The organism is Stappia sp. TSB10P1A (genome assembly GCF_900185725.1).
Lineage (GTDB): Bacteria > Pseudomonadota > Alphaproteobacteria > Rhizobiales > Stappiaceae > Stappia.
Genome location: NZ_FYAU01000018.1, coordinates 168,337 through 224,654, shown reverse-complemented (window position 1 = coordinate 224,654; position 56,318 = coordinate 168,337). Strand labels below are relative to the sequence as shown.

48 protein-coding genes and 1 tRNA gene (2 of these 49 only partly in view) are annotated in these 56,318 nt (G+C 68.0%); 22 read left to right on the top strand and 27 right to left on the bottom strand.

Annotation, left to right across the window (positions count from 1 at the left end; all coding sequences use genetic code 11):
• Positions 1-1,378, top strand: the 3' portion of a protein-coding gene (gene metH / locus TSB10P1A_RS07675) for a methionine synthase (protein ID WP_186387313.1). 2,354 nt of this gene lie to the left of the window's left edge; the window shows 1,378 of its 3,732 coding nt (coding positions 2,355-3,732); its start codon lies beyond the left edge, outside the window; its stop codon occupies positions 1,376-1,378.
• 92 nt (positions 1,379-1,470) lie between these two features.
• Here the strand turns inward: metH and TSB10P1A_RS07670 are convergent, their stop codons facing one another.
• Entirely contained in the window at positions 1,471-2,550 is a 1,080-nt protein-coding gene (locus TSB10P1A_RS07670; RefSeq protein WP_186387312.1) for a DUF2336 domain-containing protein, read from the bottom strand.
• A gap of 363 nt (positions 2,551-2,913) precedes the next feature.
• A complete protein-coding gene (locus TSB10P1A_RS07665; protein ID WP_186387311.1) occupies positions 2,914-4,935 on the bottom strand; it encodes a methyl-accepting chemotaxis protein in 2,022 nt (673 codons plus the stop codon).
• 396 nt (positions 4,936-5,331) lie between these two features.
• On the opposite strand from TSB10P1A_RS07665, the gene tsaA reads away from it, so the two are divergent.
• Complete coding sequence (gene tsaA / locus TSB10P1A_RS07660) at positions 5,332-5,880, top strand: tRNA (N6-threonylcarbamoyladenosine(37)-N6)-methyltransferase TrmO (protein WP_371515076.1); 549 nt, start codon at positions 5,332-5,334, stop codon at positions 5,878-5,880.
• Here the strand turns inward: tsaA and TSB10P1A_RS07655 are convergent.
• A complete protein-coding gene (locus TSB10P1A_RS07655; protein ID WP_186387310.1) occupies positions 5,858-6,934 on the bottom strand; it encodes an acyltransferase in 1,077 nt (358 codons plus the stop codon). The two genes, tsaA and TSB10P1A_RS07655, sit on opposite strands and share 23 nt — an antisense overlap.
• Before the next feature lie 121 nt (positions 6,935-7,055).
• Between TSB10P1A_RS07655 and TSB10P1A_RS07650 the strand changes: the two genes are divergently transcribed.
• Genes TSB10P1A_RS07650 through TSB10P1A_RS07640 form a run of 3 tightly spaced genes read left to right on the top strand, consistent with a single transcriptional unit; the run spans position 7,056 to position 9,022 of the window.
• Positions 7,056-8,015 (top strand): hydrogen peroxide-inducible genes activator, encoded by a 960-nt coding sequence (locus TSB10P1A_RS07650; RefSeq protein WP_371515075.1) that lies wholly within the window; start codon positions 7,056-7,058, stop codon positions 8,013-8,015.
• Entirely contained in the window at positions 8,008-8,655 is a 648-nt protein-coding gene (locus tag TSB10P1A_RS07645) for a helix-turn-helix transcriptional regulator (RefSeq protein WP_186387309.1), read from the top strand. Before TSB10P1A_RS07650 ends, TSB10P1A_RS07645 begins: the two co-directional genes overlap by 8 nt.
• 25 nt (positions 8,656-8,680) lie before the next feature.
• Positions 8,681-9,022: a DUF2293 domain-containing protein gene (locus TSB10P1A_RS07640; RefSeq protein ID WP_186387308.1), complete on the top strand. Its 342-nt coding sequence runs from the start codon at positions 8,681-8,683 to the stop codon at positions 9,020-9,022.
• 10 nt (positions 9,023-9,032) lie between these two features.
• On the opposite strand, the gene TSB10P1A_RS07635 is transcribed toward TSB10P1A_RS07640, so the two are convergent.
• The gene (locus tag TSB10P1A_RS07635; RefSeq protein WP_186387307.1) at positions 9,033-9,647 is read right to left on the bottom strand and encodes an MOSC domain-containing protein; all 615 of its coding nucleotides are present in this window, start codon (positions 9,645-9,647) and stop codon (positions 9,033-9,035) included.
• A gap of 163 nt (positions 9,648-9,810) precedes the next feature.
• Positions 9,811-11,460 carry an energy-dependent translational throttle protein EttA gene (ettA, locus tag TSB10P1A_RS07630; RefSeq protein ID WP_186387306.1) on the bottom strand — a complete coding sequence of 550 codons (1,650 nt, stop codon included), beginning with the start codon at positions 11,458-11,460 and terminating at the stop codon, positions 9,811-9,813.
• A gap of 200 nt (positions 11,461-11,660) precedes the next feature.
• Between ettA and TSB10P1A_RS07625 the strand changes: the two genes are divergently transcribed.
• The 3 genes from TSB10P1A_RS07625 to TSB10P1A_RS07615 all read left to right on the top strand — a co-directional run bounded on the left by TSB10P1A_RS07625 (position 11,661) and on the right by TSB10P1A_RS07615 (position 13,665).
• A complete protein-coding gene (locus TSB10P1A_RS07625; RefSeq protein WP_186387305.1) occupies positions 11,661-11,918 on the top strand; it encodes a hypothetical protein in 258 nt (85 codons plus the stop codon).
• Between the two features lie 315 nt (positions 11,919-12,233).
• Positions 12,234-12,896, top strand: a complete 663-nt coding sequence (locus TSB10P1A_RS07620) for a sulfotransferase family 2 domain-containing protein (protein ID WP_186387304.1) — start codon at positions 12,234-12,236, stop codon at positions 12,894-12,896.
• Positions 12,897-13,011: 115 nt separating this feature from the next.
• Positions 13,012-13,665: an FkbM family methyltransferase gene (locus TSB10P1A_RS07615; RefSeq protein WP_186387303.1), complete on the top strand. Its 654-nt coding sequence runs from the start codon at positions 13,012-13,014 to the stop codon at positions 13,663-13,665.
• Here TSB10P1A_RS07615 and TSB10P1A_RS07610 read toward each other — a convergent pair.
• Positions 13,608-14,366: a hypothetical protein gene (locus TSB10P1A_RS07610; protein ID WP_186387302.1), complete on the bottom strand. Its 759-nt coding sequence runs from the start codon at positions 14,364-14,366 to the stop codon at positions 13,608-13,610. The genes TSB10P1A_RS07615 and TSB10P1A_RS07610 overlap by 58 nt on opposite strands.
• Positions 14,367-14,478: 112 nt before the next feature.
• Here TSB10P1A_RS07610 and TSB10P1A_RS07605 point away from each other — a divergent pair, with 112 nt between their 5' ends.
• On the top strand, positions 14,479-15,462 hold the full coding sequence (locus tag TSB10P1A_RS07605; protein ID WP_186387301.1) for a hypothetical protein: 984 nt from the start codon (positions 14,479-14,481) through the stop codon (positions 15,460-15,462).
• A gap of 15 nt (positions 15,463-15,477) precedes the next feature.
• Here TSB10P1A_RS07605 and TSB10P1A_RS07600 read toward each other — a convergent pair whose 3' ends face one another.
• Both TSB10P1A_RS07600 and TSB10P1A_RS07595 read right to left on the bottom strand, forming a co-directional pair.
• Entirely contained in the window at positions 15,478-16,515 is a 1,038-nt protein-coding gene (locus TSB10P1A_RS07600; protein WP_186387300.1) for a hypothetical protein, read from the bottom strand.
• 207 nt (positions 16,516-16,722) lie between these two features.
• Positions 16,723-17,085, bottom strand: a complete 363-nt coding sequence (locus tag TSB10P1A_RS07595) for a BA14K family protein (RefSeq protein WP_186387369.1) — start codon at positions 17,083-17,085, stop codon at positions 16,723-16,725.
• A gap of 374 nt (positions 17,086-17,459) precedes the next feature.
• Here TSB10P1A_RS07595 and TSB10P1A_RS07590 point away from each other — a divergent pair, with 374 nt between their 5' ends.
• Together TSB10P1A_RS07590 and TSB10P1A_RS07585 are read left to right on the top strand one after the other, a co-directional pair.
• Positions 17,460-17,891, top strand: a complete 432-nt coding sequence (locus TSB10P1A_RS07590; RefSeq protein ID WP_186387299.1) for an MbcA/ParS/Xre antitoxin family protein — start codon at positions 17,460-17,462, stop codon at positions 17,889-17,891.
• A 39-nt stretch (positions 17,892-17,930) separates the two neighbouring features.
• Positions 17,931-18,692: an RES family NAD+ phosphorylase gene (locus TSB10P1A_RS07585; protein ID WP_371515074.1), complete on the top strand. Its 762-nt coding sequence runs from the start codon at positions 17,931-17,933 to the stop codon at positions 18,690-18,692.
• A 75-nt stretch (positions 18,693-18,767) separates the two neighbouring features.
• On the opposite strand, the gene TSB10P1A_RS07580 is transcribed toward TSB10P1A_RS07585, so the two are convergent.
• A complete protein-coding gene (locus tag TSB10P1A_RS07580; protein ID WP_186387298.1) occupies positions 18,768-19,772 on the bottom strand; it encodes a murein L,D-transpeptidase family protein in 1,005 nt (334 codons plus the stop codon).
• Between the two features lie 162 nt (positions 19,773-19,934).
• Between TSB10P1A_RS07580 and TSB10P1A_RS07575 the strand changes: the two genes are divergently transcribed.
• Both TSB10P1A_RS07575 and TSB10P1A_RS07570 read left to right on the top strand, forming a co-directional pair.
• A complete protein-coding gene (locus TSB10P1A_RS07575) occupies positions 19,935-20,348 on the top strand; it encodes a helix-turn-helix domain-containing protein (RefSeq protein WP_186387297.1) in 414 nt (137 codons plus the stop codon).
• Between the two features lie 112 nt (positions 20,349-20,460).
• Complete coding sequence (locus TSB10P1A_RS07570; protein WP_186387296.1) at positions 20,461-22,704, top strand: heavy metal translocating P-type ATPase; 2,244 nt, start codon at positions 20,461-20,463, stop codon at positions 22,702-22,704.
• On the opposite strand, the gene TSB10P1A_RS07565 is transcribed toward TSB10P1A_RS07570, so the two are convergent.
• The 6 genes from TSB10P1A_RS07565 to TSB10P1A_RS07540 form a co-directional block, all read right to left on the bottom strand.
• Positions 22,686-24,332, bottom strand: a complete 1,647-nt coding sequence (locus TSB10P1A_RS07565; protein ID WP_186387295.1) for a carboxylesterase/lipase family protein — start codon at positions 24,330-24,332, stop codon at positions 22,686-22,688. The two genes, TSB10P1A_RS07570 and TSB10P1A_RS07565, sit on opposite strands and share 19 nt — an antisense overlap.
• Positions 24,333-24,597: 265 nt before the next feature.
• Positions 24,598-24,804, bottom strand: coding sequence for a hypothetical protein (locus TSB10P1A_RS07560; RefSeq protein ID WP_186387294.1), 207 nt, complete (start codon positions 24,802-24,804; stop codon positions 24,598-24,600).
• A 100-nt stretch (positions 24,805-24,904) separates the two neighbouring features.
• Positions 24,905-25,300 (bottom strand): hypothetical protein, encoded by a 396-nt coding sequence (locus TSB10P1A_RS07555; protein WP_186387293.1) that lies wholly within the window; start codon positions 25,298-25,300, stop codon positions 24,905-24,907.
• A gap of 69 nt (positions 25,301-25,369) precedes the next feature.
• Entirely contained in the window at positions 25,370-26,095 is a 726-nt protein-coding gene (locus TSB10P1A_RS07550) for a PASTA domain-containing protein (RefSeq protein ID WP_186387292.1), read from the bottom strand.
• A gap of 2 nt (positions 26,096-26,097) precedes the next feature.
• Positions 26,098-28,821, bottom strand: coding sequence for a hypothetical protein (locus TSB10P1A_RS07545; protein WP_186387291.1), 2,724 nt, complete (start codon positions 28,819-28,821; stop codon positions 26,098-26,100).
• 268 nt (positions 28,822-29,089) lie between these two features.
• Positions 29,090-29,165 (bottom strand) — tRNA-Ile (locus TSB10P1A_RS07540).
• Positions 29,166-29,381: 216 nt separating this feature from the next.
• On the opposite strand from TSB10P1A_RS07540, the gene TSB10P1A_RS07535 reads away from it, so the two are divergent.
• From TSB10P1A_RS07535 to TSB10P1A_RS07515, 5 genes are all read left to right on the top strand, one after another.
• Positions 29,382-30,512 (top strand): AI-2E family transporter, encoded by a 1,131-nt coding sequence (locus TSB10P1A_RS07535; RefSeq protein WP_186387290.1) that lies wholly within the window; start codon positions 29,382-29,384, stop codon positions 30,510-30,512.
• A gap of 291 nt (positions 30,513-30,803) precedes the next feature.
• Positions 30,804-31,787 (top strand): TRAP transporter substrate-binding protein, encoded by a 984-nt coding sequence (locus TSB10P1A_RS07530; protein ID WP_186387289.1) that lies wholly within the window; start codon positions 30,804-30,806, stop codon positions 31,785-31,787.
• A gap of 1 nt (position 31,788) precedes the next feature.
• Positions 31,789-32,334 carry a TRAP transporter small permease gene (locus tag TSB10P1A_RS07525; RefSeq protein ID WP_186387288.1) on the top strand — a complete coding sequence of 182 codons (546 nt, stop codon included), beginning with the start codon at positions 31,789-31,791 and terminating at the stop codon, positions 32,332-32,334.
• Complete coding sequence (locus tag TSB10P1A_RS07520) at positions 32,331-33,578, top strand: TRAP transporter large permease (protein ID WP_186387287.1); 1,248 nt, start codon at positions 32,331-32,333, stop codon at positions 33,576-33,578. Before TSB10P1A_RS07525 ends, TSB10P1A_RS07520 begins: the two co-directional genes overlap by 4 nt.
• Positions 33,579-33,767: 189 nt before the next feature.
• Positions 33,768-34,508, top strand: a complete 741-nt coding sequence (locus TSB10P1A_RS07515; protein WP_186387286.1) for an SIMPL domain-containing protein — start codon at positions 33,768-33,770, stop codon at positions 34,506-34,508.
• Between the two features lie 96 nt (positions 34,509-34,604).
• Here the strand turns inward: TSB10P1A_RS07515 and TSB10P1A_RS07510 are convergent, their stop codons facing one another.
• On the bottom strand, positions 34,605-35,189 hold the full coding sequence (locus TSB10P1A_RS07510; protein ID WP_371515073.1) for a GNAT family N-acetyltransferase: 585 nt from the start codon (positions 35,187-35,189) through the stop codon (positions 34,605-34,607).
• A gap of 143 nt (positions 35,190-35,332) precedes the next feature.
• On the opposite strand from TSB10P1A_RS07510, the gene speD reads away from it, so the two are divergent.
• Positions 35,333-35,872: an adenosylmethionine decarboxylase gene (gene speD, locus TSB10P1A_RS07505; protein WP_186387284.1), complete on the top strand. Its 540-nt coding sequence runs from the start codon at positions 35,333-35,335 to the stop codon at positions 35,870-35,872.
• Positions 35,869-36,741, top strand: coding sequence for a polyamine aminopropyltransferase (speE, locus tag TSB10P1A_RS07500; RefSeq protein WP_186387283.1), 873 nt, complete (start codon positions 35,869-35,871; stop codon positions 36,739-36,741). The genes speD and speE overlap by 4 nt, the downstream gene beginning before the upstream one ends.
• A gap of 471 nt (positions 36,742-37,212) precedes the next feature.
• On the opposite strand, the gene TSB10P1A_RS07495 is transcribed toward speE, so the two are convergent.
• From TSB10P1A_RS07495 to TSB10P1A_RS07485, 3 genes are all read right to left on the bottom strand, one after another.
• Positions 37,213-38,310: an FAD-binding oxidoreductase gene (locus TSB10P1A_RS07495; RefSeq protein ID WP_186387282.1), complete on the bottom strand. Its 1,098-nt coding sequence runs from the start codon at positions 38,308-38,310 to the stop codon at positions 37,213-37,215.
• A gap of 32 nt (positions 38,311-38,342) precedes the next feature.
• Positions 38,343-38,753, bottom strand: a complete 411-nt coding sequence (locus tag TSB10P1A_RS07490; protein WP_186387281.1) for a ketosteroid isomerase-related protein — start codon at positions 38,751-38,753, stop codon at positions 38,343-38,345.
• A gap of 117 nt (positions 38,754-38,870) precedes the next feature.
• Positions 38,871-39,302 carry a VOC family protein gene (locus TSB10P1A_RS07485; RefSeq protein WP_186387280.1) on the bottom strand — a complete coding sequence of 144 codons (432 nt, stop codon included), beginning with the start codon at positions 39,300-39,302 and terminating at the stop codon, positions 38,871-38,873.
• Positions 39,303-39,465: 163 nt separating this feature from the next.
• Here TSB10P1A_RS07485 and TSB10P1A_RS07480 point away from each other — a divergent pair, with 163 nt between their 5' ends.
• Positions 39,466-40,092: a TetR/AcrR family transcriptional regulator gene (locus TSB10P1A_RS07480; protein ID WP_305849898.1), complete on the top strand. Its 627-nt coding sequence runs from the start codon at positions 39,466-39,468 to the stop codon at positions 40,090-40,092.
• A 65-nt stretch (positions 40,093-40,157) separates the two neighbouring features.
• Here TSB10P1A_RS07480 and TSB10P1A_RS07475 read toward each other — a convergent pair whose 3' ends face one another.
• The 6 genes from TSB10P1A_RS07475 to TSB10P1A_RS07450 form a co-directional block, all read right to left on the bottom strand.
• Positions 40,158-40,547 (bottom strand): DoxX family protein, encoded by a 390-nt coding sequence (locus tag TSB10P1A_RS07475; protein WP_186387279.1) that lies wholly within the window; start codon positions 40,545-40,547, stop codon positions 40,158-40,160.
• 2,242 nt (positions 40,548-42,789) lie between these two features.
• Entirely contained in the window at positions 42,790-44,388 is a 1,599-nt protein-coding gene (locus TSB10P1A_RS07470; RefSeq protein WP_186387278.1) for a site-specific DNA-methyltransferase, read from the bottom strand.
• Positions 44,389-44,486: 98 nt separating this feature from the next.
• On the bottom strand, positions 44,487-45,887 hold the full coding sequence (locus TSB10P1A_RS23935; RefSeq protein WP_186387277.1) for a DUF930 domain-containing protein: 1,401 nt from the start codon (positions 45,885-45,887) through the stop codon (positions 44,487-44,489).
• Between the two features lie 720 nt (positions 45,888-46,607).
• Positions 46,608-48,638 carry an RNA polymerase sigma factor RpoD gene (gene rpoD, locus TSB10P1A_RS07460; RefSeq protein WP_186387276.1) on the bottom strand — a complete coding sequence of 677 codons (2,031 nt, stop codon included), beginning with the start codon at positions 48,636-48,638 and terminating at the stop codon, positions 46,608-46,610.
• 564 nt (positions 48,639-49,202) lie between these two features.
• Complete coding sequence (gene dnaG, locus TSB10P1A_RS07455; RefSeq protein WP_186387275.1) at positions 49,203-51,308, bottom strand: DNA primase; 2,106 nt, start codon at positions 51,306-51,308, stop codon at positions 49,203-49,205.
• 120 nt (positions 51,309-51,428) lie between these two features.
• Complete coding sequence (locus tag TSB10P1A_RS07450) at positions 51,429-51,884, bottom strand: GatB/YqeY domain-containing protein (protein WP_186387274.1); 456 nt, start codon at positions 51,882-51,884, stop codon at positions 51,429-51,431.
• Between the two features lie 243 nt (positions 51,885-52,127).
• On the opposite strand from TSB10P1A_RS07450, the gene carA reads away from it, so the two are divergent.
• On the top strand, positions 52,128-53,339 hold the full coding sequence (carA, locus tag TSB10P1A_RS07445) for a glutamine-hydrolyzing carbamoyl-phosphate synthase small subunit (RefSeq protein WP_186387273.1): 1,212 nt from the start codon (positions 52,128-52,130) through the stop codon (positions 53,337-53,339).
• Between the two features lie 1,208 nt (positions 53,340-54,547).
• Here the strand turns inward: carA and TSB10P1A_RS07440 are convergent.
• Both TSB10P1A_RS07440 and TSB10P1A_RS07435 read right to left on the bottom strand, forming a co-directional pair.
• Entirely contained in the window at positions 54,548-55,000 is a 453-nt protein-coding gene (locus tag TSB10P1A_RS07440; protein WP_186387272.1) for a MerR family transcriptional regulator, read from the bottom strand.
• Positions 55,001-55,476: 476 nt separating this feature from the next.
• Positions 55,477-56,318: the 3' portion of an AraC family transcriptional regulator gene (locus TSB10P1A_RS07435; RefSeq protein ID WP_186387271.1), read on the bottom strand. 202 nt of this gene lie beyond the right edge of the window; 842 of the gene's 1,044 nt are visible here — the last part of the coding sequence; its start codon lies beyond the right edge, outside the window; its stop codon occupies positions 55,477-55,479.

Genomic DNA, 56,318 nt, shown 5'->3' with positions numbered 1-56,318 from the left:
CGATCTCGGCGTCATGGTGCCGGCGGCGAAGATCCTCGAGACGGCGCGCAAGGAGAAGGTCGACGTGATCGGCCTGTCCGGCCTGATCACCCCGTCGCTGGACGAGATGTGCCACGTGGCGGCCGAGATGGAGCGCGAGGGCTTCGACCTGCCGCTGCTGATCGGCGGCGCGACGACCAGCCTGATCCACACGGCGGTGAAGATCCACCCGAACTATCGCCGCTCGCAGGCCGTCTATGTGACGGACGCCAGCCGCGCGGTCGGCGTGGTCTCGAAGCTTTTGAACAAGACCGAGCGCGACGGCTATGTCGAGGCCCTGCGCGCCGACTATGCCAAGGCGGCGGAGGGGCATTCGCGCTCGCGCGGCCAGTCCCGCCGCACCAGTCTGGAGGAGGCGCGCAAGAACCGCTTCCGCCCGTCCTTCGACAGCTACCGGCCGCAGCGCCCCTCCTTCCTCGGCATCCGCCCGATCGAGGTGCCGCTGGAGGACTTGGTAGAGGTGATCGACTGGACGCCGTTCTTCTCCACCTGGGAGATCAAGGGCAGCTATCCGGCGGTGCTGACCGACAACCGCTACGGGCCGGCCGCCAGGGCGCTCTACGACGATGCCCGCAAGATGCTCGCCGAGATCGTCCGCGACCGCCTGCTGCAGCCGAAGGGCGTCGTCGGCTTCTGGCCGGCGGCCGCGCGCGGCGACGACATCGTGCTCTACGAGGACGAGGAGCGGACCGCCGAGCGCGCCATGCTGCACACGCTGCGCCAGCAGATGGCCCGCGCCGAAGGCACCCGCGCCAATCTGGCGATGGCCGACTTCGTCGCCGACGAGGCGAGCGGCATCGCCGACTGGGTCGGCGGCTTCGCGGTGACCTCCGGTCATGGCGAGGAGGAGTTCGTCGCCCGCTACGTCAAGGCCGGCGACGACTACAACAAGATCCTCGCCCAGGCCCTGTGCGACCGGCTCGCCGAAGCCTTCGCGGAGAAGCTGCACCAGATCGTGCGCACCTCGCTATGGGGCTATGCCCCGCAGGAGGAGGCCGGCGTCGAAGACCTGATCGCGGAGAGATACCAGGGCATCCGCCCGGCGCCGGGCTATCCGGCCCAGCCGGACCACACCGAGAAGGGCACGCTGTTCGACCTGCTTGACGCGACGCGAACCGCCGGGATCGAGCTGACGGAGAGCTATGCCATGTGGCCGGGGTCGTCGGTGTCGGGCCTCTATTTCGCCCATCCCGACAGCCACTATTTCGGCGTCGGGCGCATCGAGCGCGACCAGGTCGAGGACTATGCCTCCCGCAAGGGCTGGGACCTTGCCACCGCCGAGCGCTGGCTTGCCCCGATCCTCAACTACGATCCGCTGAAGCTGGAGGCGGCGGAGTAATCCGCAGCCTTGCAGCACATGCTGTGAAATGACAGCGGGCGGGACCCTGTTCCCGCCCGTTTTCCGTCTTGTCAGGTCTTCGCGCTCGCCGGTCAGGCGACCCGGCCGTGCCACTGGCTCAGCAGCAGGCGCGCCGAGTGCGGCTTGATCTCCCGATAGCGGACCAGGATGCGCGCGCGGTCCTGCGCCCGCAGGCGGTAGCGCCACGGGCCGACGGTCAGCAGCTTCTCGACGGTGGACGGCGCAAGATCGGAGGCCTTGGCGACGATCAGGAACGGATCGGTGTCCGTGCGCATCATCCAGTGCTTGGCCTCTTCGATGCCGATGTCGCCGATGATCGCGAAGGTCGCGACCGCCTCGGGAAACCGGTCTTCCTCGGCAAAGCGCAGCAGCGTCGCCTCGTCGAGGCCGGGGCCGCGGGCCAGCGCATAGACCCGGCCGATCGCCGTCTCGAAATCGTAGCGGCCGAGCCAGAACTCGTTGGAGAGCTTCTGCGCGGCGACACGGGCGGCACGCGGGACCTCGCCGCCCTCGGACGTGCCGGCGTCGAACAGGCGTGCGCGCACCCGTTCGCTTGCCAGCGCCGCCAGTGTCGACACCGCCTGTTCGTCGAGATCGTCGCGATCGGCAAGCGCCATCTGCAGGTCCTCGTCGAGACCCGAAGCCGTGATCAGGGCAAGCGCGCCGGCGCTCGACAGGCTGGCGCCGTCATTGCGCGCCACCGTGCGGCGGACGACCAGATTGCCGGTCTCGACCAGCACGTCGGTGACCATTTCCGACAGGATCTCGCGCGCCGCGATCGCCAGCTTGTGGTCATCGCCGCGGGTCATGACGATCTCCACCAGATCGCTGTCGCGCAGCACCGTGGACTTCTCCAGCACCGGGCGGGCGACGGCGATCTCGTCGCCGGCAAGCCGGCGAATGGTCTCCTCCGGCGCCCGCCGCAGCGAGGCGAGGCGACCGGCGATGAAGGCGCGGGCCTGCGTCTCCACCATGTCGGAGAGCCGCACCAGCACCGAATCGTAGACTTCGATCTGCTCGTCCGAACATTTCTCGGAGGTCAGCGAGAACAGCGTCGCGACATTGCACGCAAGTTCGTTGCGCCGCGCCATATTCGGCTCGTTCGCAAGGGCCTCGAAGTTTACGAGCTCGGTATTTGGCATGTTCGACATTGCGATTTCCCCGACCAAGAGACCTGATCCGGCACGGGTAGCACGATTCGAATAAACAAAAGGTCGCCGAGATCCTTTAATTACTTATGTTGTTTTGAGATTGATTTGGATAAAATTTGAATATAATGAAACGCCCCGGAAAGAGCGGAGGGGCTTGACGGAAATACGTGAGCCGCGAAGCAAAAGACGACGAGGCCGCGCTGCGGCCTCGTCTGGTTCCGTCGATGGGGTGTTTGCAAGAGGGGCCGGCCAAGAAGAGGGTCGCCAAGAGGAGCCGCGGCATCGCGTTCGCCATTGGCGGCCCGCTCCGGCATGTGCCCCCCGGACCGTTGCGGCGGGGCGGCACATGCCGGCGGCGGATCGTCAGGCGGCGCGCACCTTGTGCAGGAAGTTGTCGACCTGCCCTTTCAGCCGTTCGGACTGCTGCGACACTTCGCCCGAGGCCGACAGGACCTGCGCGGCGGCGGCGCCGGTGTCCTCGGCGGCCTGGCTGACCCCGCCGATGTTGCTGGACACTTCCGTGGTGCCGGTGGCGACCTGCTGGATGTTGCGCGCGATCTCCTGGGTGGCGGAACTCTGCTCCTCCACCGCCGAGGCGATCACCGAGCCGATCTCGTTGATCCGGTCGATCACCTTGGAGACGCTGCCGATCGAGGTCACCGCCGTGTTCGTCTCCGCCTGCATGTGGGAGATCTGATCGGCGATCTGCGACGTCGCCCGCGCGGTCTGCTCGGCCAGTTGCTTCACCTCGGAGGCGACCACCGCGAACCCGCGTCCCGCATCGCCCGCCCGCGCCGCCTCGATCGTGGCGTTGAGGGCGAGCAGGTTGGTCTGGTCGGCAATGTCGTTGATCAGGCCGACGACCTCGCCGATGCTCTGGGACGCCGCGGCAAGCGACTGGATCCGATCCGAGGCGGTCTGCGCCTCGGTCACCGCCTGCAGCGAGATCTGGCTGGAGCTGCCGATCTGCTGGGCGATCTCCCGCACCGAGGCGGACAGTTCCTCGACCGCCGAGGCGACCGACTGCACGCTGGCCGCCGCTTCCTCGGACGCCGCGGAGACGGCCGTCGACTGGGCGCTGGTCTCCGCTGCGGTTGAGGCAAGGGTGTGGGCAGCGGTCTGCAGCTCGGTCGAGGTGGAGGCGAGCCCCTGGACGAAGCCGCCGACGGCCCGCTCGAACTCATCGGCGAGATTCTGCATCATCTGCCGCTTCTCGGCCTCGGCGCGCGCCTTCGCCGCCTCCTGCTCGCGCTCCAGCGCGATCTTCTCGATGGCGTTCTCCTTGAACACCTGCACCGCCCGCGCCATCTCGCCGATTTCGTCTTTGCGGCTGCGCGCCGGGATATCGCAATCGACATCGCCGCCGGCAAGGCGCGTCATGGCCCGGGTCATCGCCAGCACCGGATTGGCGATCTGACCGCCCAGCACAAGCGCCATCACCGCACCGATCAGCAGGCCGCCGATACCGGCAATCGCGACGCCGAACTCCGCCGCCAGCAGCTCGTCCGCGACCTCGGTCTCGATCTGCTGCTCGGCCGCCGCCGCCCGTTCGCGCAGCATCCTCAGATCCTTCTGCAGGATGCGGGTCTGCTCCAGCATCTCGCCATGGACCAGTTCATCGATCTTCACCTTGTCTTCCACGGCCTTGGCAAAGCTTGCGCGATAGGTGCCGAGAAGCTCGGTCATCTCCGCATGCAGTTCCCGCTCGCGCGGGGTCCGCATGGTGCCGCCGAGGCGCTCGAGTGCCTGCCGGACGGCGTCGAAGTCGCGCTGCGCCGCGTCCAGTCCCTTGCGGTCCTGGTAGCCGAGCGCGATGTTGGAATTGAGCTGCGCGCTGAGGCCGTAGCGGATCGCCGCCTCCACATGGAGCCTCGCCTCCTCGTTGCCGTCGGCCATGGCGATCTTCAGGATCTCGTCGAGATCTTCCATGAACTTCGCCGCGCTCGGCATCATGGTCTTCTCGACCTGCTGGAGATAATCCTCGGTCAGATGCCGCGTTTCCTGGAAATCCTTGGTATAGACCGAGACCGCCTGCTTGGCCTCGTCGAACAGCCCGCGCCAGCTATCGTCGACGATCTTCCTCTCCGCCTCCGCCATCAGCGCGTCGAGCTTGGCGATCTCCTGCGTTGCGACCTCCGCCAGTTCCGCCTTCGAGGAGACGGAATATTCGCGCACCGCCGCGTCGAGGCGCAGGAACTCGGCCTCCACGGCCGCCATGGCGGACGCAGCCTCGACATTGGTCTTATAGGCGCCGATGCGATCGGACGTCCCGAGGAAGGTGATAAAGCTATAGGCCGACACTCCGATCAGGATCGTCAGCACCAGGGCGAACCCGGAGAGTATCTTGTACTTCAGCCGCATGTTCGCGAAAAATCCAAGTCCCATCTCATCACCTCTCGGACGATTGCCTTAACTGCCCGCTCGCAAGACCAGAATACGGCATTCGCGAACAGATCTTTCCCCACTCACCCTGCGGAATAATGTGGTGCAGATCGCACATCCTCGTAGGAGGCGCTAGGTAATTTTCACGGGGTTGAATTAATGAAACTCTAATTCGGCAATGTAACTAGTCACATGACCAAAATTTAATCTTTTGTTTTCAACCCTTAGTGCGTAGACGCCGGAACCCTTCTTCTCCTGTCAGGTAGTCACCCGACGCAACGGAAGGCTCCCAAGCCCGGTCGATTCGACCGGTGCCGCCCGGGAGGGGCCACCGGCAAGACCACCCCGCGCCCCGCGCAAATGGTATACCTGTGCGGACCTTGGACTGAGGAGACAGCCGTGACCGACACGCGCGCAGATGAAATGATGGCACGGCCCGGCGAACAGGCCTTCGACCACGACCCGGCGCAGGGGCCGTTCGACGCCGGTCTCGTCTTCATCGGCCATGTGGAAACACCCTGGACGCGGCGCGCCGACTGCCCGCGCAACGGCCGGGGCAGCGACGCGGTCTGCCGCGTCCGGCTGAAGCCGGAATACCGCAGGGGGCTGAAGTCGGTGGCGGACTGCAGCCACCTGATCCTGCTCTACTGGATGCATCACGCGCGCCGCGACCTTGCCGTGCTCGCGCCCGGCTTCGCCAGCGAGACCCATGGCTGCTTCGCCCTGCGCGCCCCGGTGCGGCCGAACCCGGTGTCGCTGTCGGTGGTGCAGATGCTGGAGATGACCGAAGACGGTTTCCTGGTGCGCGGCCTCGACTGCCTCAACGGCACGCCGCTGATCGACATCAAGCCCTATTTCGCGACGACCGACAGCGTACCGGAGGCGCGGGTAGGCTGGCGCGAGCGCCTGAAAGACGCAGAGGCGGTCAGCCCACCGGGCGACGCCTGAACGACAGCGCCCGCATCCGCACCCACTCCCCTGCCCCGCGGACCAGGCGGGCGGCCGGCCGCTCCACCCCCACGGTCAGCAGCAGCGATACCAGCGCGACCCCGGCAAGGATCACCGCCGCCGAGCCGGCAAGGCCGATGACCGGCACCAGCAGGAAGAAGCCGGCATAGCCGACATGCTGGTGCAGCAGATAGAAGGGATAGGTGGCCCGCCCGGCAACGGTGACCGGACCGGCAGGCAGCCAGGGCGCCTGCAGCCGCGTTGCCAGCGCGAGGACGACGAGCGAGACAGCAACGATGCCGCCGACGGCAAGCGGCGGGAACGGCTCGCCCCGGTAGACCTCGACCAGCCCGCCGGCGAACAGCACCGCGGCGGCAATGGCCTGCACAAACGCCGCAAGCAGCACCAGCCTCGCTCCCGCCTCTCCGCGCTCGCATGCCCGCAGCATCATGCCGAAGGCGAAGAAGCCGGCGAAATCGGTCAGCAGCAGACGGCGCAGGACATCGCTGCCGATCACCGCCTGGTCGAGCGTCGCGACGGCCAGCCAGACAAGGGCGACAAGCACCTGATGGCGCGACCACAGGCCCGCCAGCATCAACAGCCCCACCCAGCCGTAGAACAGGATCTCGGCGACGATGGACCAATAGGCCCCGTCCATGAAGGGCTGGCCGAGAAGCGGCGCCAGCATGGTCAGGTTGGCGAGGTATTGCGGCAGCGACAGGGGAAAGCCGAGCGCCGGCACCGCAAGGGTGACGAGCGCGGTCAGCGTCATCGCCACCCCATAGACCGGCCACAGCCGCGCGACCCGCGCCACCGCGAAGGTGAAGGGGTCGCGCCCCTCCGTCGAGATCGAGATGACATAGCCGGAAATCGCGAAGAAGACCGAGACGCCGAGATAGCCGAACCGCGCCCAGTCTCCCGGATCACCGGACCCGGCGGCCGGCCCCGCCTCGCCGGTGACCTGCATGCGAAAGCCGTAATGGAACCAGGCGACCGCCGCGACGGCCACCACCCGCATCACGTCGAGACCCGGCCGCCGCGCAGCAGCGCTCATTGCATCCACTCCCCTCGCCTCGGCCCGGAGTATCGCCTTTTCCGGTTAAGGGAGTTGAAATTCCACGGCCCCCTTGATCAGCGTCAATCGCATTGAAGGCCGGCGCCGATAAGCTTATCCAATGACGATGATCACGCTTCGCCAGTTGCGCTATTTCGATGCGCTCGCCCGTCACCTGCATTTCGGCCGAGCCTCGGAGGCCGTCGCCGTGTCGCAACCGGCGTTGTCGATGCAGATCCGCGAGTTGGAGGCGATCCTCGGCGTTGCGCTGGTCGAGCGGCGACCGGCCGGCATCCGCCTGACCGCCGAGGGACAGGAGATTGCCCGCCGTGCCCGGCGCATCCTGTCCGAGGCCCGCGATCTTCTCGACTATGGCCGCCATGCCGGCGAGGTGCTGAGCGGGCCGCTTCGGCTCGGCATCATTCCCTCCATCGCCCCCTATCTGCTGCCGCGCATCCTCCCCGCCCTGACCCGCGCACACCCGCAGGCCGAGTTGCAGCTCCGCGAGACCCTCACCCAGGCGCTGGTCGGCGAATTGCAGCAGGGCGAGTTGGACGTGATCCTCGCCGCTCTGCCGGTCGCGGGGGCGGATCTGGAGACGCATGCGCTGTTCCAGGACCGGTTCCTGCTCGCCGTGCAGTCGCGGCCCGATCTGGACGAGCGCCGCCGCGTCGACCCGCGCGACGTCGACGGCGCATCGCTGCTGCTGCTGGAGGAAGGCCACTGCCTGCGCGACCAGGCCTTGAACTATTGCGAGGGGTTGCGGCCGGCGGCGCGCACCGGCTTCGGCGCCACCAGCCTGTCGACGGTGATGCAGATGGTTGCCGCCGGCTACGGGGTGACCTTGCTGCCGGAACTGTGCGCCTCGGTGGAGGTGCGCGACGAGCGGGTGGCGCTGCTGCGCTTCCAGGATCCGCAGCCGCAGCGCACCGTCGGCCTGGTCTGGCGGCGCTCCTCGCCGCGCAAGCGTGATTTCGAGGCGCTCGGCGCCTGCATCCTGGCCGCCCTCGGCCCCGCCGGACAGCCGCTGCCGTCGCCCGTGGCCGAAATCTTCGCGCCGGGATCGCATGCCGATGCCTGACCGGTCGGTGCGCGGCGACGGGACGGCGGTTGCCGATGGAGTGCGGCTGGTGCTCGATCTGCTGGACGGCCAGCACCGCGCCGGCTTCCTCATCGATCCCGCATCGACTGTCTGTGCCTGCAACCGGACCGCGGAGGGACTGGCCCGCAGCGCCCCCGGCCTGCTCGCCGGGTCCGACAAGACCTGCGCCGAGGCCGGCGCACCGCGTCTCGAATTCGCCGACCCGGCCATGCAGCGCGGCCTTGTGCGCGCCCTCGCCGAGCTTGCCCGCGGTGCCGGGCCGCAGGCCTTCGCCGCCTCCACGGCGCAGGCGGACGAGCGCACCGGGCCGCTGCCGGGCGCGCATCCCCCGGCACTTGCCGAGGTGCGCCGGGTCGGCAGGGACATGCGGCTGCTGGTGGTGACACTGCTGGACGGGCACATTCCGGCGCTCGAGGGGCGGCTGCGGCTCGTCTTCGGCCTGACGGCGCGCGAGGCGGCGGTGGCGGCCGAACTCGTCTCCGACGCGGGCGAGGAAACCATCGCCATCCGCCTCGGCATCAGTCCCAACACGCTCAGAAGCCACCGCAAGACGATCTATGCGAAGCTCGGCGTCGGCAGCCGCGCCGGCCTCGCCGCCCTGCTCTGCCGGTTGCCATGAGACAGGCAGGCACGGAGACGGGCGGATGACAGCGGGAGCGGCAAAAGCGGGGGGAACCCGCCGCCAGAAGGAGATGCGCAAGGCCTTGCGGGCGAGCGTGCCGCGCATCCCTTTCGCCGATGCCGAGCCGGTGCTGGCCGGGGCGCTCGCCCCGCATCTGCGGCACCTGCCGCCCTCCGTCGCCGTCTGGCTTGCCCTCGTCGCCCATGTCCGCCATGCCCATAGCGACTATGACGCGCTGCTCGACGAGGGCTACGAGCGCGATGCCGCCCGCCATTTCGCGCTCCCCTCGATCAACGACACGCTGCTCGACTGGGGATCGACGCGCCAGGTTACCGGCGAAGAGGAGGAGATCGGCGAGGACTGAGGCCGAACCCTCAGCGATAGAGCCAGTGCTCGGGGATATGCGCGGTGACCGCCTCGCCGGGCCGGATGACGCCGGGCCGCTCCACATAGGCGACGAGGCCGCGGCGGCGGCGCGCCGTCTTGGGGAACAGCAGGTCGATGCCCTCGCGGTCGGGATAGTGCTCGCCGATGGAAGCTCCCGCGATCCGGCAGGGCATGTTGTCGCCGTCGACCCGCAGCACCGCACCGCCGGCGAAGACCAGGCGCGTGCGCGGCGGCACCAGCGACAGGCGCGGCAGGCCTTCCAAGAGGACATTGCCGCCGATCCACTCCGCCTCGATGCGCGGCAGGCCCATGTCGGCAGCGACCTCGGCCAGTTCCTCGGCGGACAGGATCGACACCTGCCGCTCGTTGCACATCTCGGTGCCGCGCGGATACCAGGGCTCGCGCGAGCCCGAGCGGCGGGTGTGACCGACATGACGTCCGCCGGGAATGCCCTCGAAGCCAAGCTTCAACGCCGCCGTCCAGGTGGTGCGGAAATCCTCCGGGTCCTGGTTGGCGAGCACCTTGACCGTGGTGGCGGCAAGCTTGCGAGCCGGCACGCTCTGCAACTCGTCCATGTGCTCGCGTCCGAACAGATCCGCCATCGCCCACCTTCCTGTCTCGTCCCGCGGGCGGACACCGGCGGGGACCTGAAGGAATACAACGAGTCTTTCCGGCGGGAAAGCCGCAGCCCGCCGGGCCCTCAAACCAAAACGGCGGCGCGAGTGCCGCGCCGCCGTCCGGTGTCTGTCGGCCGTGTCCGCTGCTTCAGCGCGTCAGCGGCTTGTACTTGATGCGGCGCGGATCGGCCGCATGGGCGCCGAGGCGGCGCACCTTGTCCTTCTCGTAGTCCTCGAAGTTGCCCTCGAACCACTCCACATGGCTGTCGCCCTCGAAGGCGAGCATATGGGTGGCAAGACGGTCGAGGAACATGCGGTCGTGGCTGATGACCACGGCGCAGCCGGCATAGTTCTCCAGCGCGTCCTCCAGCGCCGCCAGCGTCTCGGTGTCGAGATCGTTGGTCGGCTCGTCGAGCAGCAGCACGTTGGCGCCCTGCTTCAACACCTTGGCAAGATGCACGCGGTTGCGCTGGCCGCCGGACAGGTTGCCGACCTTCGCCTGCTGGGCCGGGCCCTTGAAGTTGAAGGACGAGCAATAGGCGCGCGAATTGATCTCCTTGCCGTCGAGATAGATGATCTCGTTGCCGCCGGAGATTTCCTCCCACACCGTCTTGTTCGGGTCGAGCGTGTCGCGCGACTGGTCGACATAGCCGAGATGCACGCTGTCGCCGATGGTGACGGTGCCCGAGTCCGGCTTTTCCTGTCCGGTCAGCAGCTTGAACAGGGTCGACTTGCCGGCGCCGTTCGGGCCGATGACGCCGACGATGCCGCCGCGCGGCAGCTTGAACGTCAGGTCCTCGATCAGCAGGCGGTCGCCGAAGCCCTTGGAGACGTTCTCCAGGTCGATGACATTGTTGCCGAGCCGCTCGCCGACCGGAATGAGGATCTGGTCGATGGTCGGCAGACGCTCCTCCTGCTTGGCGAGCAGGTCCTCATAGGCGCGGATACGCGCCTTGGACTTGGTCTGCCGGCCCTTCGGCGACATGCCCATCCACTCGCGCTCGCGGGCGATGGCGCGCGAGCGGGCCATGTCCTCGCGGCCCTCCTGCTCCATGCGCTTGGTCTTCTTCTCCAGATAGACCGAATAGTTGCCCTCGTAGGGAATGCCCTGGCCGCGGTCGAGCTCGAGGATCCAGCCCGTGACATTGTCGAGGAAGTAGCGGTCGTGGGTGATGATCAGCACCGAGCCCTTGAACTCGCGCAGGTGCCGCTCCAGCCAGTGCACCGTCTCGGCGTCCAGGTGGTTGGTCGGCTCGTCGAGCAGCAGGAGGTCCGGCTCCGACAGCAGCAACTGGCACAGCGCCACGCGCCGCCGCTCGCCGCCCGACAGGTTGTCGACCGGAGAATCGGACGGCGGACAGCGCAGGGCCTCCATCGCCATCTCGACCTTGCTCTCCAGGTTCCACAGGTCCTCGGCGTCGATGATGTCCTGGAGCTGGGCCCCCTCTTCCGCCGTCTCGTCGGAATAGTTCATCATCAGTTCGTTGTAGCGGTCGACGATCGCCTGCTTGTGGGCGACGCCCAGCATGACGTTTTCAAGGACCGTCTTGGTCGGGTCGAGCTGCGGCTCCTGCGGCAGGTAGCCGATACGTGCGCCCTCCGCCGCCCAGGCCTCGCCGGTATACTCCTTGTCGAGGCCGGCCATGATCTTGAGGAGCGTCGACTTGCCCGCGCCGTTCGGGCCGAGGATGCCGATCTTGGCGTCCGGGTAGAAGGACAGGTGGATGTTGTCGAGGACCTTCTTGCCGTTATAGGCCTTCGACAAACCATGCATGTGATAGATGAACTGGCGCGCCATAGGTGCTTGCCGCTCCATTCTGGACATGAGGGGAAACTGGCCGCTTCTTAGTCGATGGCGGCCTTCGGGGCAAGGGAAACTCCCGTGGCGCGCGCCCTCGCCGTGCCGTACCGACAGGCGCGCCGCTCCCCGCGTTTACGTCTCGTTCACCCTCTCGCCCCATGCTGGCGGCGGGCTGGGTGCTCAGAAGGATTCATGTCATGCGTATCCCGAGACCGGCCGGTCTTGCCGGCATTCTTGCTCTTTCCCTGCTTGTCGCCGCCTGCGGCTCGAACCGGTTCGAGCGCGGCGTCACGGGCGGCGCCATCGGCAGCGCGGCCGGTGCCGGCGTTCTGGCAATTGCCGGCGGACCGATCCTGGTCGGCGCGGCGGCCGGTGCCGTGGGTGGTGCCGCCATCGGCGCGCTCACCAACGAGTGCCAGATCGACCTCGGACCGCAGCGCCCGAACAACTGCTGAGGCGCCGGCAGGCGCAACCCTTGCAAACTCTTCCCGCACGCAGTTACAGCGCGGAACCGGCACGCCGAGCGGCGGGCACCGGTTCCGTGCTTGGTGCGTTGCACCGACCGTGCCTGTGGTTGATGTGGCGCTTGCCGTATCGGTAACGTCATGCATCCGCAAGCAAATGCAAAGAAAATTAATTGTAAAAAATAACAATACTGATATCTCGCCCAGTACCCTCTCACAATCAGGACATATTTTAGCCAGATACGAAAGGACAATACCGGCTGCACGGTCGAGGCGACACCGAGCAGCAACGGGACGGACAGAGATTTGCTTGTTCCGCAAAACACCCGCCAGGGCCTGTTCAGGCGCCTGAAGAAAAACATCCTTTTCCTGCATGTGCCGAAATGCGGCGGATCCTTTGTCGAGCAGACCTTCCTGCCCTGGATCCTGAAATGTCCCTCGCGCCGCCTGCGCGAGGCGCGCGGGCACCTGACCTGGTGCGAGTATGCCGGGGTGTTCACCCGCAACGGCATCGATCTCGGCGCGATGCATGTCTTCACCGTGGTTCGCAATCCCTGGGCCTGGCACGTCTCCTGGTTCCATTACCTCAAGCAGGATCTCGGTCGCGGCCGATCCGGCATGCCGACGGAAGTGGAGCTGTTCCAGGACTACGACTTCTCCGACTACCTGCGCTGGCTGGCGGACGACGACGCCCCGACCTCGCCCTCCCGCTACATCCGCAAGCAGCAGATCGACTATCTGACCGACGAAACGGGCCGGATCGCCGTCGATCGCGTCCTGCGGCAGGAATGCCTGTGCGAGGACCTGCAGCAGATGGCGAGCGACCTCGACCTCGCCGTCACCGTCTGCGACCGCCGCGCCAACGCCTCCGCCCACGGTCACTATCGCGACTATTACGACGACTTCGGCATCGACCTGATCGCCCGGCGCCACAGGGACGACATCGCGACCTTCGGCTACACGTTCTGAAGCCTCGCGCGGGGTGGCTGCGGACTTGCAATTCGCCGTCCAAGCTGCAATGGCTCAGCCGGGGTCCGTGCGGCCCCGGCCGTTCCGCACACCATCCGCGAGTTCACGATCCCCAATGGGCTTCAACCTGATCCGCTTCGTCCTCGACCCGCACTACCGGGCCGTCAAGCGCTGGAAGCTCGCCAAGGGCGACGCGCGCCTGCTGACCGATGTGCCGCTGGACGCGGGCTCGCTCGTCATCGATGCCGGCTTCTACAAGGGCGATTTTTCTGCGCGCATCTCGCAGAAAGGCTCGCCGAAGGTGCTGGCCTTCGAGCCGGCGCCCGAATTCTGCGAACGCGCCAAGCCGCTTCTCGCCGGCCTGCCGAACGTCACGCTGGACTGCGCCGGCCTGTCCGACTTCAACGGCACCGCCAAGCTCGTCTACGACAATGACGGCAGCAGCACCCAGCGACAGCAGGAGGGCGAGAGCGTCGAGGTGCACCTGCGCCGCGCCGCCGACGTGGTGCGCGCCGCCGGCCAGCCCGTCGACCTGATGAAGCTCAACATCGAGGGTGACGAGTATCCGGTGCTGGAGAACCTGATCGCGGAAGGGCTGATGGGCGAGGTGCGCCACCTCATCGTCCAGTTCCACCTGATCGACGGGACCAGCCGCGAGCGCTACGCCCAGATCGCCGAGGGCCTGTCGAAGACCCACGATCTCGCCTGGCGCTATCCGTTCGTGTGGGAGCGCTGGGACCTGCGCGAGACCGCCTCGCCGAGCAGATAGAGCCGGCGGCGGATGCCGTCGCTGAAGCGCAGCCGGCGGCCGTCGAGATGGCCGACCGTGCGCGGATGGCCGTAGGCCCCATAGAGATAGCCGCCGCCGACATAGCGGCAGAGGCCGCCTTCCAGCCCGACCGAACTCCCGTCCGGCCTCTTCAGCAGCGGCAGAACCACCTCGCGGTAGCGCGCCGTGTCGAGGATATGCGGGTTGTTCGAGCGTCCGCTGATCCGGCAGATCGGGAAATCGGCATCGCCCGCCGGCTCCACCCCGAGGTCATAGGCGGCCGGCCGGTTGCGCCGCTTGTTGAAGCGCAGGTAATCGATGCCGCGAGCGCGCATCTCTTCCAGCATCCGGTCGAGCGAATGAGGGATGCGGCTCTTCACGAAGACGAAATCATGCTCGAGCTGCATCGCATAGGCGCCCTCGCCGACCTCCAGCGACCGGGCGAAGCCGTCGAGCATGCCGTTGGTCCGCACCAGCTCGAAGGGGATGTCCGGCAACGCCTCGCGGATCGTCGCCACCCAGGGCTCGAAGCGATCCGGATTGGGGTTCGGGTCGATGAAGATCCGGGTGACGATGCGGTGCCGGCTCTCCCAGCCGAATGTGTCGAAGAACGAACGCACCGCATGCTGGGCCAGACAGTGGGACGGGTCCCGCGAGGCCACGTTGGTGAAGACGTTGAGGTTGAAGACCTCGGACTTCATGCGGACTCCATGCTTGCTTTCCCGCTGCGCCGCCCGTAAGCGTGGCGCGTCCCGATCCGTTTCGCAGCCTTATAGGTGGCCCGCAGTGTCAAAGCCAGTCCCTCGACGCTGGATGAAGCGGCTGGACGCCGTGCTGATGCCGGCCCCCTATCGGGCGCTGGCGAGCCGGCTGATGCTGCCCGCCTGGCCGCGCACCCGCCTTGCCGACGACCGCATCGCGCGCCTTGCCGAGGAGACGCAGGTCCTTCCCGGCGACGCCGGCACCGACCGGCTGGGCTGCCTGCGGCTCGAGGGTCCCTTCGATGTCGATCCGCTGTCCGGCCTTCTCTTCGACGATGCCCGCCTTGTTGCCCCCCAGCCGGGCGAGGAGCTGCTGCCCTGGCCGCCGGCGCGCCCCGACGTCACCCGGCGGCTGCGGATGAAGCCGGTGCTGCGCGAACCGCTGACCGTGCTGCATCACGGCGGCGAAGGCTCCTTCGCCGCCTTCTGCTCGGACGTGCTGCCGCGCTTCTTCGCGCTCGACCATCTCGCCCTGCCGCAAGACCTCTTGGTGGTGGTGCCCGTGTCCATGGGCATGACCGACCATGTCCAGGACGCGATCACCGACGGCGTCTTCCGCCCGCGCCCGGTGGAGCTGATGCGCACCGGCCGGGTGACCCGCGCCGACACGGTCTTCGTGGTCGAGCGCCCCCTTGCCCATTCCGGCATCCTCGCCCGCATCTCGAAAAAGCTCGCGGCCGTCTATCCCGACGACGGCGCATCGGCGGAGCCGGCCGATCTCTTCCTGTGCGAGGGCGGCAAGGCGCGGGCCGAGCGGCTGGCGGCCGGGCTGCCGGAACTGCGCGAGGCGGTGGCGAGCGGGCGTCTCGAGGTCGCCGATCCGCGCGACCTGCCCTTGCGCGCGCTGGTCGCCCGGCTGCGGCGAACGGCCGGGCTCATCGCCCCGTCCAGCGGCGAACTGTCGGCTGCCGTGCTGGCCGGCGGCGGCTTGACGCGGCTTGTCGAGATCGCCGACCCGTTCCGCCCGGCCGACCCGCGCCCGGCGATCATCGCCGCCGGGCTCGGCCTCTCGCTGGAGCGCCTCAGCGCCCGGTGATGCCGGAAAAGGCGTTCAGCCGCGCTCGAACAGCGCCAGATGCAGCTGGTCGGCGGCGCGGCGCAGCGGTCGCAGCGCCTGGGTGAGCCGGCGATAGGGCGCGCGCGCCGGCGGGCGGATCGGCTCCGCCTCGGCCAGCAGCGACGGCGCCCCCTCCCCGCGCCCGGCAACGAGCCGGTCGAGCACCGGAAACACCTGGTGCTCCTCCATCAACCGGCGACGGTTCTCCCGCATCGCCTCCTGCACCTCGACCCGCGCCACCGGATCCGCCTCCAGCACCGCCAGCAGCGTCTTCAGCGCCGTGTCCGGGCGGGTGATGTCGAGCGCGGTGAAGCCGAGCGGATCGAAATAGCCCTCCAGCTCCGGCCCTCCCGCCACGATCGGATAGGCGCCGGCCAGCAGCGGATCGGCCATCTTCTCGGTCCAGCAATGCGGATCGAGATTGTTCTCCAGCACCAGATGGTAGCGGTAGCCGTCGAGGCCTTCCGCCTTGTCGGCGACCTCGCGAAAGCCCCGCCCGTAGATGTCGAGCCGGGCGCCCAGCGCCGCCTTGGCCCGGCGCAGGAAGCGCAACCGGCGCACCTGGTTGCGGTTGAGCGTCTTGGTCGAGCAGACCGCCGAAATCAGCCCGCGCTCCGGCGCGCAGGGCACCTCCCGCGCGGCAAGCTCGGCGAAGCCGAGGCGCGGCATTCCGCCGGCCGAGGCGCCGAGCCCGGCACCGTAGAACCAGGGCGAGGACGGTTGCATGTGGAAAGCTTCGCCGTCGAAGCCGGGCAGCGGCGAGGAGGTGACGGCGATGCCGAACTGCGAGATGAAGGCCGGATCGTAATGCTTGATCGACACCGGCTCGGGCAGGAAGACGATGCGGCGCGCGCGCGGCAGGCGGGTGGCGAGCCCGCGCGGCGGCTGGTCATAGACCACCAGCCAGTCCGCCCCCTCGCCGGTGCCGCTGCCGGGCACGAGGCGGATGCCGCCCCAGCGCCCGTCGCCGTCCCGGCTCTGACGCAACAGGAAGTCGAAGGTTTGGGCGGTGGCGAGCTGGATGACGGTCATGCCGGGAGGGCCATGCGCTGGATGTTCCGATGACGATGCCGGCGCGGCCACCGGCTGTCCCGCAGCGATAGCGCATCGCGGCCCCTCGGCATAGTCCGCAATGAGTGGCCCGCAAAGAGGCGACCGCCGCCGCCGGGGCCCGCAAGGGGATCCCCGCCGGGCGGCGGTGTCGGCGCGGGCCGCGTGGGAGACGGCCCGCTGCCGGGGTCAGCGCATATAGGGCGACACGCAGATCCGCCGCGGTCCGTTATACGGCTGGAACGTGTTGTCGTACGACCGGTAGGACCGGTAGCGCTGACTGCACCAGGCGACGTGCTGCCTGGGCAGGACCAGCCCGCGCCGCGGCGGCGGTGCCACCGGATAGCGGGGGCCGTAATAGCGCGGCCCGTAATAGCGCGGCGGATAGACGGGACGCGGGCGGTAGTGATGCGGCCGCCCGCGATGCCAGACCTTCTCGATCTGGCCGTCCTGCCGGACCTCCGGCGTCGCAGCGATCACCGGCGCCAGCGCACTGGCGGCGGTGGCCGCGGTGGCGGCTTCGGCCGGCGCACCCGCCCCGAAACCGATCATGGAAGCAACGGCTATGGCGGCCGCTGCGCAAGTCTGTCTGAAACGCATGGTCCTGTCTCCTCTCGGCCTTGCGATCCCGGTTCGCCGCCCCACCACCAGACACTGCCGGAGGGGAGCGATCCGGGCGATTGCGCGGGGGCCTTGCCGGTCTCCGCGGCACAAGCTGGCGCCTCGGCGCCGCACACCATCGCGATCAGCGATCATGATGGACCAACAGTAGCTCCGCGAGCGGGGCAGGACTGTGACGCAGATCATCCCGGCGCCGTTCCTGCCGAAAACCCGTTCGCAAAACCCCTTCGTCCCGGTCGGAGTTCCGCGTCTCTTGCCATTTGTCGCTTCTTTCTTATATTAACGACAAATGACAGGAGGCAGCCATGCCCGTACTTCATCCCGTAACGCCCGCCAGTCCCGACCCGGCAGCAGGCCCCGATCCGGCATCGGCGTTTTCCGACGCCGAGATCCGCGCCATGCAGCGGGCCGTGGTCGCGCTTTTCGAACGCTGGGGCCTCACCGACGACCAGGCCAGCCGCCTGCTCGGCGACATCTCCGTGCGCACCTATCAGCGCTGGAAGGCCGGCGCGCCCGGCCGCGCCGGCATCGACCTTGCCGAGCGCATGTCCAACCTGCTCGGCATTCACAAGGCGCTGCGGCTGCTGTTTCGCGATGCCCAGCGCGGCTATCGCTGGGTGACGCGCGCCAATGCCGATTTCGGCGGGCGTTCGGCGCTGGAGGTGATGCTGGACGGACGGATCACCGATCTGATGCGGGTGCGCCGCTATCTCGACGCCCGCCGAGGCCAGTGGTGAGGGGCCAGTGGTGAGGGGGCCAGTGGTGAGGAGCCAGTGGTGAGCCTGTCTGCCGCCCTGCCGAAGGGCCTCGCCATGACGCGGCTCGTCTGGCCGCGCTACCACCGGCTGATCGGCTCCGCCTATCCGCCCATCGACCTGTTCGAGGACATTGCCGACCCGGCCGACTGGGAGGTGCTGGCCGCCGCCGAGGCCAGGAGCAACCCGCGCGTCGCCGAGACCATCGGCGCGCTCGACCTGGTCGCTCCCGAGCGGCGGGTGAGCGGCCCCGGCGCCTCCTATGTGATGGCGCCCTTCACCCATGTCTCGCCGGAGCGCAAGGGCCGCTTCCACGATGGCAGTTTCGGGGCCTTCTATGCCGCCAGCGCTTTCGACACGGCGCTGTTCGAGGTGATCCACCACCAGGGGCTTTTCTATGCGGCGACGGATGAGGCGCCCGGCTGGATCGCCGACATGCGCGAACTGGTCGGCGAGATCGACGCGAGCCTCGTCGATCTGAGGACATCGGGGCAGGACGCAGCCGGGGCGGACACCGCCGCCCTGCTCGATCCGGACGACTACGCCGCCTCGCAGGTCTTCGCGGCGCGGATCCGGGCGGCGGGCTGCGACGGCATCGTCTATCCGAGCGTGCGCCATGCGGGCGGCGAGTGTTTTGCCGCCTTCCAACCGGACGTGATGTCGGTGCCGCTGCAGGCAAGCCACCTCACCTGCCACTGGGACGGCAAGCGCATCGACATGGTCAAGATCCACGACCAGCGTCAGGCCGAGCGGGCGGGCCAGGTCTTTAGGATCGAGGCCTGAGCGGATCGAGACCTGCGCGGCTCGTCTTCCGCCTCACTCCTGGGGTCTCATTCCTGGGGCCTCACTCCTGGGGCCTCACTCCTGGGGCACATGCGGATCGGCGAGCGCGTCGCTCGGCCGGCTGACCGGCACGGAGGACTTCGACGTGCGCCGCGACAGGGCCGCTTCGCCGTCCCGCTCCAGCAGGCGGCGGAAGGCGAGATGCATGCCGCCATCCGAATAGGACGGCGGGTTCAGCGCCAGCCCGTTGGAAATCAGCGACTGCATCGCCAGCCGGTCCGCCTCGGCCTTGCTGGCCACCGCCGGGTCGGCCTTGTCGACCGTCGGCGGACAGGCGGCAAGCGGGTCCTTCGGCTCGCCGCCGACGAACTCCTTGTCGAACACGTAGCGCCCGCCGCACATCGACACTTTCGGCGCCCGGCGGGTCACGTGGAAAATGTCGTAGCCGCGCTTCAGGTTGCTCCAGAACGCGAAATTGGGGTTGTCGCGATGCTTGGCCATGTTGGCCGGCGTCATGCGGAAGGGGAAGACCTGCACCTGGAACGAGCGCTGCCCGCCCTTCAGCGCCTCGCGCACCACCGGGTAGATCTCCTCCACCCCCTCGTCGGTCAGCGCGTAGCAGCCGGACGACGAACAGGCGCCATGCACCATCAGCGCGCTGCCGGTATAGCCGAGCGCCCGCTCCAGCCGGTTGGGGAACCCGAGGTTGAAGGCAAGGTGATATTGCGAGCGCGGGTTCAGCAGGCCGACATGCACGTCGTAGAAGCCCTCCGGCGCCTGCCGGTCGCCCTGCTTGCGCTTGGGCCCGAGCGTTCCCGACCAGCGGCAGATCGGATAGGTCTTGAGCAGGGCATAGCGGCCGGTGCGGTCCGTCTTCCACACCTCCAGCTCGCTTTCCTGCTTGAAGATGCGCACCAGCACGGGCGCCGACGGCGACATCGATTTTTCCGACATGGCCGCCAGGAGCTTGGCCGGGATCGGCTTGGAGCCCCTGCCGTCATCCGCGTAGTCGCTGGACACGCAACCGCTCAACAGGGCCGCGAGCATCACCAGGATTGCCGCTTTCGCTGCGTTCAACATCTTTCGCTTGCCAGGATCTCTTGCGCGCGCCCCACCCGCCAATCAACGATCAGTCTCGCCCGTCACGGTTAACGACTGGTTGCCGGAACTGCAATTCGCGATTACGTGAACTTGACCCGGCACGCGTGCGACGGCCATATCTCCAGAAACTGGAGCTGTGCGATGTACTCGATTGGTGATCTTTCGCGAAAGACCGGCGTCAAGGTGCCGACGATCCGCTACTACGAACAGATGGGTCTTCTGGCGGCCGCCGGCCGGACGGAGGGCAACCAGCGCCGCTACGACGCGGCCCATCGCGACCGCCTCGCCTTCATCAAGCATGCCCGCGACCTCGGCTTCACGCTGGAGGCGATCCGCGAATTGCTCGACCTCAGCGGACATCCCGAACTGCCCTGCACCCATGCCGACGAGATCGCCGCGCGCCAGCTCGACATCGTCCGCGACAAAATCGCGCGGCTGCAGCGGCTGGAGGGCGAACTGGCGCGGATGGTCGGCACCTGCCACGGCGACAACGTCAGGGATTGCTACGTGATCCGCTCGCTCGCCAATCACGAGATGTGCAGCGCCGACCACTGATCCGGCCCGCCCGCCCGCCTCGGCGACACGCGCAGGCCGGCCTAACCCCCCCTTGATCCTCTAGTCGCTAGAGGTCCTATGGTCCTGCTCCTGACCAACAGGAGTTGACCGCATGAGCGTGACCGACCGCCTCACCCGCTTCCGCGTGGACGGCATGGACTGCGCCAGTTGTGCCGACAAGATCGACCGCGCCGTCCGGCGTCTGCCCGGGATTGCCGATGTCCGCGTGTCGGTCGTCGCCGGCACCCTGACCGTGACCCATGGCGAGGAGGCGGACCTTGCCGGCCTCGCCCGCAAGGTCGGCAGCCTCGGCTATCGCGCCGTGCCGCTGGACGCCCGCTCGCCGGCCGAACCGGGCGCGCCGGCATCCGCGCCCTGCTGCGGCCACGACCATGATCACCACCACCACGCCCCTGACCGCGCCCCTGACCGCGCCGCCGGCGAGCCGCGCGGCTCTCACCACCACGCGCCGCTCGAAGGCCCCTGGTGGCGCAGCGCCAAGGCGCGGCTGACGATCCTGTGCGGCCTGGCGCTGGCGGTGGCTTTCGCCGCCGCGCACCTCGTGCCCACAACCGCGTTCTGGGCCTTCACCCTCGCCATGGCGGTCGGCCTCGTGCCGATCGCCCGGCGGGCGCTGGCCGGCGCGATGAACGGCAGTCCCTTCTCCATCGAGACCTTGATGACCGTCGCCGCCGCCGGCGCCGTCGTCATCGACGCGGCCGAGGAAGCGGCGGTGGTCGTCGTCCTGTTCCTGATCGGCGAATTGCTCGAGGGCATTGCCGCCGGCCGCGCACGCGCCTCGATCCGCGCCCTTGCCGAGCTGATGCCGAAGACCGCGCTGCTGGAGCGCGACGGCGAAACCGAGACGGTAGCAGCCGACAGTCTTGCCGTCGGCGCGGTGGTGCTGGTGCGCCCCGGCGACCGCATCCCGGCGGACGGCACCGTGCTCTCCGGGGAAAGCGCCGTCGACGAGGCGCCGGTGACCGGCGAATCCGTGCCGAAACGCAAGGAGCCGGGCGACGCGGTCTTTGCCGGCACCGTCAATCAGGACGGCCTGCTGCGCCTGGAGGTCACCGCCGCGGCGGCCGACAACACCATCTCCCGCGTCATTGCCCTGGTCGAGGAGGCGCAGGAGTCCAAGGCCCCGACCGAGCGTTTCATCGACCGCTTCTCGCGCTATTACACGCCCGCCGTCATGGTCGTCGCCGCGCTGATCGCCGTGCTGCCGCCGCTCGTCGGCGGGGCTGAGTGGGCTACCTGGATCTATCGCGGCCTTGCCGTGCTGCTGATCGGCTGCCCCTGCGCCCTCGTCATCTCGACCCCGGCGGCCATCGCCGCCGCCCTGTCGGCGGGCGCCCGCCGCGGCCTGTTGATGAAGGGCGGCGCGGTGCTGGAGGGGCTGGGGCGGATCGACCGCGCCGCCTTCGACAAGACCGGCACGCTGACGGAAGGAAAGCCCAAGGTCACCGACATCCTCGGCCTTACCATGGACGAACGCCAGGTGCTGCGCCTTGCCGCCGCGCTGGAAGCCGGCTCCAGCCATCCGCTGGCGCTGGCGATCCTGGCGCGGGCGCAAGCCGACGGCATCAAGGTCGTCGCCGCTTCCCAGGCCACCGCGCTGGGAGGGCGCGGTGTCGCCGGCATGCTGGAGGGGCGGCGGCTGTTCCTCGCCTCCGCGCGCGCCGCCGCCGAAACCGCGCCGCTGGACGCCGCGCTGGCACAGCGGATCGCCGCCCTCAACGATGCGGGCAAGACCGTCTCCCTGCTGCTGGTCGACGGCACTATCGCCGGCCTGATCGCCCTGCGCGACGAGCCGCGCGAGGACGCCGTCCAGGGGCTCGCGGCCCTGCGCGCCCTCGGCGTTGAGGCGGTCATGCTGACCGGCGACAATGCCCGCACCGCCAGTGCCATCGCCGGGACGCTGGGGATCGAGGCCCATGCCGACCTGCTGCCGCAGGACAAGCAGCGGATCGTCGGGGAGATGCGGGCGAAGGGTTACCGCGTCGCCAAGATCGGCGACGGCATCAACGACGCCCCGGCGCTTGCCGCTGCCGATGTCGGCATCGCCATGGGCGGGGGCACCGATGTGGCGCTGGAGACCGCCGACGCCGCCATCCTGCATGGCCGCGTCACCGACGTTGCCGACATGGTGGCGCTGTCGCGCGCCACCATGCGCAACATCTGGCAGAACATCGGCCTCGCGCTCGGGCTCAAGGCGGTGTTCCTGGTCACCACCGTGCTCGGCATCACCGGCCTGTGGCCGGCGATCCTCGCCGACACCGGCGCGACCGTGCTGGTCACCGCCAATGCCATGCGCCTGCTCGCCTGGCGGGGCGCCTATCGGCTGCCGAAGTGATCCGGATAAAGCCCGCGCCAGAAGTCGCAATTGGCATCCGCCCACGGGTCGAAGACATGCACATTGCCCGGCTCGAAGCGCATCGCCGTCTCGCCCTCGGCGAAGCGCTTCCAGTCCGGGACCTGCGCCGCTGCCGGATCGCCGTTACGGATGAAGCCGACCCAGCTTGCCATCACCTGCTCGCCCAGGGCCGCGGAGGCCGGCGAGGGCTCCGGTGCCGACATCGCCGCCGTGCTGGAAAAGCCGGGGAAGAAGATGTTGAGCTCGGACGAATGCGCCGCCCCCAGTTCAAAGCCCGGATCCGACAGCATGGCGACCCCGAGCACCCTCGTCCCGCGATCGGCATATTCCCACTGATAGACCGGAACGTGCCGCGACATCAGCCGCGCCGATTCCACATAGAGGCAACGGTTGATGCCGACATCGGGACGGAAGTCGGTCATCGCGGTGGCCAGCGCCACCGGCACGGACGAGAACCGGTCGAACGGGTATTGGCCGACCACCTCGGCGGCCTCCTCGCCGTAGAGCGCCTCGATCGTCTTGTCATAGGTGTCGGCGGTGTAGGTCGCGCCGGCCAGCACGTCGTATCCGACATAGAGCCGCAACTCGTCCCGGGTTCCGCCGTTCAGCACCGGCACCTGCACGAAGCGCCCGGTGTCCAGCGCCTCCAGTCCCTGACGCGGCAGGGTCTTGGTGCCGTAGGGCGGGGCGAAGGCCATCAGGTCGCCGGTCCCGGCCCTGTCGCCGGCCGCAATCACCACCTGCGGGTCCTTCCCGCGCAGGCACTCCAGCGCGGTGGCCGGGTCGGTGCAGCCGGCTTCCTGTGCGACTCGCTCGCCGAAGCTGTTGCGCTCCTCCACGTTGTGCAGCTTGAAGACGCAGGCGCCGCTCTGCACGATCGCCTTGTGGAACAGGCCGGATGTCTCCTCCGGCGCGATCAGATGCATGCAGACCGAGGCGGCACCCGCCGATTCGCCCGCCAGCGTGATGTTCTCCGGGTCGCCGCCGAACGCGGCGATATTGTCCCGCACCCACCGCATCGCCAGGCGCTGGTCCTCCAGCGCGAAGCCGCCGTTGATCTGCGCATCGAAGGCGGGATGCGGCATGAAGCCGAACACGCCGAGCCGATAGTTCATGCTGACGACGACCGCATCGGCCGCCAGCGCCAGGCGGTCGAGCCGGTAGAGCGCTCCCGATCCGCCGACAAAGGCCCCGCCATGGATCCACACGACGACCGGCCGCTTGGTTGTGCCCGGCTGTTCGCCGGAATAGGGCATGGAGATGTTGAGCGCCAGGCAGTCCTCGTTGTCGCTGCGCGCCGTCATGCCGTAGCGCTCGGCCTGGGCGCAGTCGCCCTTGAAATGCATGGCCGGCAACACCCCGTCCCAGGCGGCCGCCGGTTGCGGCATTGCCCATCGCCCCTCGCCTCCCACCGAGGCGCCATAGGGAATGCCGCGAAACTCCAGCGCGCCGTTGCGGACGAAACCCGCCACCTTGCCGCCGCTGGTCTCGACGATGGCCGCCTCGCCCCACGGCGATCCGCTCTCCTGCTGCGGCTGCGCGAAGCCAAGACCGGGAAGCAGGAGAACGCCCAGCAAGGCGGGCAGGCCGGATAGACAAAAACGCATCACGAACTCCGTCGGGAAATGAATGGGTCGATTGCCGGACGTGCGGCCCGACGATTTTGAGATCTGCAGGCCGGGCGGAAAAGTGCGTGCTTTCCCGGAGGCAACCGGCGGACAGGGCGGACGGGGCGACCGGGTGCGTTTGCCAGACTCTTTCTGCAGCGCTCTTTCTGCAGCGCTCTTGCTTAGGGGTTCTTGTTGCAGGGCGCTTGCTGGGGGCGCAAGCCGCCGCCCGCGCATCGCAGGCGGCGGCCTGTCGTACCGGGTGTCAGGCGGCCGACGAGAGCAGGTTGGCCCCACCGGCGATCAGCAGGATCAGCCCGAACAGCAGCATTACGGTGATGCCCAGCGCCACGATCGAGGCGACTGCGGGCTTGGCGACGAGGACGGCGAACAGTCCCTCCTCGCGCGGCTTGGTGAAGATGATGGAAGCGATTGCGGCCGTGAACATGGCCAGTCCGGCAAGAAACTGCATGGTGATGTCTCCGCTGCGGCGCGCGCTCGCCTTGTGCGGCACGGCCCCGAAATCTCTCGAAAATCCGTCGATAGCTGCAATTGGCAGCCGTGAGAGGGTTTCAGCGGGAGACGGGAGGCGCTCGGGGGTGGTGTGCCCCGGCCGGGCGGTTTGGCAGCGCGGGACGGACGGCGGCGGTCCGGCGCGGCTCCCATCCCTGCGGTGCGGCCGCCGCCGGCGGGCGGGCGACGATGGCCGCATCCAGATCGCCGCCGAGCGGCGTCGGCATCGCCAGCACCTGCCGGCGCTGGTCGGGCGCCCCGTCCGGCAGGACGGCGGAGAGGGACAGAAACGCGGATCCGGTCTCGTCGACGACGATCGGCGCCACCGGCTGCGACGGCGCGGCACGGGCCCCGTGCGGCAGGACCGCCGCCCATGCGAACAGCACCGCCAGGATCGCGATCAGCCATCGCGCCGGGCGGAGCGGGCATGCGGCGTCCGGTCCGTGTGTCGTCATCGCACAACGCTACACCATCGCCCCGCGAAACACGACGGGAATAGCAGGTTCTCGGGCGCGCTCCGTCCGTTACCTGGGAATTCCGCCGGGACCGCAAGGTTCAGGGGCCATGGACCAGGAAACGACCTTCTTCCCCTCCAGCCGGACCGTGGACCCGTGCAACAGATGCTGGCCATGCGGCGGATCGGAGGCGGTGATCTCGGCGGTGAAGTCGGTGAACCCGGTGCAGATGCTGCCGATCGAACGCAGGTCGAGCTTGGTGACGAGTTCGCCGCGAAGCCCGAGAGCTGCCAGCATGTCGCGGGCCTGGCCGATCCGCAGCCCGACGAGATTGGGGATCTCGATCCCCCTGTCGTTGGACACTTGCAGAAACACCACGTCCTGCGTCGCATCGAGGAACGTGCCTTCCTCCGGGATCACCGCAGCGACGATCCCGTCGGGGACACCCAGCACCAGGGTGGACGTGCGCTCCACCGCAAATCCGCGCGCCTCCAGCTCGGTCACCACCGTCTCCGCGTTGCGCCCGGCAAGCCCGGCGGGAACCATCAGCCCCTGCGACACCCGCACGTAGACCATGGCGCCCTCCCCCATGTCCGCCCCCGGAGACGGCACCTGCAGGAACACCCGCCCTTTCGGTTCAGCCGCTTCGACCTGCTGAACCAGCAGCGAGAAGTCGGCTTGCGAGAAATCCTCACTGATCTCCGACAGCGTCTTGCCCAGAAGGTCGGGCGCGGGGCCGGCGAACACCGGCATCGCCGTGCCGAGAACGAGACAAAACAGCAGGCGCCCGATCATCGTCAGTTCTCCAGGATACTGAGGGCAAGCTCGGGCTCTGCCCCGAACTCGTAGTCGAGGCGACGGTCGATGAGACCGTCCTTCCTCGCCCGCAGCGCGTAGGTCACCGGCGGGTAGACGATGCGGCCCTCGACCAGATGCGTGGGAGCAGGCAAGCGCAGGTGAATCTTCTCGTCGTCGATCTCGATGAGCAGCGAGGGCAGGCCGGCGCCGTCGAGAGCGAAAGCGTGCTTCCGGCCGAACAGAGCGTGCAGCGGCTCGAAGCGGGTCGGCACGTCCTCTCGCGCATGGACAAGGGCCTGCGTATAGCGCGCCTCGAAGCTCGGACCGACAATGCCCTGTTCGAGGTCCCAACTGTCGCGCTTCAGATGCAGCAGGATCGTCGCGGTGTTGTCGGCGAGGTACGAGTTGTTGGCGAGCAGCAGCAGGTGGTCGCGACCCGCCCGCCCCGCGGCGATGTCCTCCGCGGCGCCGAGGGCTGTCACCTGGCCGTAGAGGCGGTATTGCGAGGCCAGAGCCAGCGTCGATGCATCGATCATTCGCGCCACGATCTCCTGTCCCGCGTTGTAGGCCGGCATCCGGCTCAGCGCGGTCAGGGTTGCGGCGAACGTGCCCGGATCCTTGTCGTAGATATTGCCGAGTTGCGCGACCACCGCCATCCAGTCGACCACGTCCAGCATGACGTCGACCGACAGCACCGATCGGGAATGACGCCTGGCCAGTGCCGCCGGGTTCTCGCCCGGAAAACAGATGAGCCCGCGCACCACCGCAAAATCCGCGACGGTGCTCGAGCAGCCCGAAGGCAGGCCGCCCTCGGCGATACGCGCGCGAACGCGCTGCAGGTCGGCGACGCTGTAGAGGTCCGAGGCGAGCAGAAAGAACAACGCCTCGTCCGACAGGCCGTTGCGCGCGGCCCAATCCTCGGCGATGCGCGTGGCGGGATTGGCGATCGTGTTGCGGAAGAGCGTTTCCAGATGGCCCCACTTGTTGGCTTCATCCCGAAGGGCCGCCGTCAGATTGCCATGCCCGGCGATGCTGGCCGGATTGAGCGAGATCGACAGATCGAGAAAATTGGCGAAGCCCGACATCGAGTTGAGGCTGTCGAGCGCCACCGTCACCGTGTTCATGCAATCCCGTGCCTGCGGTGCCCGCGCGTCCGCCACGTGGCGAAGGGCGGTAAAATCGGGGAAGGAAAGCGTTCGCGCGTCCACATGACCGTTCTGCAACGCATAGGCATAGACCGAGAAGCAGGACTGCCACGGCGCCCAGATGAGTTGCTTCAGATTGTCGGAAATCTCGACCATCTGGATTTCCATTCGCTCGAGCCGGCCGTCGAGTTGCACATAGACCGTTTCGAGCTGCTGGGAGAGGCCGACCACCGCATCGAAGATCGCTTTCTGGTTCTGCTGGATCGCCTGAAGCTGACGGTTGACCGCCTCGAACTGCTCGCGCAGATACGTCATCATGATCTTGAAGCGCTCGGCATCCGGATCCGACTTCTTGCGAAAGAGGCCGGTGATCGATGCGACCGCACCCAGATAGTCACCCGCCATGATGCCGATATAGGCGTTGACGGCCGCCCCCGCGACTTCCAGCACCTTCTGGCCGTCCTTGCCGATGGGGATGTTGAGATTGTTGGCGATGGTCGAGATGTCGTTGATGCCCTTCAGGATGGAGCCGGCGAGCTCGACATTCTCTCGGATCCGCGCGTCCGTCTCGTAGCGCTCGATCATCGCCGCCTTGACCGCGTCCCGATCGCAGTCCGGCCTGTCCTGCGGACAGACGATGCGGCGGTCGAGCATGCCGCTACGCAGCGCCGCCGCTTTCTCCGCGGAGCCGAGCCCGGAGAACATGAAATCCACGATCAGATCCTGGTTCGCGCCGAGCGTGTCGATCTTCCGGTCCAGCACCGCAACCTGTTCGCGCAGCGTCGTCACGTCGACCCGGATCGCCGCGATGAGCTCCTGCTGTTCGGCCAGCCGGCCGTCGATCCGCTGCAGGCTGTCCGTTGCCTGCACCACGAAGTTGGTGAACCGCTTGTCGAGGTCGGCGACGGTGCCGGCCGTCTTCACCAGCAACTCGAATTCGCTCGCCTCCACATTCGCCGCGAAGGCTTCGAGCGCCTCCGTCGCCACATCGAGCAGCCTGTCGTCGCCGGAGGCCTTTGCCCGCGCCTTGATGTCCTTGAGGAACGCGTCCTTCTCGCGCAGGACGCGGACGATGCGGTCCGGCTCGGCCAGCAACTCCTCCACCGAGGCGGCGCCGGTCTCGGCCATGAGGTCCTTCGACAGCGCCGCCAGCAACAGCCCGGTGTTTTCCTTGCCGCGGGTCTCGATCCACAGATCGGTCATCTCCAGGCTCGCCGCCGAGCCGACACCGAGCAGCACGATCGGCAGGGCGCCGCCGGTATAGATCGTTCCCACGGCAAAGCCCGCAGCGGCGACCGCCTTGACCATCTGGGTGCCGGTCGAGGCGCCGCTGTAAAGGTTCCTGGCAAGTTGATAGCGCGCGAGCGCCGTCTCGACCGCCTCGCTGCGCGCTTCGGGAGCAAGGCCGGACGGCGGGATCTGCAGCGTCTCGTGGGCGAGGAACGCCTTGGCGACCGACGCACCGAGCCGGGTGGAGATCTTGACCGCCTCCACCGCCGTCACAGAGTTCGCCGATGCGCCATTCATCGGCGCGACAGTCAGGGAAACGGCAAGAACCAGATGCAGGGCGCGCTTCATGCGGAAACTCTCCAGGTCGAGAGAACCGGAACCGGGCTGCCCTTTGGGCAGACGGCAACAATTACTGAACAATACCGGGAGGATACACCGAGAGAGCCCCCGTGTAGACCTGGCAATATTACCAGTATCACTTAAATCAGGAAAAAAGGAAAAGACGGTGGAGGCGAGCGGAGCTCCCGCGAGCCGGAACAAGGCCGCAACTGCGGCCCGGGCTTTCGCCCGCCCCCGCGGAGCAGGCGAGCGAAGCGAGTTTTGCGTGAGCGAGAAGTGGTGGGCCCGGCAGGACTCGAACCTGCAACCAATCCGTTATGAGCGGACGGCTCTAACCATTGAGCTACAGGCCCATGAGCCACAGGCCCATGCGGCTGGCAGGCAAGGAACCAAGGATCCGCCTGCGCGCGGCGCGATCCTTCCTATAGCACCTCTTCGGGGGCTTGCAAGGCGGGGCGTGCCGGGCGACAAGCAGGAAGCTGCGCAACCCGGTGTGGGGACCGCATGCGAGCAGCAGGACCCTCGCAACGGGGAGCCTCGCAACAGGGAGCCTAGCCACAGGGAGCCTCATGCCGCAATTTCCGCTCCTCGTCGCCTCGACCCTGATTTCGGTCTTCCTGTTCGGCTGGCTGCTGGTTCTCGGCCGCTCGCTGCTCATTCCCTTCGTCATCGCCCTCCTGGTCTGGTATCTGATCGTCGCGCTGGCCGAGGCGATCCGCGCCATTCCGCTCGGCCCGCTGCGCCTGCCCGGCTTCATCGCCCTGCCCGCCGCGCTGGCGGTGATCTTCACCGTCTCAGGGATGGCCGTCGACATCGTCGCCGCCAACCTGCGGGAACTCGCCCGCGACGCGCCCGTCTACCAGGCCCGGCTCGACCAGGTGCTGCAGACCGCCTCCACCTGGGGCGGGCTCGCCGATCCGGTGCAACTGCGCGACCTCGTTCCCGACAATGCCCTCAACCGGGCGATCAGCGCCGGCGCCAACGCCATCACCCAGATCGCCGGCTCCGCCTCGCTGGTCTTCATCTACGTGCTGTTCCTGCTGCTCGAGCGCTCGACCTTCGACCGCAAGATGGCGCGGCTGTTCTCCTCGCGCGAGCGGGCGGAGATCGCCTTCCTGATGCGCGAGCGGATCACCGGGGCGCTGCGCCACTATCTCGGCATCAAGACCGCGGTCAGCGTGCTGACCGGCAGTCTGACGGCCGGCCTGCTGACGCTGCTCGATCTTCCCTACGCGGCGCTGTTCGGCTTCATCGCCTTCGCGCTCAACTTCATCCCGACCATCGGCTCGCTGATCTCCGTGATCTTCCCCAGCCTGCTGGCCTTGGTGCATTTCGACACGCTGACCCCCTTCCTGGTGATCAGCCTCGGCCTCGGCACCATCCAGTTCCTGATCGGCAACCTGCTGGAGCCGCGTTTGATGGGCAACAGCCTCAACCTGTCGGGCCTGGTGATCATGCTGTCCCTGTCGTTCTGGGGGGCGGTGTGGGGCGTCACCGGCATGCTGGTCTGCGTGCCGCTGACGGTGATGGTGCTGATCATCTGCGCCCAGTTCCCGGCCTCCCGGCCGGTCGCCGTGCTGCTCTCCGCCGACGGCGAGGTCGGCGAGCCGATGGTGGCGCGCCCGCTCGAGCCACCGGCGCCCCCCACGCTCCCCGAAGCGATGCCGCCCGAAGCGGCACCGCCCACGCTCCCCCGGTAACTTGCGGCTTTCGCCTCCCCCCGCGCGCTTCCTCTGTCGTGTCCTCTGTCGCGCCGGTGCCTGTGCCGGCGCCACCCGCGCAAGGCGCTACAACTCGACGTTATAAGCCACCGCATCGCCATCCTTGACGCGAAACGCTTGGTCAGCTTATGAAACGACATAAACCTGACGCCATTCGGTAGACTAATTCGGGAATGTCGGCTCCATCATTCACAGAACAATGACACGCTTGCGGGCGCCGATCGACTTAAAGTCTTTCGCGCTCTCCTTAAATATCCAGGAGGAAACGTTATGAATATCTTCAGGGCAGCGGCAGTCGCCGTCATGACGATTGGCGTGAGCGCGCTTCCGGCTCTCGCAGAGATCGATACGGTGACCCTGCGTCTTGCGCATGTGGTTAACGAACAGGACGGGTTCCACGCCGCCGCGGTAAAGTTCAAGGAGCTGGTTGCCGAGCGGTCCGACGGCAAGATCACCGTCGAGATCTTCCCCAATGCCACGCTGGGCGACGAGCGTACCCTGCTCGAGGGCATGCAGATCGGCACCGTCGACATGGGCGTGATCACCAACGGCCCGGTGTCCAACTTCCTCGAAGAGATGGCCGTGTTCGAACTGCCCTTCCTCTTCCCCTCGCCCGAGGCCGCCTACAAGGTGCTTGACGGCGAGATCGGCCAGGAGCTCCTCGACCGCCTGTCGGAGGTCAATCTCAAGGGCCTCGCCTATGCCGAGCGCGGCTTCCGCAACCTCACCAACTCCAAGCGCCCGGTGAACAGCCCGGCCGATCTCAGCGGCCTGCGCGTGCGCGTGATGGAGAACCCGGTCTATATCGACAGCTTCCGCCAGCTCGGCGCCGATGCCATTCCGATGGCCTGGACCGAGGCTCTCACCGCCATGCAGCAGGGCACGATCGACGGCCAGGAAAACCCGGTCGGCGTGGTCTACTCGTTCAAGCTGAACGAGACCCAGACCAACATGACCATGACCCGGCACACCTATGCCCCGGCGCTCTTCGTCATGGGCATGCCGAAATGGAGCGAGCTGTCCGGCGAGACGCAGGAGATCGTTCGTCAGGCTGCCCAGGAAGCGGCCGAATACGAGCGCGCGCTCAATGCCCGCCTTGAAGGCGAGCAGCTTCAGGCGCTCAAGGATGCCGGCATGACCGTGATCGAGAACGCCGACCTGTCCGCCTTCTCCGCCGCCGTTCAGCCGGTCTACGAGAAGTACGGCGAGAAGTTCGGCGACTACCTGCCGCGCATCCAGGAGGCGCTGAAGTAGGATGCTGGCGCGGTTGGCGTGGATTGACCGCCTTCTGGGCGAGGTGCTCAAGCCCGTTGTGTTCGTGGGGATGGCCGCGCTGATCGCGGTCATCACGCTCCAGATCGTCTCGCGGGTGTTCTTCACATCCGTGAGCTGGACAGAGGAAGTCGCCCGCTTCCTGCTGATCTGGATCACCTTCCTCGGCGCCACGCTGGCCTACCAGCAGGGGCGGCATATCGCGGTGACGCTCATGCGCGACAACCTGCCACCCGCGTTCAAACGGATCGTGACGGGGGCAGCGCTCCTCGTCACGATCGCCTTTCTGGTCGCACTGGCCTGGGTCGGCTGGCGCTATACGATGCTGCAGAGCTTCCAGAAGTCGCCTTCGCTGCGCCTGCCGATGAACTACGTCTATGTCGTCATGCCGATCACCGCCGCGTTGATCGCCCTCCTGTCGTCCATCGACCTGATCCGGCTCCTGGCCGGACGAGGCGTGCGAGAGCCGCATTCTGAGATCGAGGCGGAGATCGAACCCCAGGTGCCAGCGAAGGATCACCGGGCATGAGCCTCGTTCTCTTCGGGCTGTTCGTCCTGTTCCTGCTCATGGGTCTGCCGGTCGCCATCGTGATCGGCGCGGCCACCATGACGGCCCTTCACATGGCCAACACCTCGCTGATGGCAGTGCCGCAGCAGATGTTCTCCGGCATCAACTCCTTCGCCCTCGTCGCCGTGCCGATGTTCATCCTGGCCGGCGATGTCATGGCGCAGGGCGAGATTTCCAAGCGTCTCGTGGCGTTTGCCGACAGCCTTTTCGGCTTCATCAAGGGCGGGCTGTCCATCGTCTCCGTCTTTGCCGGCATGTTCTTCGCCGCGATTTCCGGCTCGGGCGCGGCGACCACCGCCGCCGTCGGCGCGAGCCTCGTTCCCGAGCTGAAGCGCAAGGGCTACGATCCGGCCTCGGCCGCCTCGCTGATCGCCGCCTCCGGCACCATCGGCGTTGTCATCCCGCCCTCCGTGCCGATGATCATCTACGCGGTGATCGCGCAGGAATCGGTCGCCAAGCTCTTCCTCAACGGCTTCATTCCCGGCGTCGCCATGGGCGTGGGGCTGATCGTCGTCGCGCTCATCCAGGGCCACCGCCGCGCCTATCCCCGCGGCACGGCGCTGAACCTGCGGACCATCTGGCGCAGCTTCGTCGCCGCGAGCTGGGGCCTGATGGCGCCGCTGATCATCCTCGGCGGCATCTTCTCCGGCATCTTCACCCCGTCGGAGGCCGCCGTCATCGCGGTGAACTATGCGATCCTGATTTCCTTCGTCATCCATCGCGACATGACGCTCAAGCGGCTCTACGACATCGTGATCCGCGCCGGCGTCACCACTGCGGTGATCATGTTCGTGATCGCCGCCTCGTCGGTTCTCAGTTGGACCCTGTCGAGCTGGCAGGTGCCGGGCCAGATCGCCAGCGCCGCCCTGTCGCTGTCCTCGAACCCTTACGTCCTGCTGCTGCTGGTCATGGCGGTGATCCTGGTCGCGGGCGTCTTCCTGGAGACCGCCTCGGCGCTGATCATCCTGACGCCGATGCTGCTGCCGCTCGCGGCCCAGCTCGGCCTCGACACGGTGCATTTCGGGATCATCATCGTGGTCGGCCTTGCCATCGGCATGGTGACGCCGCCGGTCGCCATCAACCTCTTCGTCGCCTCGAGCATAGCCGGGCTGCCGATCGAGCGGATCGCCAGGGCAGTGCTGCCGTATCTGGCGACCCTGCTCCTGGTCTACCTGCTGATCGCCTTCGTGCCTTTCGTCTTTTGAGCGGGTGCGGGCCGTGCCCGCACCCGTCGGCGCAGGCGCGGCGCACCGCGTTCGCAATGACCCGAAAGAACCCGAAAGCCACCGGAGAAGCGCCTTCCGTCCGCCGCAATTGCTCGCGAAGGTCGCGCCGTTCCGCTTTCGCGCCCGAGGGCTGCGGCGGACCTGTACCGCTTTTCAAGGAGAGATTTCATGACCCCGCTCCCGACCGCCGCCCGCCTTGCTTTCGTCGGCGCGCTCGCCCTTGCCGCCGCCACCCTGCCCGTGCGGGCCGCGGAGACCCCGCGCATCGCCACCATCGACATGGTCGGCACCGGCGTGGTCAGCGCCGCGCCCGACATGGCGGTGATCACCAGCGGCGTCGTCAGCGATGCCGACACCGCCGCTGAGGCGCTGGCCGCCAACACCAAGGCGATGACAACCGTCATCGCCCGCATCAAGGAGGCCGGCATCGAGGATCGCGACATCCAGACCTCCGGCTTCTCGGTCCAGCCGCGCTACCGGCAGATCAAGAGCGCGAGCTATGAGGACTATCGCAGCGAGGTCGTCGGCTACCGCGTCAGCAACAATGTCGGCGTGCGCGTGCGCGACCTTGCCAAGCTCGGCGGGCTGATCGACGTGATGGTGCGCGACGGCGCCAACCAGATCGGCGGCGTCAGTTTCATCGTCAGCGAGGAAGGCAAGCTGAAGGACAGCGCCCGCAAGGAGGCGATGGCCGACGCGATCCGCAAGGCCGAGATCTATGCCGAGGCGGCGGGCGTCAAGCTCGGCCGGGTGCTCTCGGTCAACGAGCAGGACTTCGGCGGCCCGCGCCCGATGATGATGATGGCGCGCAGCGAAGCCAAGATGGACGCCGCCCCGGCGCCGATGGAGGCCGGCGAAAGCTCGCTCGAGGTGCGCGTCAACGTCACCTGGGAACTGGTCCAGCCGTAACGGCCGCCGCGTCCCATTAGGGCGACCATCCGGCGCGGGTCACTCCGCGCCGGTCCTGTTTTCGCCCCTCACTTTTCGCCGCTCGTTTTTCGCCGCTCACCCTGCACCGGACAGCAGGCCGTCGCGCATCCACACCTGCATCCGCTTGCGGCTCGACGCCGTCTCGCCGACATCCGGCCAGTCGAAGCCGACCGTCAGCCCCTCGACCGGCAGATAGCCACGCTTGCGCCAGAACGGGTCGAGCGGGCGGTAGTCCTTCGGCCGCGCCGGGTGGTCCATGGGGCGGATCACCGCGCAGAATGCCGCGCGGTCGAAGCCGAGGGCGCGCGCATGCGCCTCGCGCGCATCGAAGAAGCCGTGGCCCAGCCCCTGCCCCCGCCACTGCGCGTCCAGCACGGATTCGGCGAAATAGAAGATCGTCGCGGGGTCGAAGCCCGCAGCCTCGAAGGGATCGCGGAACTCCGCCACCTCGCCGGCCAGCGGCTGGCCGGTCGCCGCCCCGACAAGTTGTTTGCCGGCTAAGGCCGCGACCACGACGGCGCCCTCGCTCTCGGCGTAGCGGCGCAGATAGCTGCGCTCGTAGTCCGGCGAGCCCTCGTAGAGATACGGCCAGTCCCGGAACACCTTGACCCGCAGCTCCGCCAGCGGTTCGAGCACGCCCTCGATTTGCTTAGCCGTCAAAGTAAAAAGCTCTGCCGTCATGCGCTCTCGCCGGTTTCGGGGGACTTGCGGAAAAACGTCCATTGCATCGCAGCACGAAGCACCCTATAGCATGCCCGTTCGGGACTGAACCCGGGTTTCATCTGCTGGTTGGGGAGACCGCCATGTCTGACGACGGCCTCTTCCAATTGGGGATGGACTTGGAGGCACGTCACATTGAGGGCGCCGACGCATCGTTTGCGGACGCAACTGCCTTCGACGTGCCGAGAAGCACCACCCATACGGAAGACAACAGAATTACCGCGCCTGCGGCCAACACGCAGGACGACCGGCTCGATCACTTCATCGAGCGCGAGGGCGTCCGCTGTGCCGGTTCGCATCTGATCATCGACCTCTACGACGCTTCGCGTCTCGACGATCTTCCCTTCATCGAGGAGACGTTGAAGACCTGCGTCGAGGAGGCCGGGGCAACGCTGCTGCACATCCACCTGCACCCATTCGAGCCGACCGGCGTCAGCGGCGTTGCGGTGCTGGCGGAGAGCCATATCTCGGTCCACACCTGGCCCGAGGCCGGCTATGCCGCCTTCGACGTGTTCATGTGCGGCGACGCCCGGCCGGAAAAATGCGTCGAGGTGCTGGAGCGCGCCTTCCGTCCGGGGCGTTCGGAAGTCAGCGAGCTGCTGCGCGGAAAGAAGGTCGCATGAGCGACGGGCTGGTCTTCCGCGAGACGCTCTATCCGGGTGTCCAGGTGCAGTATTCCTGCGACGACATCCTCTACCAGGATCGTTCCGAGCATCAGGATCTCGTGCTGTTCACCAATCCGGTGTTCGGCAAGGTCCTGATGCTCGACGGCGTCACCCAGGTCACCACCGCCGACGAGTTCATCTATCACGAGATGATGGCGCATGTGCCGATCCTCGCCCATGGCGCGGCGCGCGAGGTGCTGATCGTTGGCGGCGGCGACTGCGGCATGGCCGAGGAGGCCTTGAAGCACAAAGGCATCGAGCGGCTGACCCAGGTGGAGATCGACGACGCCGTCGTCGCATTCTCCAAGGAGCATTTCGCCGACTTCAACGCCTCCGTCTTCCAGGACGACCGCTTCGACCTGGTCATCGCCGACGGGGCGCGCTTCGTCGCCGAAACGGATCGCCGCTTCGACGTGGTGATGGTCGATTCCACCGACCCGATGGGCCCCGGCGCCGTGCTGTTCACGCCGGAGTTCTATCGCGGCGTCCATCACTGCCTGAAGCCGGGCGGCGTGCTGGTCACCCAGAACGGCGTCCCCTTCCTGCAGAAGGGCGAGCTGGTCTCCTCCATCGGCCACTTCTCGAAGATCTATCGCGACGCCTATGCCTATGTCGCGGCGATCCCGACCTATTTCGGCGGCCACATGGCGCTCGGCTGGGCCAGCGACGATCCGGCGCTGCGCCGCCAGCCGCTCGGCGTGCTGGAGCAGCGGTTCGAGGCAGCCGGCATCGACACCCGCTACTACACGCCGGAAGTGCATGCAGCCGCCTTCGCGCTGCCGCGCTTCATCCGCGATGCGGTCGAGGAAGGCAGGACCGGCGCCTGACGCCTGTGCCTGCTTGCCCGAAAACAACAAGGCCGCCGCCCCCCCCCCCCGGGACGGCGGCTTTTTTGCGGCGCGCGACGGGAGGGGCTGACCTGTTTTCGCAACCGCTCTGGCAGCCAATAGGCCCCGGATCTCGCGATGCTCGTCCGGGGTGACGGCAGAGGGGATGCGGGGTCGTGCCTCCCTCTCAGGAGGTCATCCCGGGCAAGCGCAGCGCGACCCGGGACCCATTGGCACCCTCGGCGGGCGTGAGGCGGGACGTTGGCAGCGTAGCTCATGCGCTCCAACCTCTCCTTTCGTCTTCCCGGACGAGGCCGAAGGCCGAAGATCCGGGACCGGAGAGCCACGGCGCTCAAGGGGCGTCCTCGCGCTGCCACCAGCCCCTCGGCCCTCCGATCCCGCATCTGGCTCACGCTGCGTGCGGGATGACGAAAGGAGAGGCCCAGCCAGGGGCGGCAGGCGAGACGCCCCTCAGTCCCGCGCCTCGAGCCACTCCCTCAAGCCGGCCCGGTCGCCGGACAGCACCCCCTCGGCCACCCGCCGGCCGACGGCGGCGCCGAACTTGTAGCCATGGCCCGAGCAGGCCGAGACGATGGTCAGCCGGTCTTCCCCGGCAACGAGGAAATGCTCGTCCGCGGTAAACGTGTAGGCGCAGGTGACGACCTCGCTCACCCGGTACTCTTTGATCCGCGCAAACGGCGGGGCGAAATGATCGCGCAGCCGCTCGCCTTCGCCCGGCTCTGCCACCCGCCGCTCGTCGGCGCCGGCGCGCGCCTTGTGAATGCCCGCCCCCACCTTCAGCCCCGTGCCGCGCACCGGCGGCAGGACATAGCCGTCGACCGTGCCGCCGACATCGAGGATCACCGGCGCGGCCTCCCAGGCGGCGACCAGATCCGCCGGCGGATCGAGATAGGCGACCGCCGTGCGATAGGAGGTCAGCCGGTCGGCAAGCTGCGGGAACAGTTGCAGCACCCAGGCGCCGGCCGTCACCACCACATGATCGCCGGCAAGCTCCCCGCCGTCGGCAAGCCGCACCTTTCCTGCCGCCGCGTCCACCGCCGCCACCTGCGTCTGCGCGCGGATCGTCACACCAGCACCCTGCAGGAAGGCCAGCAGATCGCGGCCGATATGCCGGCACAGCAGCACGCCGCCTTCCGGGCTGAAGGCCGCCGAATGCACGCCAGCCGGATCGAGGAACGGGTGACGGCGCACCGCCTCCTCGCAGCTCAGGTCTTCAACGGGATAGCCGCCGGCAATGAGGCTGTCGCGATAGTCGACGGCCGCGTCCCGCCCGGTCTGCGACACCAGCAGGAAGCCGGTATCGGCCAGATGCTTGTCGCCGAGATCGGCCCACATCTCGTCCCAGGCGGCATAGGCCTCGTCGATCCGCCGCTGATAGCCGCCCTGCGCCCCGTAGGCGCGGCGGATGATCCGGTGATGGTCGCCCGAGGCCGACAGCGGATTGGGGATCGGCCCCTGTTCCACCAGCACCACCTCGACGCCGCGCTTCATCAGCGACCAGGCGGTGGAGAGCCCGGCAATGCCGGCGCCGACGACGATGACCTTCATGGCAACGGCCTCCTTGCCGGCGTGAACGGGGATCAGGCGCCGACCTGGGCGATCCACTCCTGCAGATTGTAATAGGTGGTGATGCGGGCGATCCGCCCCTCGCGAATGTCGAAGAACGTGCCGGCCGGCAGGCGATAGGTCTGGCCGGAAGCCTCCGGCAGGCCCTCGTCGGTGACGAGATAGGTGCCGGAGACGATGAACTCCGCCGCCGCGCGGCGGCCATCCTCGCTGGCGAAGATCACGATCTCCGACAGTTCTTCCTTGTAGCAGCGCGTCATGTGGTCGTTGAACGCGGCGAACAGCGCCTTGCCCTGCCGCCGCTCGCCCTGGTTCACATCATGGGCGATGTCGTCGGTGACGAGCTCCAGCATCGCTGCCGTGTCGCCGGCGTTGAAGGCGGCATAATAGTCCTGGAGCAGCTTGAGGGTCGCAGCATGCGGCATGTCTGGTTCCGATGTTCGGGAGAGAAGAAGGCAGGTGTTCGGCCCGCATTCTGGCCTCCCCGTCCCGGCCTTGGCAAGCCGCACCCGCCCCCCTTGTCCACACTCTCCACCCCGCGCTCACGCACCCGGAACGGCCCCTTCCGCATATTGCGCCAGGAACGCCGCGCTCGGCGGGATCGGCTTGATCACGTCGATCAGCACGCCGCCGGGATCACGCGTGATGAAATGCCGCTGGCCGAACTCCTCGTCGCGAATGTCCAAGAGGATCGGCAGGCCCGCCGCCGTCGCCCGCGCATATTCGGCGTCGACATCCTCCACCTCGAAATTGAGCAGCAGGCCGGCGGCCGACTGTCCGCGCGCCGCCGCCGGGATCGTCTCATGGCTGCCGTCGAGCACGGCAAGATTCACCGACGGATCGCTTTCCGACTGCAGATGCACATACCAGTCGGCGCTGAAGGCGCGGCGAAAGCCGAAATGCGTCTCGTAGAACCGCGCGGTCGCCTCCACCTCGTCCGTCATCAGCACCGGGTAATAGCTCGTCACCTTCATGGCCTGTCCTTTCGTTTCTCGCCCGCCGCCCCTGCGGCCCGGCCATCTCGTCCCTCGTTCGGTCCCGGCAGCAAACCCTTGCCTGCCGGCACCGCCCCATGTCACATACATGCAGCCTGTATCCATATACATACAGACAGTCTGTATGTAAAGGGACAAAGCCATGACCGACACGATGACCGAAAAGCCGGACCGGCGGCGCGGCAAGGGCCGCGGCAATTCCGAGCGCTCCGCCGAAATGCGCGGCGAGCTGATCGCCGCCGGCCGGCGCCTGTTCGCGCAAAAGGGCTTCGCCGACACCTCGACGCCGGAGATCGTCACTGCTGCCGGCGTCACACGCGGCGCGCTCTATCACCATTTCGCCGACAAGACCGCACTCTTCGCCGCCGTCTTCGAGGCGGAAAGCCGGGCCGTCGCGCGCGAGATCGAGGACGGGTCGTCCGAGGCGCCGTCCGCGCGCGCGGCGCTGCTTGCCGGCGCGCGGGCTTACTTTGCGGCGATGCGCGCCCCCGGCCGCTGCCGCATCCTGCTGGTCGACGGGCCGGCGGCGCTCGGCCCCCGTGAGGTCATGCGGCTCGACGCCCTGCATGCTGGCCGCACCCTGCGCGAGGGGCTGGCGGAGGCCCTCGCGCAAGGCGACTTGCGCCCCCTGCCGCTCGATGCGCTGACGGGCGTGCTCTCCGCCGCCTTCGACCGCGCCGCGCTCGACATCGCCTCGGGCGCCAATGAGGCCGGCTTCCTCGCCGTCTTCGCGGCGCTTGTCGACGGCTTGCTCGCCCCGGAGCGGTGAGGCCGAAACACAAACGGGCGCGGCACTGCTGCCGCGCCCACAGGATCATGGTCCTGCGAAAACCCTCAGGCCGCGCCGCGCATCCGGTCGATGCTGATCGGGCCGGGGCCCGCCGCCGAAAGATACAGGAAGGCGAAGCAGTAGAGCGCCGCCAGCTCGCCGCCGTTGAGGATCGGATAGAAGTTCTGCGGCGCATGCACCAGGAAATAGGCGACCGCCATCGTGCCGGAGGCGAGGAACGCGGCCGGCCGCGTGAACAGGCCGAGGACGATCAGCGCGCCGCACACCAGCTCGATCAGGCCGGCCGCGCCGCCCATGGTCATCGGCGAGGCGCCCGACATCTGCGTCGGCGGCAGGCTGAGATATTTGGTGGTGCCATGCTGCAGGAACAGCAGGCCCGCCGCGATGCGGAAGACGCTGAGCAGCGGTGCGGAATAGCCCTTGAGGAAATTCATTCAACCCTCCTTCGCGCCGCGCTCCCGATTGTGGGCGCCCGCCCTTTGAGCCGGATACGGACGAGATCCCGGCGCGGCAGATGCCAGCCTATGCCGGAATACGACGAAAGGGGGAGCCCCGTGCGACGAGAGGACGGGGATAACCGGGACGCCCCCTGAGAATGACGCCCGACCTCGCATCCTCTCGGAGGTCGCCCCGGACGAGCATCGCGAGATCCGGGGGCTATTGGTTGCCAGAGCGCTGGCGACGACACGCGGGCCGAGCCGCGCGCGCCCCTCTCCCCCCCGCGAAAGAGATGAGGGGGAGATGTCGGCGCAGCCGACAGAGGGGGGTGAGCAGCGCCCGCGACGGCGCGCGGCTCTCTCCTTGGCGTCCTCCCGCTCCGCCCCCTCCTCGCGTCCTCCCGGACGGCGCGCGAGCGCCGAGCCGGGACCGGCGAGCCAAGAGCCTCTCGGCCACGCGCCCGAAGGACGCCACACCCGCTTCTGCCTCCCCGGTTCCGGGTCTCGCGATGCTCGCCCGGAATGACGCGGGGAGAGATCAAGTGCGACAAACATCCGCTGAGGGGGCCATTGGTTCCCGGTTCGCGCTCACGCGCGACCGGGATGACCTCCGTGGGGGAGGCACGGCCACGCCCCACCCTCGGAGGTCACCCCGGCCGCAGGCGAAGCCGGAGAGCCGGGGGCTATTCGTTCCCAGAGCGGCCGAAACAGCACTCCGCACCCGCGTTGCGTCCTCCCGCGCGCGAGGCCCTCCTTTCCCGCTCCCGGCAGCATCCCCTTTTCTGCGCGTCCTCCCGCTCCGCCCCCTCCTCGCGTCCTCCCGGACGGCGCGCGAGCGCCGAGCCGGGACCGGCGAGCCAAGAGCCTCTCGGCCCCGCGCCCGAACGACGCCACACCCACCGTGCCTCCCCGGTTCCGGGTCTCGCGATGCTCGCCCGGAATGACGCGGGGAGAGATCAAGTGCGACAAACATCCGCTGAGGGGGCCATTGGTTCCCGGTTCGCGCTCACGCGCGACCGGGATGACCTCCGTGGGGGAGGCACGGCCACGCCCCACCCTCGGAGGTCACCCCGGCCGCAGGCGAAGCCGGAGAGCCGGGGGCTATTCGTTCCCAGAGCGGCAGAGGCGGCACTCCGCACCCGCGTTGCGTCCTCCCGCGCGCGAGGCCCTCCTTTCCCGCTCCCGGCAGCATCCCCTTTTCTGCGCGCCCTCCCGCTCCGCCCTCTCCTTTCGTCATCCCGGGCAAGGCGAAGCCGCGACCCGGGACCGGCGAGCCAAGAGCCTCTCGGCCACGCTCCCGAACGACGCCACACCCACCGTGCCTCCCCGGTTCCGGGTCTCGCGATGCTCGCCCGGAATGACGCGGGGAGAGATCAAGTGCGACAAGCATCCGCTGAGGGGGCCATTGGTTCCCGGTTCGCGCTCACGCGCGACCGGGATGACCTCCGTGGGGGAGGCACGGCCACGCCCCACCCTCGGAGGTCACCCCGGCCGCAGGCGAAGCCGGAGCGCCGGGGGCTATTCGTTCCCAGAGCGGCCGAAACAGCACTCCGCACCCGCGTTGCGTCCTCCCGCTCCGCCCCCTCCTCGCGTCCTCCCGGACGGCGCGCGAGCGCCGAGCCGGGACCGGCGAGCCGAGAGCCTCTCGGCCGCGCGCCCGAACGACGCCGCACCCACCGTGCCTCCCCGGTTCCGGGTCTCGCGATGCTCGCCCGGAATGACGCGGGGAGAGATCAAGTGCGACAAACATCCGCTGAGGGGGCCATTGGTTCCCGGTTCGCGCTCACGCGCGACCGGGATGACCTCCGTGGGGGAGGCACGGCCACGCCCCACCCTCGGAGGTCACCCCGGCCGCAGGCGAAGCCGGAGCGCCGGGGGCTATTCGTTCCCAGAGCGGCCGAAACAGCACTCCGCACCCGCGTTGCGTCCTCCCGCGCGCGAGGGCCTCCTTTCCCGCTCCCGGCAGCATCCCCTTTTCTGCGCGTCCTCCCGCTCCGCCCTCTCCTTTCGTCATCCCGGGCAAGGCGAAGCCGCGACCCGGGACCGGCGAGCCGAGAGCCTCTCGGCCCCGCGCCCGAACGACGCCACACCCACCGTGCCTCCCCGGTTCCGGGTCTTCGGCCTGCGGCCTCGCCCGGAATGACGCCGGGAGAGGCAGGCGCGAAGGGAACGGCACATCGGCAGCACATCGGCAGCACCACGACAGACAGCGAGGACGCCCACGCATGGCGGCGCGGCCTCACAGGTCGAGGGAGGTCTGTCCCTGCTGCTTCTCCTTGGGCGCCTTCTTGAAGGCGGACGAGTCGACGGCCGGCAGGCGCGGCACTTCCCGGTGTTCGAGGATCCCCTCGATGGTCAGGATCTGGAGGCGCGGAACCCGCCCGAACGCGGTGTCGGCGAAGCCGGCGGCGGCGGCCTCGGCGATCATCGGCTTGGTCGGCGGGGTCAGCGTCACGAACAGGCCGACCAGCGCCTTTTCCCGCTCGATGACGCTCTTGAGCTTGTGGATCTGGTCGACCGAGACGCCCCCGCCCTTGACCTCGACGATCGCCTTGTCGGTGCGGTTCTTCTCGGTGCGCATGTAGACGATGCCGTCGATGCCGGTGTCCGCGCCCTTCTTGCCGCCGCGAAAGGGCTGCGCGTCGGGGATGAGCGAGATCGCCCATTTCTCGAATTCGTGCTTGTCGCGGGCGGCGAGATCGCGCGCCGCGCCGATGTCCTTGGGCACGCCATAGGTGGTGAAGCGGGCGTCCGTGCCGAAGGCGTCGCGCAGCCGCCGCTCGATCAGCGAGATGGCGAGATGGGTGACGTCGATGCCGATCCAGGCGCGCCCGAGCTTCTGCGCCGCATGCACGGTGGTGCCGCAGCCGCAAAAGGGATCGAGCACCACATCGCCCGGATTGGACGAGGCGGAAACGATCCGCTCCAGCAGCGCCACGGGTTTCTGGGTCGGATAGCCGAGGCGTTCCTGGGCTTGGGAATTGATTGGAGGGATGTCGGTCCAGACACTGCTGATTGGCGTGCCCTTCATCTCGTCCAGATAGCGTTTGTATCTCGGAGCACCGGACTTTGTATAAATGATCCTACCCTGATCATGCATTGACTGCATTTTTTCTTTCGTCCACCTCCAAACTTTTGTTACCCCCATCCACTCGTACGTTAAATTTGGCCGATCTGGGTTCGGATTTGTACAGTCTCCCAGAGTATATCTTCTTCCAGTTTCTTCTTCAATATTTCCATAATGAGATTTAATGTAATCATCGGAATGAGGTAGATATTGCGGATTCCAAGTAAAATCACCACTCTTTCTATAGTAAAAAATAACATCATGCGAGGAACTAAATCTCGTGAAAGCATGAGCTTTCGTATTCGTTCTCTGCCATACGACCTCGTTTTCAAACTGGCGCGCCCCAAAGATCGCATCCAGCAGGATCTTGAGATAGTGGCTGGCTGTAGGGTCGCAATGCAGATAGAGGCTGCCGGTCGGCTTCAGCACCCGGTGCAGTTCGATGAGGCGGATCGCCATCATCGCGAGATAGGCCATCATGGCGTTCTCGCCGAGAAAGCCGCGCATCGCCTCCAGCATGCGCGCCGCCTCGCTGTTCGGCCCTTTCAGCACCTGCCAATAGGCATCCTCGGCGGTCTCGCCCCATTGCCAGGTGTCGTCGAAGGCCTCGATCTGCGACTGGCTCTGCGCCCCGTCCGGCGCCTTGAACAGCACGTTGTAGGTGGCGTTGGAGTTGAACGGCGGGTCGAGATAGACAAGATCGACGCTCTCGTCGGCGACATGGTCGCGCAGCACGCCGAGATTGTCGCCATAATAGAGCTTGTTGGTCATCCGCCACTTTCCCAGCCGCCCCGAATTCCGTTGCGGCCGCACGGGATTCGCACCGCCGCCAGACTGTCCCGCGCCCGCCGATGATGCAAGCCCTCGCCTCAATTCCTCGGGAAGCCGCGGGCCGACCAGTCCGAACGCGGCACCGGCGCGCCGACGCGGAAGGTGAAGCGCTCGACGCGGGTCACCTGCGTGTTCAATTCGCAGCGGAAGGCAAGGTCGTACCACTGGCCGCCGGCGCGGAAGGCCGCCCGGCGCGGCTCCAGCACCGTGCCGCTCTCCAGCCGGAACGAGGGCAGAAGGTCGGCATGATAGGGGGGCGTCGCGACCCTCAGTTGCGCCCGCAACTCGGTCATGCACAACAGGTCGACACGGGCCGCGTGCGGCATGCCGTTCATCGCCGTGCGCATGCGCGGATCGTCGGAAATCTCGCGCGAGAACAGGCGTGTTGCCGTCGTACCGCCGGCCAGATCCCCGGCCAGATCTCCGGAAAGCCCGCCACCGGCGCCCCTGCCGGGGCGGGCGAAGTCCAGCCCGCCGGAGCCCGGCGTCGTCGCGGCGATGGCCCGTGCCACCGCCTCGGCCCGCGCGCGGGGATCGGCGGGCGCCTCGGCAAGGCGGGCGATCTCCTCCGGCTTTGCCCGTGGCAGGCCGATGCCCTCGCCGATCACGTCGCCGATCTCGTCACCTGGTGCCGCCAGCGTCTCGGGCACCTCGACATCCGTCGCTGTCTCCGTCTCGGTGCGGCCCGGATCGGTCAGCGCCGCCACCTCCGTCTCTGTCTCCGTCTCTGTCTCCGGCTCCGGCTGCTCAGCCGGCTGGTCGACCGTCTCGTCGGCCGTCTCCATCTCCGGCGCGGCGGCCTCCTCTTGCGGCGCGCCCTCGCCAGCCTGCTCGCCAGCCTGCTCACCAGTCTCAGTGCCAGCCTCAGTGTCAGTCCCGGCGGGCGCCTCGTCCGCCTGCGCTTCCCCGCCTGCGTCGGGCGTGGGCTCGCTGGGAGGGTCGGTGCTCTCGCGCGCGGCGATCTCGCCGTCCCGCTCAGCGCCGCCGCTGTCCTCCTCGGCGAATTCGGTGACGGGGATGAGCACGCGCGGCGCCGCGGCCGTCTCCGACTGGGGGAGGGGCGGCTCCTGCGGCTCGGGCGGCGTCTCCGCGGCCGGTTGCTCCTCCTGCTCCGCGTCCTCGGCAGCCGGCTCCTCTGTGGGCTCCTCTTCCGGGGCGGGCGGGGGCGGCGGCTCGGCCTGCGCCCCCTCCTCCTCCGCCGGTTGATCCTCGTCCCGCGCGGGCGGCGGCGGGGCGACCAGCACCACCTCGATCGGCTCGTCGGTGACGGGCGGCAGCACGCGCGCCGCCTCCGGGCCGAGCAACACCCATGCGGCAATCGCCCCGTGCAGCAGCAGCGACAGGGCAAGGCCGGCGCCGATCCGCCCGCGCCCGGCCGGCCCCTCGCCCGGTTGCCTCGCGGTCTCGCCGGGGGCGAGTTCGGCCGCGACATCCGGCATAGCGGCGGGCGCGGCAGGAGACACAACAGGGGACACGGCGGGCGGCGCGGGCACGGCGTCGCCCGCCCGCTCGCCCGGCGGCGAGGGGAAAAACCCCGGCTCCTCAGTGTCGCTCGGCTGTCTCAGGGTCGGGCCCCGTCTCTCCGGTTGGTGGGTCGGGCCGCGTGTGTCGCCCGCCCGCTGCTACGCCTACCCCAGCTTCGGGGAAAAAGGGAGGCGGCAAACGCGCGCCGCCCCGCTCTCGCGCGAGCGTGATCGATGGTACGCCCCTCCCTGCGTCCTCCCGGACGGCGCGCAGCGCCGAGCCGGGCGGCGAGCCGAGGGCCTATGGGGCGCGCTCCCGGCCGTCCCCACACCCGCCGTGGCTCGCCGGTTCCGGATCTCGCGATGCCCGTCCGGGGAGACGCGGGGAAAGGTCGAGTGCGACAAACCTCCGCTCAGGGTGCCAATGGTTCCCGGTTCGCGCTCACGCGCGACCGGGACGACATCCGAGAGGGAGGCGAGACCACACATCCTCTCGGCCGTCACCCCGGCCGCAGGCGAAGCCGGAGAGCCGGATGGGGGCCGTCCACCCCAACGGGGGCGATTGCTCGCCAGAGCGGGAGCGAGGACGCCCCAAACGACAGGGCCCGGCGTTGCCGCCGGGCCCCAAAGCCATCCCCAGAACCATCCCCAGACCCCCCGAAGGGTCGTCCTTCCGCGCCGGAAAACGCCGCGCGCCTAGCTGTCGAGGAACGAGCGCAGCTTGCGCGAGCGCGAGGGGTGCTTGAGCTTCCTCAGCGCCTTCGCCTCGATCTGGCGGATACGTTCGCGCGTCACCGAGAACTGCTGGCCGACTTCCTCCAGCGTGTGGTCGGTGTTCATGCCGATGCCGAAGCGCATGCGCAGCACGCGCTCCTCGCGCGGGGTGAGCGAGGCCAGCACCCGCGTCGTCGTCTCGCGCAGGTTCGACTGGATCGCCGCGTCGATCGGCAGCACCGCGTTCTTGTCCTCGATGAAGTCGCCGAGGTGGCTGTCTTCCTCGTCGCCGATCGGCGTTTCGAGCGAGATCGGCTCCTTGGCGATCTTCAGCACCTTGCGGACCTTTTCCAGCGGCATCTGCAGCTTTTCGGCCAGCTCTTCCGGGGTCGGCTCGCGGCCGATCTCGTGCAGCATCTGGCGCGAGGTGCGCACGATCTTGTTGATCGTCTCGATCATGTGCACCGGGATGCGGATCGTGCGGGCCTGGTCGGCGATCGAGCGGGTGATCGCCTGCCGGATCCACCATGTCGCATAGGTGGAGAACTTGTAGCCGCGCCGGTACTCGAACTTGTCGACCGCCTTCATCAGGCCGATATTGCCCTCCTGGATCAGGTCCAGGAACTGCAGGCCGCGGTTGGTGTATTTCTTGGCGATGGAGATGACGAGGCGCAGGTTCGCCTCCACCATCTCCTTCTTGGCGATGCGCGCCTCGCGCTCGCCCTTCTGCACCATCGAGACGATGCGGCGGAACTCGGCCGTCTCCAGGCCGGTCTCCGAGGCAAGGCTCTGGATCTCCTGGCGCAGCTCGCGGATCGTTTCCTTCTCCTGGGCGACGAAGTTCTTCCAGCCCTTGGAGGCAAGGTTGGCGACCTTGCGGATCCAGTTCGGGTCCAGCTCGTTGCCCTGATACTGCTTCAGGAAGTCGCCGCGGTCGACGCCGTGGCTGTCGGCAAGGCGCAGCAACCGCCCCTCATAGCCCATCAGCCGCTTGTTGATGTCGTAGAGCTGGGCGACCAGCGCGTCGATGCGCTGCTGGTTCAGCGACAGGCTCTTGACGTCGACGACGATGTCTTCCTTCAGCTTCTTGTAGCGGCGCTCCTGGGAGGGCGACAGGGTCTTGTTGGCGAGCTTGTTCTCGACGAGCTGGTCCTGCAGCCGGCGCAGCTTCTTGTAGTCGTCGGCGATGCGGTCGAAGGTCTCCAGCACCTTCGGCTTCAGCTCGGCCTCCATCGCGGAGAGCGAGATGTTCGCCTCGAACTCGTCGTCCTCCTCGCCGTCGCCCTCGCCCTCGGTCTCGCCGGAGGCTTCGGCCTCGCCCGCCGGGCGGCCGCCCTCGCGGGCGGTGTCCTCGCGGGCCGCGCCGGGGGCGCCGGCGGTGCCGCCCTCGGCAGTGCTCTCCTCCTCGCTCTCCTCGGCATCGTCGCCGCGGAAGTCGGGGCCGGCATAGGTCGCCTCGAGATCGATGATGTCGCGCAGCAGGACCTTGCCCTCGTTGAGCTCGTCCCGCCAGATGATGATGGCCTGGAAGGTCAGCGGGCTCTCGCAGAGCCCGGCGATCATCGCCTCGCGGCCGGCCTCGATGCGCTTGGCGATGGCGATCTCGCCTTCGCGCGACAACAGCTCGACCGAGCCCATCTCGCGCAGATACATGCGCACGGGGTCGTCGGTGCGGTCGGTCGGCTCCTTCGCCGTGGTCTTGGCGACCGCGGTCGGGCTCGCCTCGACGATCTCGCCGCCCTGGTCGTCCGCCTGGGCCTCCTCGGCCTCTTCTTCCTCGATGACGTTGATGCCCATGTCGGACAGCATCGCCATCGTGTCCTCGATCTGCTCGGAGGTGACCTCCTCGGACGGGAGCACCTCGTTGAGCTCCTCATAGGTCACATAGCCGCGCTTCTTGGCGAGCTTGATCATCCGCTTGACCGCGGCATCGGAGAGATCGAGAAGCGGACCGTCGGAGGTCTCGGTCGCGGGTTCCTGGGTCTCTTCCGCCTGCGTCGATTTGGCTGCCATTGCTGTCTCCGGCCCCGCCGGCCCTGCGGCCTGGCGCTGTCGTTCGTGGTCTGTCGTTCGTCTCGCTCAGTGCCCGCCCTGCGGGCCCGGCTCCGCTTTCCGCGCCTATCGCGCCCGGAAAGCCGGAGGACCGGCTGAGTCATTCATGTCGCGGCGGAATACCGGATCCCGTGCCGGCCACGGCCTTTCGGCCATGCGGATCCCCTGCCCGCGACGCGCCGCCACGCCGGGGGGGACAGAAAGCCAGTCTTAGTCGCTGTCCGTTAAGTGCCACTTAACCCTGCAAACCGGTTCGACAAGACCAGACACCGGCCTGGCCGAAAAGCGCCTGACGCTCCGGCCATCCGGTTCCACGCGGGATCTCGGCAGGCAAAATGATTTCATGCCGCCATGTCGGCTCCCTGTCACGGCTTGCGACCCCCTTGTCCTGGGACCGGGTCTGCGTGGCTGGCCTGGCGCGGCTCTGGATGCTGCCTGAAGTGCTTATGTAGCGCAAAGGTCCGGATTCGCAAGAGTGATTCGTTGGCCGTCAACCAAAGAGCGTCTGCGATCCACAGGCTCGCATCAGCCGCCGGCGGCCGCCCCTTGCGCTATCGCCGCGCGTGCGCGCGCCGCCGCCCCCGCCGGCGTGGCGGCGACCGGGCGGGCCGAGCGGAACACCTTGCCCCGTTCGGCAATCTCCTGCTCGATGCGGGCGCATTCCTCGCGCCGGCGGGCAAGGTCCTGCGACTGGGCGCGGATGCGCTCCCAGTCCGCCTCGTCGAGCCCGTCGCCGAGCGCCGCCAGTTCCGCATCGAGATCCTGCTCCAGCGCGCGCAGTTCCAGCACGTCGAGAGTGTGGCAGAACAGGTCCTCGATGAACTCCGCCGGCGGCTCGTGCCGCAGGATCGGCAGCCGCTGCAACAGATCGTGGAAGCGGGCGACCATCCGCCGCCCCCCGCCCGAGCCACTGCCCGAGCCACTGCCCGCGCCGCCGCCTGAGCCACTGCCCGCCTCCTCCGGCCCGTCCAGCGCCTCGGACAGGATCTGGAAGAAGCGCGTGTCCAGCGTCTCGAAGAAGCCGCTCACCGGCACGTCCTGCAGCTCGGTGGCGATGCGGCACAATTCGTCGCGAAAGCGCGCATGCAGCATGTCGCCGAACTGCGCCTGCGCCAGCCGCTCCACATGCCGCTCCAGCAGTTCGGGATATTTCAGGCACAGCCCGCACAGCATCCGCTCATGGCCGAACATCGAGCTTTCCGGCAGATCCGAGCCGCGCGCCTGGCCGGACGGCACCTGCTGGAATGCCCCACCCTGTCCGAAAGCCTGTCCGAAATTCTGGCCGCCCTGCGCCCCGCCCTGGCCGAAGTTCTGGCCGAAGTTCTGGCCGCGCGCGGCCCGCGCCTGCCGGTAGAACAGGTTGGACAGCCGCAGCCGGATGTCGAGCTGGTAGCCGCGCCGCACCCGCTCGTCGGCGATGGTGCGCACCAGGTCGTCGAGGCTCTTTTCCAGCGCCGCGCGCCGCTCCGGCGTGTCGATGCGCGCCGCGTCCACCTCGCGCGACCACAACACGTCGATCAGCGGCTGCGAGCCCGCCAGCGCCTTGGTGAAGGCGGCAAGCCCGCCTTGCGCGATCAGGTCGTCCGGATCCTTGCCGTCGGGCAGGAAGACGAAGCTGAAGGAATGGCCGCTGCGCAGCCCCGGCAGGATGCGGTCGACCGCCCGGTGCGCGGCGGCGATGCCGGCCGCATCACCGTCGAAGCAGATCACCGGTTCGGGCGCCAGCCGCCACAGCCGGCCGACCTGCTCCTCGGTAAAGGCGGTGCCGAGCGCGGCGACCACATTGCCCATGCCGGCCTGGGCGATGGCGATGGCGTCCATATAGCCTTCCACCACCACCGCCTGGCCGCTGCGGTGGGCCGGCTCGCGGGCGCGGTGGAAGTTGAAGACCATCATGCCCTTGTGGAAGAGCGGGGTCTCGGGCGAGTTGAGATATTTCGGCTGGCCGTCCGGGTCGAGCGTGCGCCCGCCAAAGGCGATCACCCGGCCGCGCTCGTCCTGGATCGGGATCATCAGCCGGTTGCGGAAGCGGTCATAGGTCGGCCGCCCGTCGTCCGGGCGGATCACCAGCCCGGCCTCCACCATCGAGGCCTCGTCGACGCCCTTGCCGATCAGATGCCGCTTCAATGCGTCGCGCCCGTTCGGGGCGAAGCCGATGCGGAACTCGCGCACTGTCTCCGGGCGCAGCCGGCGGCGGGCGACATAATCGCGCGCCTGCTCGCCGCCGCTCATCGCCAGCGCGTCCTGGAAGAAGCGCGCCGCCATCTCGCAGATTTCCGCAAGGCTGGCGCGCTCGGCCGCGCGCGCCGCCGCCTGCGGATCGGGCGCCGGCAGCGCCACGCCCGCCTGCTCGGCCAGCCGCTCCACCGCCTCGGGAAAGGCCAGCCCCTCCGTCTCGGTCAGGAAGCGGAAATGATCGCCCGAGGCGCCGCAGCCGAAGCACTTGTAGCGGCCGCGCCGGTCGTCGACATGGAAGCTCGGGGTCTTTTCCTGGTGGAACGGGCAGCAGGCCCAGAAGTCGCCGCGCGCCGGCTGCGACTTGCGCCGGTCCCAGCTCACCCGCCGCGCCACCACCTCCGACAACGGCACTCGGGCACGAATCTCGTCGAGGAGACCGGGGGAAAATCGCATGGGCTACGGGCTTTCGACAGCGGCATCGCCGGCGCGCGGCCCCTTTCGGGGCGGCTGCGCCAGCCTTCAGGATCAAGGTAGGACAGACCGGCGGAAAATTCCACCGGCGCGGAGGCGCGCCTATTCGCTGCGCAGCAGATCCTTGACCATGCAGCTCGCCCGCACGAAGTCCATCTGCCCCGGATAGCGTTCCTTCAGCGCGCTCATGCAGCGGCCCATGTCGCGCAGGCCCCGCGCGTTGATGTCGCGCACCACGTCCTCGCAGGCGTTCTGCATTGCCCGCTCGTCGAACTGGGGCGGCAGGAATTCCTGGATGATCGCCATCTCCTCGCGCTCCTCGGCGGCAAGGTCGATCTGGCCCGCCTCCTCGTAGTCGCGGGCCGAACCCTCGCGCTGGCGCAGCATCTTGTTGAGGATCTCGCGGATCTCCGTGTCCGGCACGACGTCGTGACCGAGCTCGCGGCAGCGGGCATCGCGGTCGCGGATCGCCACCTGCACCAGCCTCAGCGTCGCCGCCCGCCGCTTGTCGTCGTTCTCCACGGCGTCCTGCAACGCCGCATCGATCCTCTCACGCATGCTCTGCCCTGTCGCTTGCCCGGGACGGAAGCGCGGAAACTTTCCTCAAAGCTTCGGCTCCACTGCCGGACACCTCGTCCATCTCGTTGATTTTCAAGGATTATTTTTATAAAGTCAGTCAGTTGACCCTCACGCGCGCTTCCCCTAGAGTGCCGCGCGAGCCGCACCGTTGACAGCCGAGCCCCGCTCCGTCAAGGCGCGCTCAGCGAAATCATGTCATCGAACCGATCGGGAAAGCAAGATATGACGACCGCCGACGTCTGGTCCGCGCCGCCGACCACGGCCGTTCTCGTCCTGGCCGACGGCACAGTGATCGAGGGCCAGGGCTTCGGCGCCACCGGCCAGGCCTGTGCCGAAGTCTGCTTCAACACCGCCCTCACCGGCTATGAGGAGATCCTCACCGATCCCTCCTATGCCGGGCAGATCGTCACTTTCACCTTTCCGCATATCGGAAATGTGGGGACGAACGAGGAAGATGTCGAGACCGTCAACATGGCCTCGGCCTCCGGCGTGCGCGGGGCGATCGTCCGCGCCGACGTCACCGAGCCGGCCAATTACCGCGCCTCCCGGCATTTCGATGCCTGGTTGAAGGCGCGCGGCATCATCGGCCTGTCGGGCATCGACACCCGCGCCCTCACCGCCCTGATCCGCGAGACCGGCGCCGCCAATGCGGTGATCGCCCATGATCCGGACGGCAAGTTCGACATCGAGGCACTTAAGCTTGCCGCCCGCAACTGGCCGGGTCTCGTCGGCATGGACCTTGCCAAGGACGTCACCTCCTCGCAGAGCTACGGCTGGACGCAGACCCCCTGGGTCTGGGACCAGGGCTATGGGAAGCGCGAGGGCGGTGAATTCAACGTCGTCGCCATCGACTACGGCATCAAGCGCAACATCCTGCGGCTTCTGACCGATGCCGGCTGCAAGGTGACGGTGCTGCCCGCCGATGCGAGCGCTGAGGATGTGCTGTCGCGCAAGCCCGACGGCATCTTCCTGTCCAACGGTCCGGGCGATCCGGCGGCGACCGGCGAATATGCCGTGCCGGTGATCCGCGATCTGGTCGCGAGCGGCCTGCCGGTCTTCGGCATCTGCCTCGGCCATCAGATGCTGGCGCTCGCCCTTGGCGGCGACACCATGAAGATGCATCAGGGCCATCACGGCGCCAATCATCCGGTCTTCGACCGCACCACCGGCAAGGTCGAGATCACCTCGATGAACCACGGCTTCGCGGTCGATGCCAAGAGCCTGCCGGAGGCGGTCGAGGAGACCCATGTCTCGCTGTTCGACGGCTCCAATTGCGGGTTGCGGCTCAAGGACAGGCCGGTCTTCTCGGTGCAGTACCACCCGGAAGCCTCGCCCGGCCCGCGCGACAGCCATTACCTGTTCCGCCGCTTCACCAACCTGATGCGCGCCCGCGCCGGCACCCCGGCGATCCCGGAAAAGGACGCCGCCGCCTGACCGGCGCATCGCGGCCCCTCATCTGACTGCATCAAACGCACGCCACGCCGCCCGCCCCCGCGGGCGGCGTTTTCTTTTGCTCCGGGGAGACGTCTTCGTGCTCCTGCTCACCCCGGCGGATACTGGATACCTGCCTTCGCAGGTATGACAGCCGGGCGGTGGCAACGCGCTCCCGCCTCACGCCTGCCGAGGGCACCAATGGATCCCGGATCTTCGGCCTTCGGCCTCGTCCGGGACGACGTCCGAGAGGGAGGCATGGCCGAGACGACAGCCGGTGAGACTGGCAAAGACCCGGCGCCCCCTCCGAGGTCACCCCGGCCGCGCGCAAGCGCAGAGCCGGGGGCCATTGGCTGCCAGAGCGGTGGCGAGGACGCGCCCGCACGAACCCCACGCTCAGCCTGTCGTCCCGGTTTCGGCGCAGCCGAAGACCGGGACCCAGTAACCACAGGTCGCGCGGATCGAGCCGTGACGGTGCCACAGGGTCACCGACGGCCGCCGGAACGCCGGAGGCGGCTAGTTTCACGCCACCACCAGCCCCGGCGGATACTGGATGCCTGCCTTCGCAGGCATGACAGCCGTTGAGGTGGCGATGCGCTCCCGCCTCACGCCTGCCAAGGGCACCAATGGATCCCGGATCTTCGGCCTTCGGCCTCGTCCGGGACGACGTCCGAGAGGGAGGCATGGCCGAGACGACAGCCGGTGAGACTGGCAAAGACCCCGCGCCCCCTCCGAGGTCACCCCGGCCGCGCGCAAGCGCAGAGCCGGGGGCCATTGGCTGCCAGAGCGGTGGCGAGGACGCGCCCGCACGAACCCCACGCTCAGCCTGTCGTCCCGGTTTCGGCGCAGCCGAAGACCGAAGACCCAGTAACCACAGGTCGCGCGGATCGAGCCGTGACGGTGCCACAGGGTCACCGACGGCCGCCGGAACGCCGGAGGCGGCTAGCTTCACGCCACCACCAGCCCCGGCGGATACTGGATGCCTGCCTTCGCAGGCATGACAGCCGTTGAGGTGGCGATGCGCTCCCGTCTCGCGCCTGCCGAGGGCGCCAATGGTTCCCGGGTCGCGGCTTCGTCTTGCCCGTGATGACCGCGGACAGGGGGAGCGGCCGGGATGACGTCGGACCGCAACACCCCCCAAAAAGCAAAAACGCCGCCCGGCATCCCGGACGGCGCTGCTTGTCTCGATCGCAGGGCGCGCGGCCCCTTGGTCACGCCTGCGGATTGGCCTCGATCAGCCCGTCGAGCGCGGCGAGGACATCCGTGGTCTCCTTCGCCTGATCCCTGATCTGGGCGAGTTGCTCGTTCAGCAGCTCTTCCTGGCGCGCGCACATCTCGCGCAGGGCGCGAAGCTGCGACATGCGGCCGGTCTTGCCTTCCAGAAGCGCGATCACCTCGCGAATCTCGACCAGGGTCAGACCGATCCGCTTGGCCTGCAGGATCACCTTCATCCGCCCGATCTCGCGGGCGCCGTAGAAGCGGCGCGCGCCCTTGCGCTCCGGGCGCAGCAAGGCCTTTTCCTCGTAGAAGCGCAGCGCCCGCAGGGTGACGCCGAAGGTTTCGGCCATCTCGGCGATGGAGAGCCGCGCCTCGTTCTTGCCGTCGATCTGGATCGGACCTGCAAGGTCCGGTCCGAACGCAGAAGTTCTGGAGAGTTCCGTCATTTCACTTTCCATAGGTCCCGATCGAATGGCGCGGCCCGGAACGCGCACAACGGCGCAAACTATGCCACCACCTTTCCGTCACGACCTTCTCCCTACGTGCCAATCTTTTATCCTTACGTTCGTTTCGAGAAAAAAACGTCAGGCACCTGTTCCAGGCGAAGAGGTCACGAGAAAGCCTGCCCTCCGGCACAACGGCAACAAACGTAATATCACTATCCGATACCTGCTGAATAATCGGGCTGATCTTTACAACAACAGGTATTATGCAAAGTCATACAAATGAAGGACATAAGAAAACAAACCGGCATCCGAAATTCAGGAAAATCGTTTCTCCAGAAGAGATCCTTTAGGACGAAAGTATATATGTGAAACGACAGAGCCGGCGGGCGGTTCGCCCCGCGCACCGCGGGCGTTCTGCCTGCCCCCGCGACCTCTCCCAAGACCTGGCCCGTGTCGTTACGGCAGATGCCGCCGGATCAGCCCACCAGGGCGCCGCGCCGGCACTCGCTCGGCGGCCGGCCGAACCAGCGCCGCGCCGCCCGCGAGAAATTGCCCACCGCCGAGAAGCCGAGCCGGAAGGCGATCTCGGAGATCGGCAGCTCGGTCTGGGCCAGGTAGTCGGCGGCCATGCGGCGGCGCACCCCGTCATGCAGGGCCTGGAAGCTCGTGTCCCGTTCGGCCAGCCGGCGCTGCAGCGCCCTGACGCTGATCGCCATGTCGCGGGCGACTTCCGCGATCGTCAGCAGCGGATCGGCGATCCGCTCGGCAATGGCATCGTTGACCATCGCCACGAAGTCCTCCGCCCGCCGCCGGTCGTCGAGCCGGCGTCGGTTCAATTCGCACAGGGCGGCGAACAGGTCGTCGTCGCGCAAGGGATTGGCCCCGCGTCCGCCGGCGATTCGGAAGCGCAGGCTGTTGCGCGGCCCGCCGAAGCGCACCGGCACCCCGTAGAACAGGTCGTGCAGCCCGACATTGAGCGGGCGCGCGCGCCCAAGGCGCACCGCCAGCGGCTGCACCGTGCCGCCGCCGATGCGCATCAGCCGGGTGAACACCTTGCTGGCCACCCGGTCGTGCAACTGGTCGCAGCGCACCAGTTCCGGCGAGAAGCCGAAGGCGACCTCCGCCTCCTCGCCGTCGAACTCGACCCGGATCTCGGCGGCATCGACGACGATGCGCGTGAAGCGGGCGCTGGTCTCCAGCGCCGTGCGGAAGTCCGGGGCGTGGCGCAGCGCCAGCGACACCGTGTCCTCCGGTCCGGGGCCGAGCGAGCGGGTCCAGCCGAGGCCGAACGTATCGTCGCCGGCCAGCCGGCTCGCCG

What these genes read in the sequence shown, in the direction of transcription:
- TSB10P1A_RS07670 (WP_186387312.1), bottom strand. Translation starts at nt 2,550, where the DNA reads ATGTCGAACATGCCAAATACCGAGCTCGTAAACTTCGAGGCCCTTGCG.
- TSB10P1A_RS07665 (WP_186387311.1), bottom strand. Translation starts at nt 4,935, where the DNA reads ATGGGACTTGGATTTTTCGCGAACATGCGGCTGAAGTACAAGATACTC.
- TSB10P1A_RS07655 (WP_186387310.1), bottom strand. Translation starts at nt 6,934, where the DNA reads ATGAGCGCTGCTGCGCGGCGGCCGGGTCTCGACGTGATGCGGGTGGTG.
- TSB10P1A_RS07650 (WP_371515075.1), top strand. Translation starts at nt 7,056, where the DNA reads ATGACGATGATCACGCTTCGCCAGTTGCGCTATTTCGATGCGCTCGCC.
- TSB10P1A_RS07645 (WP_186387309.1), top strand. Translation starts at nt 8,008, where the DNA reads ATGCCTGACCGGTCGGTGCGCGGCGACGGGACGGCGGTTGCCGATGGA.
- TSB10P1A_RS07640 (WP_186387308.1), top strand. Translation starts at nt 8,681, where the DNA reads ATGACAGCGGGAGCGGCAAAAGCGGGGGGAACCCGCCGCCAGAAGGAG.
- TSB10P1A_RS07635 (WP_186387307.1), bottom strand. Translation starts at nt 9,647, where the DNA reads ATGGCGGATCTGTTCGGACGCGAGCACATGGACGAGTTGCAGAGCGTG.
- ettA (WP_186387306.1), bottom strand. Translation starts at nt 11,460, where the DNA reads ATGGCGCGCCAGTTCATCTATCACATGCATGGTTTGTCGAAGGCCTAT.
- TSB10P1A_RS07625 (WP_186387305.1), top strand. Translation starts at nt 11,661, where the DNA reads ATGCGTATCCCGAGACCGGCCGGTCTTGCCGGCATTCTTGCTCTTTCC.
- TSB10P1A_RS07615 (WP_186387303.1), top strand. Translation starts at nt 13,012, where the DNA reads ATGGGCTTCAACCTGATCCGCTTCGTCCTCGACCCGCACTACCGGGCC.
- TSB10P1A_RS07610 (WP_186387302.1), bottom strand. Translation starts at nt 14,366, where the DNA reads ATGAAGTCCGAGGTCTTCAACCTCAACGTCTTCACCAACGTGGCCTCG.
- TSB10P1A_RS07605 (WP_186387301.1), top strand. Translation starts at nt 14,479, where the DNA reads ATGAAGCGGCTGGACGCCGTGCTGATGCCGGCCCCCTATCGGGCGCTG.
- TSB10P1A_RS07600 (WP_186387300.1), bottom strand. Translation starts at nt 16,515, where the DNA reads ATGACCGTCATCCAGCTCGCCACCGCCCAAACCTTCGACTTCCTGTTG.
- TSB10P1A_RS07595 (WP_186387369.1), bottom strand. Translation starts at nt 17,085, where the DNA reads ATGATCGGTTTCGGGGCGGGTGCGCCGGCCGAAGCCGCCACCGCGGCC.
- TSB10P1A_RS07590 (WP_186387299.1), top strand. Translation starts at nt 17,460, where the DNA reads ATGCCCGTACTTCATCCCGTAACGCCCGCCAGTCCCGACCCGGCAGCA.
- TSB10P1A_RS07580 (WP_186387298.1), bottom strand. Translation starts at nt 19,772, where the DNA reads ATGTTGAACGCAGCGAAAGCGGCAATCCTGGTGATGCTCGCGGCCCTG.
- TSB10P1A_RS07575 (WP_186387297.1), top strand. Translation starts at nt 19,935, where the DNA reads ATGTACTCGATTGGTGATCTTTCGCGAAAGACCGGCGTCAAGGTGCCG.
- TSB10P1A_RS07570 (WP_186387296.1), top strand. Translation starts at nt 20,461, where the DNA reads ATGAGCGTGACCGACCGCCTCACCCGCTTCCGCGTGGACGGCATGGAC.
- TSB10P1A_RS07565 (WP_186387295.1), bottom strand. Translation starts at nt 24,332, where the DNA reads ATGCGTTTTTGTCTATCCGGCCTGCCCGCCTTGCTGGGCGTTCTCCTG.
- TSB10P1A_RS07560 (WP_186387294.1), bottom strand. Translation starts at nt 24,804, where the DNA reads ATGCAGTTTCTTGCCGGACTGGCCATGTTCACGGCCGCAATCGCTTCC.
- TSB10P1A_RS07555 (WP_186387293.1), bottom strand. Translation starts at nt 25,300, where the DNA reads ATGACGACACACGGACCGGACGCCGCATGCCCGCTCCGCCCGGCGCGA.
- TSB10P1A_RS07550 (WP_186387292.1), bottom strand. Translation starts at nt 26,095, where the DNA reads ATGATCGGGCGCCTGCTGTTTTGTCTCGTTCTCGGCACGGCGATGCCG.
- TSB10P1A_RS07545 (WP_186387291.1), bottom strand. Translation starts at nt 28,821, where the DNA reads ATGAAGCGCGCCCTGCATCTGGTTCTTGCCGTTTCCCTGACTGTCGCG.
- TSB10P1A_RS07535 (WP_186387290.1), top strand. Translation starts at nt 29,382, where the DNA reads ATGCCGCAATTTCCGCTCCTCGTCGCCTCGACCCTGATTTCGGTCTTC.
- TSB10P1A_RS07530 (WP_186387289.1), top strand. Translation starts at nt 30,804, where the DNA reads ATGAATATCTTCAGGGCAGCGGCAGTCGCCGTCATGACGATTGGCGTG.
- TSB10P1A_RS07525 (WP_186387288.1), top strand. Translation starts at nt 31,789, where the DNA reads ATGCTGGCGCGGTTGGCGTGGATTGACCGCCTTCTGGGCGAGGTGCTC.
- TSB10P1A_RS07520 (WP_186387287.1), top strand. Translation starts at nt 32,331, where the DNA reads ATGAGCCTCGTTCTCTTCGGGCTGTTCGTCCTGTTCCTGCTCATGGGT.
- TSB10P1A_RS07515 (WP_186387286.1), top strand. Translation starts at nt 33,768, where the DNA reads ATGACCCCGCTCCCGACCGCCGCCCGCCTTGCTTTCGTCGGCGCGCTC.
- speD (WP_186387284.1), top strand. Translation starts at nt 35,333, where the DNA reads ATGTCTGACGACGGCCTCTTCCAATTGGGGATGGACTTGGAGGCACGT.
- speE (WP_186387283.1), top strand. Translation starts at nt 35,869, where the DNA reads ATGAGCGACGGGCTGGTCTTCCGCGAGACGCTCTATCCGGGTGTCCAG.
- TSB10P1A_RS07495 (WP_186387282.1), bottom strand. Translation starts at nt 38,310, where the DNA reads ATGAAGGTCATCGTCGTCGGCGCCGGCATTGCCGGGCTCTCCACCGCC.
- TSB10P1A_RS07490 (WP_186387281.1), bottom strand. Translation starts at nt 38,753, where the DNA reads ATGCCGCATGCTGCGACCCTCAAGCTGCTCCAGGACTATTATGCCGCC.
- TSB10P1A_RS07485 (WP_186387280.1), bottom strand. Translation starts at nt 39,302, where the DNA reads ATGAAGGTGACGAGCTATTACCCGGTGCTGATGACGGACGAGGTGGAG.
- TSB10P1A_RS07480 (WP_305849898.1), top strand. Translation starts at nt 39,466, where the DNA reads ATGACCGACACGATGACCGAAAAGCCGGACCGGCGGCGCGGCAAGGGC.
- TSB10P1A_RS07475 (WP_186387279.1), bottom strand. Translation starts at nt 40,547, where the DNA reads ATGAATTTCCTCAAGGGCTATTCCGCACCGCTGCTCAGCGTCTTCCGC.
- TSB10P1A_RS07470 (WP_186387278.1), bottom strand. Translation starts at nt 44,388, where the DNA reads ATGACCAACAAGCTCTATTATGGCGACAATCTCGGCGTGCTGCGCGAC.
- TSB10P1A_RS23935 (WP_186387277.1), bottom strand. Translation starts at nt 45,887, where the DNA reads ATGCCGGATGTCGCGGCCGAACTCGCCCCCGGCGAGACCGCGAGGCAA.
- rpoD (WP_186387276.1), bottom strand. Translation starts at nt 48,638, where the DNA reads ATGGCAGCCAAATCGACGCAGGCGGAAGAGACCCAGGAACCCGCGACC.
- dnaG (WP_186387275.1), bottom strand. Translation starts at nt 51,308, where the DNA reads ATGCGATTTTCCCCCGGTCTCCTCGACGAGATTCGTGCCCGAGTGCCG.
- TSB10P1A_RS07450 (WP_186387274.1), bottom strand. Translation starts at nt 51,884, where the DNA reads ATGCGTGAGAGGATCGATGCGGCGTTGCAGGACGCCGTGGAGAACGAC.
- carA (WP_186387273.1), top strand. Translation starts at nt 52,128, where the DNA reads ATGACGACCGCCGACGTCTGGTCCGCGCCGCCGACCACGGCCGTTCTC.
- TSB10P1A_RS07440 (WP_186387272.1), bottom strand. Translation starts at nt 55,000, where the DNA reads ATGACGGAACTCTCCAGAACTTCTGCGTTCGGACCGGACCTTGCAGGT.